Below are 55,601 nucleotides of genomic sequence, written 5' to 3'. Positions count from 1 at the left end.
TCCATGGAAAATAAGACTGCACGATTAACTGTGCTCATTGATCCCGTCAAGAAAAAGGCACTTGAGGAGCTGTGTGCGTCTCAGGATCTGACGCCCTCTCAGGTCGTTCGTCAGCTTATTCGGGACTATTTGGAGACGCATGGCGTGTCCTACGCCACCAAAAGCAGAACTGCGGCCAATGGTAAGTGATTCATCTGCGCATGAGCGGGTACGACGGATGCCTGCTTATCGCTCCTACTTAGCCTACTGCACCCCATCTCTAGCCTTCAGTCTTGTCGATCTCGACATAACTGCTCAGTGCGCCACTGAAGTCGGCATGATAATGCTCTGAGCCGAGCGCCTGAAGAATCCCTGCCCTGTCGAGCTTGCCGAGCACTTTCTCGTTGGCTTCACACAACTTCACGATGATGCTGCGCTTGCGCAGCTGCTCAATGACTTCGAGCAGCGTTTGTAAGCCCGTGATATCCATGAACGGCACTCGCTTCAGGCGAATAATCAAAGTCCCGGGATCGGTGTGCGTTTGAGCCAAAACGCGCTCAAAGGTTTCTGCTGCGCCAAAGAAGAGAGGCCCCTCAATGGTGTAAACCAAAACACCAGGAGGAAGATGTATACGCCCATTCATGCGCAACTCTGCCTCCAGCTCTTTTCCGACCATTAGCTGCACCTCTACAGATGAAGCCATCCGACGCATGAATTGCAGCATGGCGAGAATGACCCCGATATTCACCGCAATCGCCAGATCGCTGAAAACGGTTAGGCTGAAGGTCATTAACAGGATGGCAACATCGGCTCTGGGGGCTCGTACGACCATGCGCTTGAAGTGCTTCAGCTCGCTCATGTTGTAAGCGACCACGAATAAGATCGCAGCCAATGCACACAGCGGGATATCCGAAGCCAAAGGCGCCAGGAAGAGGATCAGTAAAATCAAAGTGAGGGCGTGTGTAAAACCCGCGATTGGACTGTTGCCACCATTGCGAATGTTGGTTGCTGTTCGAGCGATCGCGCCTGTCGCAGCAAAGCCACCAAACAAAGGAGTGACCAGGTTAGCAATGCCTTGTCCGATCAACTCCTGATTGGAGTCATGTTTGGTACCGGCCATCCCGTCGGCAACAACAGCAGAGAGCAGCGACTCGATCGCCCCCAGCATCGCGATCGCAAACGCAGGGCCAATCAACTCAATGACCTGCGGCAGCGTTATTTCAGGAAGGCCTATTTTGGGAAGCCCCTGAGGAATACCCCCAAATGCACTCCCGATCGTGGCCACGCCGTCGAATTGAAAACAGGAATGCAATGCCGTCACAACGACCATGGCAATCAGGGGGCCAGGAACACGCCTTACACCGGGTAGTTTAGGCGCGAGTATCACCAACAACAGGCTCAACAGGGCTAACAGTGTCGTGGGCACATGAAGGCTGGGTAGTGCCTGGATGAGGTGCCACAGCCGCTCGTGGAAATGGTCACCACTGATTTTCGGCAAGCCCAGAAAGTCTTTCCATTGCCCGACCCAAATGATCACCCCGATGCCGGCGGTGAATCCCACAATCACGGGATCAGGGATGAACTTGATGAATGCGCCAAGCTTGGTGATACCGAGCAATAATAAAATTGCCCCGGCCATCATTGTCGCGATCTGCAAGCCATCAACGCCGTACTTGGTCGTCACGCTGGCCAGAATAACGATGAACGCCCCTGTGGGGCCTGCAATCTGAAGCCGGCTTCCGCCGAACAGCGAAACCAGCAGACCAGCCACAATGGCCGTGTAGACCCCCTGTTCCGGCTTGACGCCAGAGGCGATGGCAAATGCCATGGCCAAGGGCAGCGCCACGACGCCGACGATGACCCCTGAGACGATATTTCGAAGCCAGTGCTCGCGCCCTAAAAAGCCCGCTTTCCAAGCTTCTCGTATCGCAATCATGACTAGCCTCGCTCTGGTGGCATGTGCATACTATTCACACTTAGTGATAATAGCAAAGCAATTGGCCTAGCCTCGGTACGACACCTGCCACGCTGTAGATCCGGTGCTCAGAGAGCTAAACCATATGCCCGGAGACCCCGCATGAAACGCGAAGAAGTCAAAACCAAACACGGTGAAGGCATGCACTTCGACACGCATGTGATAGCCAACCCGGCCAACACGCACGAGTGGATCATTCTTTTCAAAAAGGATGTAGGGAGAAGCTATTTTCTGGTCAATGACAACGAGGAGATTGAGTCATTTGGACGCCTCGATGATCTGATCCATGAGCTTCGCGAGCTTGGTATCAAGTCCGCCGAAGTTCATTTCTGATAGTTGCACTCAGGGGGTTTGATCATCTCAGTAAAGATTGAGCACCTGTCCGGTCAAAGCGAGGTGCTTTGGTCTGTTTGTTTCGGTAGCCGCAGTATTCAATTTCGTCCTGAGCAAGGGGCGAAGGACTCTGCGGCCACACTTAAAGAAAGAATCGACGCACCACATACCTTTCCGCTAATTCACCACGCCTCGCCTGACCCAGCCACTGATCGACGCTGATCCGGACCTAATGACCCACGCAAAGGCCCTTATGTAGCTGGGTCACGAACTCGCGCAATTGTCGAAGTACGCGGATCAAATCCAAGAAGCGATGAGAAAACCTCTGCCCCCCCAATGTGCCTCGCTTGGGACTTGGCACATTGGGCATTCGAACGCGCAAAAAAATGGCCACACGAGGTGGCCAAAGACGGGTTCAAGCATAGGAGGATCTCTATTGACCAAGAAATACAGGCCCGCCCTGAAGTCTTAGGGCCAATAGAGTGGGTCCGCTGGCTGACAAACCCCTTCATCAGCAGCGTTCAAGCCGGCAATTTGACCCTGGTCTGTGGGTCAGGACCTCATTGCCTTGCATTATAATAGTGTTAACATAGCATTGTAATCAACGTCTAATTAGGGGCTCGTATGACTATCGACTTCAAGAAGGCTGCACTGGATTACCACGAATTCCCTACCCCAGGGAAAATCAGCATCGCGCTGACCAAGCCTGCCGACACAGCCACCCAACTCGCACTGGCCTACAGCCCAGGCGTAGCCGAGCCCGTTCGCGAAATCGCGAAGGACCCGGAGAACGCCTATCGCTTTACTGGAAAAGGCAATCTGGTGGCCGTGATCACCAACGGTACGGCCATTCTGGGTCTCGGTAACTTAGGTCCCTTGGCCAGTAAACCGGTCATGGAAGGCAAAGCGTTGCTGTTCAAGCGTTTTGCCGGCATCGACTCGATCGATATCGAAGTCAATGCGGAGAGTTCCCAGGCCTTTATCGACACCGTCGTGCGCATTGCTGACACCTTTGGTGGCATCAACCTGGAAGACATTAAAGCCCCAGAGTGCTTTGAAATTGAAGAAGCACTGATCGAACAGTGCAGCATCCCGGTCTTCCATGACGACCAACACGGTACTGCCATCGTCACCGCGGCCGGTATGCTCAATGCGCTGGAGATCCAGGGCAAAACTCTGGAGAACGCGAGAATTGTTTGCCTCGGTGCTGGTGCCGCAGCCACGGCCTGCATGCGCCTACTGCTTAGTCTCGGGGCTCAAAAAAGCAATCTGTACGTGGTCGACCGCACCGGTGTCATCCACTCCGCACGGGAAGACCTCAATCAATACAAAGCACAGTTCGTTAACGACGGTGGCCCTCGTACGCTGATGGAAGCCATGAATGGTGCTGACGTGTTTGTTGGTTTGTCTGGGGCCAATCTCCTTCCGGCTGAAGCACTGGCAGCGATGGCACCCAATCCGATCGTGTTTGCCTGCTCGAACCCGGATCCTGAAATCAGCTACGAGCTGGCCATGGCCACTCGTGATGACCTGATCATGGCGACCGGTCGCTCTGACTACCCGAACCAGGTTAATAACGTTCTGGGCTTTCCATTCATCTTCCGCGGGACCTTGGATGTTCGGGCAACCCGGATCAACGAAGCGATGAAAATTGCGGCAGTGGAAGCACTGCGCCAATTGGCCAAAGAGCCAACACCAGTGGAAGTGCTGCAAGCGTTCAACGTCGACAAGCTTGAGTTTGGGCGCGATTACATTCTTCCCAAAGCGCTCGATGCTCGCCTGCTCGGAGCAATAGCCGGCGCAGTGGCCAAGGCCGCTATCGACACCGGCGTTGCGAAGCTGCAGTACCCGACGCACTACCCGCTGTAAGCTGACGTCAATCATGCTGATGTGCCGCAGCTGCACGACCTTTTGCACGGTTGGCAGCTGTCGCACTCGGGGATCATCCAGCCGCCGCACCTCCTGTCGCGAGGCCCCGGTGATATCAGATGTGCATAATCGGTTGGCTTTCTTGGTCCTCATACACTTGGGACAGGGGTGAATGAATGCCGATCAAATATGTCAGGAGCCTTACTGGGCGAAGGCGTACCACAGACGCAAACCGACATCTTGGATTTGCCTTGGCCTTCGTCGCGGGGGCAATCAACGCCGGTGGTTTCCTGGCGGTGCATCAGTACACTTCACACATGACGGGCATCGTCTCCTCAATGGCAGATAATAGTGTGCTGGGAGCCTACGACCTGGTGCTCAGTGGCACCGGCGCTCTTTTGTCCTTTTTGATTGGGGCAGCGTGCTCGGCGATCATGGTCAATTATTCCCGCCGCAGACGCATGCACAGCGAGTTTGCAGTGCCACTCTTGTTCGAAGCCTTTTTGCTCATCTGCTTTGGCTTTCTGGGCGCTCGGCTATCCACCGTGGATGGTCTATTCGTGTCCGTCACCGTGATGCTGCTGTGTTTCATCATGGGGCTACAAAACGCGGTGATCACCAAAATTTCCAAAGCCGAAATCCGAACGACGCACATCACCGGCATCATCACCGATATCGGTATTGAGTTTGGAAAACTCTTTTATTGGAATGCCGTCAACACATCGACGCATCCAAAAGTTCTCGCCAATCGGACCCGGCTCAAAATACTGATATTGCTCGCGCTGAATTTCTTCTTCGGTGGGGTGGTAGGTGCCTTTGGGTTCAAGCACATTGGTTACATCTCAACGGTACCGCTCGCGATGGTTCTGGTGACGCTGGCGATCGTGCCTGCCGTTGATGACGTCAGGCTCTATGTCCGCCGCGTCATGCGAAAGTGAGCAGCTTGCCTGCAAGCGGCTTTCCAGGCGTTGCTATACTGGAATTTCACTGCGTTTATCGTTTCCATATATGACGTACCAGGTGTCCAGCGACCGCTCGTTGGCACGCTAAAAGCGGCGCCCTCGCCTAGCGGGTATTTTTCGTTTATAGCCCACGTGGTGATCGGCTCTTCAAGATCATCGAGATGAGGGTTGTGATGACCCACATATTGGCCTGTATCGACAGTTCAAATTCATCTCCAGCCGTCTGCGACTACGCCGCTTGGGCCAGTCTCAACTTTTTATTGCCGCTAACCCTCCTGAATGTTGTAGAACGCCCCGCTAGCGTAGAGATACGGCCCGGCAGCCTGGCGCACGTGCTGGAAGCTATGTCGCTGGACAAAAAGCGCCATGAACAGGCGTTGAAGCAAGGCTTGATAATGTTGCAAAACGCTCGAGAAAGAGCGATCGCGGATGGCGTAATGCAGCCGGAACTTCGTCAAAGCGACGGAGAACTGTTGGGGCGGTTACTCGAGATGGAAACTGACTCGCGCTGGCTAGTCATGGGAAAGCACAGCTCGTTCTGTCCCCGACTCAACCAGCTCGAAACCATCATCCATGCATTGCACAAGCCGATCCTGCTCACCCCTTGCTCCTTCAACCCACCACGAAGCCTGATGCTTGCTTATGACGGGAGTGAGGACACGCACATGGGAGTGAAAATGCTGGCAGCAAGTCCAGCTCTCACAAAGCTGCCCGTGCACCTGGTCATGGTCGCAGCCAACACGCCGAAAAATCTGGAACGACTCGATGCGGCAGGAGCCATTTTGCAGATCGCAGGGTGTGACGTTCGAACCGTGATCTGCGGCGGGAGAGTGGAACTCGCCTTACCGTCCTACCAGACTGAACACGATATCGATCTGATGGTCATGGGCGCTTTTGGTCATTCGCGAATCCGCCGATTTTGGCTTGGCAGTACGACTTCAAGAATGATCCGAGCCACAACTTGTCCTCTTTTATTCCTGCCTAAAAGCTATCTCGACATGTAATGCACAGACGTTCAAACACCCCTGACATCTCAAGATGAAAACACGCCTTGCCACCGCATTGCATTAACGCAGCATGAAAATTAATTCAACTCACCAAGTTCCACAGCACTCTACGAAAGAAACAATATTTTGTGACCGCAACTTTAGCGTTAATAAAAAGTTATTTAGCATTATTACTTGCTGCAACCGTGCTTGTAGGCGACCGGTAATGCACGAGATATGAGTGCGGAGCTTCAATACGCTCTTTTAGCTTTGCTGCGTAATCTTTTGCACCCTGCTCATTGCGGAATTGAATGCGCATGGTTCCAATACATACGGACCATAGACGTTCACTCTGACTAGACAGATGCTCGATCGTGACGGACATGACGACACTCCAAGGAAAAGAATTCAAAAATGAATTTCAGCAACCTTGATACCGATTTCTCGCAGTTCATGAATCAAATCATCAAGGTACCGAAAGGGTTCGATTTCTTCGTTGTCATTGACCAGGAAGAAGCTTCTTCCTGCATCTTTTTTAAAAAAGGCGATCCATTCCTGAGTGTTGGCCGGATTGGCAATCAAATGGGTATCAAACTGAATGCCTTCAGCGTGTTTGGTTTTTACGTCCTCACGTTTCATACGGGTCTCCAAGCGCTCACGTATTGCTGTTCTCATGCATGTCGTTGCCTCCCGACAATCGATCAAAAGACCTCGCCCCTGCCTGAAGCAAGGGCGAGCAGATTGCCTTTCAATTATCACTGCATGATAATATTATGCACATATGAGCCCTTGGAGGCTAGTCATGAGCAGGACTGTCGAAGCACTTGAGCCACGTGGGTCCGAGCAGGTCCGCCCAATGCCGTGGCTTTCTTGAAGGTGATTGTCTGCACAGGCTCCGAAATGGCTTACTTGACCGTAATGATTACCACCTTGAAGAACACATATGGCGTCATGCACAAAGGCACCAGATGAGTACCTCGCAACAGCGGATCTCCCTTGCTTTTGGTTCAACGCGTACGGCTTCTGAATTTTAAGGACGACAGTCATCATGCGGAAAACAGAAATTGAGACGCGCCTCCCGCTGAATGCTCCGCCCCTGGAGCCAGGGCAACGACTGTTGGTTTGTCTTGAGCAATGCGTCGTCGTCCAGCAGCGAGAAACGAGAATCTACCAAGTTGTATTCGACTGTAAATCACCCAAAACGATTCGAATTTTTTGGGCAGAAGATGAGTGGATTTTCATCGGCAGGCATAAGCAAAATGCTGACAGAGATCCTTCATTGGAGACCTTTGTATCAACGCTAAGAACTGGGCTAAAGACTGTCTGGCGCTAAACACGGCTCTGATCTATAGCGGTAAATCAAGACGCATGCAGTTGACTGTTCACTGTAACGATTGTCCAAAACCTGCTCAAGTTTATGCACCAAGCCATGTAGATCTCGATCATAAAGTACGTCATCCGTAGCGCATTATCGCTGGTGGAGGTGCTCAAGCCGCGTTTTCGTTGTTGTCGCTCAAAGCGGCAGCTTTACGGCGGCCGCACGACAACCAACGTTTCCAAGTCTGTCTCCAGTCTGGATGCAGTGAAAGGAACACCAGGACAATTTCGTATACCATATCGCTAACTCATTCCGAACGACCGCCGCCGTGACCCTACCCAAATTCAATGCTCCAGACCTTGGCAATGCGCCTTCGACGTCGGAAATCATCACCCGTCATCTGCGGGACGCTATCGTCGCCGGGCATTTTGCCGAGGATGAGCCGATTCGGCAGGACGACATCGCCCGTCAGTTCAACGTCAGCAAGATCCCGGTGCGCGAGGCGCTCAAGCGCCTGGAGGCCGAAGGCCTGGTGATGTTCCAGCGCAATCGCGGGGCGATGGTGACGCGGGTGTCCGATGCGGAACTGGCGCAGATGTTCGAAGTGCGCATGTTGCTCGAAGACAAAGCCCTGCGCCTGGCCATTCCCAACATGACTGAAGAAACCTTCGCCCGTGCCGAACGCATCTGCCAGGAGTTCATTGGCGAAGATGACGTGGGACGCTGGGCCGAGCTCAACTGGGAACTGCACGCCTGCCTGTACGAACCGGCGCAACGGCCGTTTCTGGTGGGCCTGATCCGCTCGGTCAACGATAAGCTGGAGCGCTACCTGCGCATGCAGATGAGCCTCTCGGCCGGCAAGGATCGCGCCGATCATGAACACCGGGAAATCCTTGCAGCCTGTCGCGCCGGCGATGTGGACCTGGCGGTAAAGCTGCTCGACGAGCACATTGCCGGGGTCTGCAAGACACTGTTCGAGCACCTGCCTCACCCTCACTGACAGTTCAGCGCACTGTGCCGATTTCGTCATCGGCACTGGATAAAACCATCAAGCCGGCAAGCCCCGGCACAGGCCACTCTTTGGTTCACTCATCTGAACGGACGTGGCCATCTTATGAAACGCATCAGCGTGATCGACTCCCACACCGGCGGCGAACCGACCCGTCTGGTGACGGCCGGTTTTCCTGACCTGGGCAGCGGCAGCATGGCCGAACGTCGACAGCGACTGGCCGAACATCATGACCAATGGCGCGCCGCCTGTGTGCTTGAACCACGGGGCAGCGACGTGCTGGTCGGCGCCCTGCTCTGTGAGCCGGTCGACCCGTCGGCCTGTGCCGGGGTGATTTTCTTCAACAACAGTGGCTACCTCGGCATGTGCGGTCACGGCACCATCGGCCTGGTGGCTTCGCTGGCGCACTTGGGCAAGATCGGCCCCGGCGTGCACAGCATCGAAACACCGGTGGGCACGGTGCAGGCGACACTGCACGAAGACCATTCGGTGAGCGTGCGCAACGTGCCGGCCTATCGTTACCGCAAGGCGCTGGTGCTTGAAGTGCCAGGTATCGGCCAAGTCGTGGGCGATGTTGCCTGGGGTGGCAACTGGTTTTTCCTGATCGCCGAACATGGTTTGCGGGTGGCCGGCGACAACCTCGATGCTTTGACCGCGTATACCTTTGCCGTACAGCAGGCACTGGAAATACAGGGGATTCGTGGCGAGGACGGCGGGCTGATCGACCATGTCGAGCTGTTCGCCGATGACGAACAGGCCGACAGCCGCAACTTCGTCCTCTGCCCCGGCAAGGCCTACGACCGTTCGCCCTGCGGCACTGGCACCAGTGCCAAACTGGCGTGCCTGGCGGCCGACGACAAGTTGCAACCGGGACAGATCTGGCGCCAGGCCAGTGTCATTGGCAGCGAGTTCGAGGGTTCCTACGAACTCCAGGGCGAGCGCATCGTGCCGACCATTCGTGGGCGCGCCTACATCAGCGCCGAAGCCAGCCTGATCATCGAACAGGACGATCCGTTTGCCTGGGGCATTCGCCCGTGAGCGAAGGCCTGGTGGCCGATGTGATCGTGATTGGCGCCGGCATTGTCGGCGCGGCCTGTGCCCAGGCGTTGGCACGGCGTGGCTTGCGCGTGCTGGTGCTGGATGCCGGGTTGCCCGGCGCTACGGCCGCGGGCATGGGTCACCTGCTGGTCCTCGACGACAACCCGGCCGAGCTGGCCCTCAGTCAATATTCCCTGCAACGCTGGCGCGAACTGGCGCCGGACCTGCCAGACGGCTGCGCCTACCGCAGCAACGGCACACTCTGGCTGGCGGCCAATCCCGAAGAAATGGCGGTGGCCCACAGCAAATACCTGAACCTTCAAGCCCAAGACGTTACCTGCGAGCTGATCGCCCGCCGTGCCTTGCGCGAGCGCGAGCCCGAGTTGAACGAGGGTTTGGAAGGTGGCCTGTTGATCAATGGCGACGGCATTCTGTATGCCCCCGCGACCGCCAACTGGATGCTCGAAACGCCGAACATCAGTCAGCGCCGGGCGCGGGTCAGCGAAGTCGATGGCGACCGTGTGCGCCTCGATAACGGCCAGTGGTTGAGGGCTGAAGCGGTGATACTGGCCAACGGCATCCAGGCCAACGATCTATGCCCGGAACTGCCGATCGAACCGAAGAAAGGCCATTTACTGATCACCGACCGCTACCCTGGAAAAATCACCCACACCCTTGTGGAGCTCGGTTACGTCACCAGTGCCCACAACGCCACCGGTCCTTCGACGGCGTGCAATATTCAGCCTCGGCCGACCGGCCAATTGTTCATTGGCGCCTCCCGACAATTCGGCACCACCGACCCGCAAGTTGAAGGCTGGATGCTCGCGAAAATGCTCAGGCGCGCCACCGAGTACATGCCCGGTTTGGCGCAACTCAATGGCATTCGCGCCTGGACCGGGTTTCGTGCCGCCAGCCCCGACGGCTTGCCACTGGTGGGCCAACACCCGCAACGCAAAGGCCTGTGGTTGGCGGTTGGCCACGAGGGGCTGGGCGTCACCACGGCCCCCGGCACGGCTGATTTGCTGGTCGCGCAACTGTTCAATGAAACGCCGCCGTTGGCTGCGCAACCTTATCTGCCACAGCGTTTTCTCGGAGAACCTGCCTATGCCTGAATTGATGCTGGACGGCCGTGCCCTGCGCGTTGTCGAAGGCACCAGTGTCGCCGCTGCGCTGGCCCTTGGCGGCGACGGTTGCAGTCGAACCTCGGTCAGTGGCCAACGCCGCGCACCGCTATGCGGCATGGGCATTTGCCAGGAATGCCGGGTGACCATCGACGGTCGACGGCGCCTGGCCTGCCAGACGCTGTGCCGTGACGGCATGCAGGTGGAGACGCGCCCATGAGCGAATACGCCGACCTGCTGATCATCGGTGCCGGTCCTGCCGGCATGGCCGCCGCGCTCGCTGCAGCGCCAAGCGGTGCGCGCATCGTCCTGCTCGATGACAACCCGTTGCCAGGCGGGCAAATCTGGCGCGACGGGCCTCAGGCCAGTCTGCCGAAACAGGCACGCCAGATGCGCGAGCGACTGGAGGCATGCAGCAACATTCGCCGCCACGCCGGCACCCGCGTGATCGCCTGCGCCGCGCCAAAACAACTGCTGGTCGAAGACGCTGAGCGCGGTTGGCTGATCGCTTACGACAAACTGATTCTGTGCACCGGCGCCCGCGAGTTGCTGCTGCCCTTTCCCGGCTGGACGCTGCCTGGCGTAACGGGCGCGGGCGGCCTTCAGGCACTGATCAAGGGCGGTCTTGTGGTGCAAGGCGAACGTTTGGTCATCGCCGGCAGTGGGCCGTTACTGCTGGCGAGTACTGCCACCGCAAAACACCATGGCGCGAGCATCCTGCGCATCGCCGAGCAGGCCTGCACCGTCGCTGTCGCCGGTTTCGCCGCGCAACTGCCACGCTGGCCCAACAAACTGCTGCAGTCGTTCACGTTGTTCGACCGCCATTACCGCACCGCGACCCACGTGCTGGCCGCCCTGGGGACTGAGCGGCTGGAAGGTGTGCGTCTGCAACAGCAAGGCAACATCATCGAACTGGAATGTGATCGCCTGGCCTGTGGCTTTGGCCTGATCCCCAACACGCAACTTGGCCAGGCCCTGGGCTGTCATCTGGACGGCCAGGCACTCGCCGTGGATGCCTGGCAAACCACAAGCCGCACCGATCACTACGCGGCAGGTGAATGCACCGGGTTCGGTGGCAGTGAACTGGCGTTGGTCGAAGGCGCGATTGCCGGCCATGCGGCCGTCGATGAACGTCAGGCGGCCCGGGCTTTATGGCCGCGTCGTGTGCGCTGGCAGGGTTTCGCCAACGCCCTGAACGCCGCGTTTGCCCTCGACCCGCACCTCAAGTCACTGGCGCAGGCCGACACCCTGGTATGCCGTTGCGAAGACGTGCCCTACGCGGCACTGACCGGGCACACTGACTGGCGCGCCGCCAAACTGGCCAGTCGTTGCGGCATGGGCGCCTGTCAGGGGCGCGTGTGTGGCGGTGCCTTGCAGCACCTGTTCGGCTGGCAACCTTCGGCGCCACGCCCACCGTTCAGCCCGGCGCGGATCGAGACACTGTTGTGTCTGGACGACACCCCGCCGGTTTGAATACCGGGCCGGGGCTTTCGGGAGCGCGGCCGAGTCTTTATGATCCCGAGGATTGCCACCAGACGCCCAGCGCCATGTATGCCTCGCTCACGACCTTCAAACCTTGCGACCTGCCAACCCTGCTGAGCAGTCTGGAGCCCATCGCGGCGCTGCTCGACACCCTGTCGGACGTGGTGTTTTTCATCAAGGACACCGAGGCCCGCTATGCCTTCGTCAACCAGACCCTGGCCCGGCGCTGTGGCTTCAAGCACCGTGACGAGTTGCTCGGGCTCACCGCCGAAATGGTCTTTCCTGAGCGCTACGGCCCGTTGTATACCGAGCAGGACCGGCGCGTGCTGTCCACCGGCCGTGAATTGGCCGACCAACTCGAACTGCACCTGTATTTCGGAAACCAGCCGGTGTGGTGCCTGACCCACAAGCTCGCGCTGCACGATGAACAGGGCCGAATCGTCGGCCTGGCCGGTATCTCCCGCGACCTGCAACTGCCTCAGTCCAGCCATCCGGCGTTCCACAAACTGGCGGCGGTGGACGCGTATATCCGCAGCCATTTCGCCCGCCCCATCAGCCTTGCCGAGCTGACTGCGATCGCCGGGTATTCAGTGGCGCAACTGGAGCGCCACTGCAAACGCGTGTTCCAGCTCACTCCACGGCAGATGATTCACAAGGCCCGCCTGGAAGAAGGTTCGCGGCTGTTGTTGCACACTGACCTGCCCATCACCGAAATCGCTCTGCGCTGTGGTTACACCGACCACAGTGCTTTCAGCCGACAGTTCCGCGCCTTGACCAGCCTGGCGCCGAGCCAGTTTCGTGACAACCGCCGTTAGAGTGTTCCTTTAAGGGGCGCCAAAGTCCGGTGGTGCTCCCTTCTGTAACACCTCCCTGATCCGCACCCCGGTGCTGTGTTTGGCCACTCTTCGCTCAACCCCTCTGACTCAAGGGCTGACAATTAATTCTTTGCGCGAGAGGCAAACAGGCACGTCCATTGCTATTGTTAATATCGTATACGAAATCCCCAATACGATATCTGACAGAACAACAACCATAACGAGGCCTCTATGAAAAACCCCGCATTTGCCGTAGCCCTCAGCGCTGTTCTCAGTACCTCCTTTATCGCCACCGCCCAGGCCGACAAGCTCGACGACATTATTGGTTCGGGCAAACTGCGTTGCGCCGTGACCCTGGACTTCCCGCCCATGGGTTTCCGCGATGAAGGCAACAACCCTGCCGGGTTCGATGTGGACTACTGCCATGACCTGGCGAAAATCCTCGGGGTCGAGGCCGAAGTGGTTGAAACGCCCTTCCCTGACCGCATTCCGGCGTTGGTCTCCGGGCGTGCCGACGTGATTGTCGCGTCCACCTCCGACACTCTCGAACGGGCCAAGACTGTCGGCCTTACCGTGCCGTACTTTGCCTTCCAAATGGTGGTACTGACCCGCGACAACACGGGCATCAACAGCTATGCCGATATCAAAGGCAAAGCATTGGGTAACACCAGCGGCACCTATGAAGCCATCGCCCTGGAAAAAGACGTGAAGAACTGGGGCAGCGGTTCCTTTCGTGCCTATCAATCGCAAAACGACACGCTGCTGGCGGTTGCCCAGGGTCACATCGACGCCACCGTCGTTACCAATACCGTGGCGGCGGCCACGATCAAATCAGGCAAGTACAAGAACCTGAAAATCGCCGGTAACGCGCCGTACACCATCGACTACGTCTCCCTCGGCGCCAAGCGCAACGAATATGGCCTGCTTAACTACCTCAATCTGTTCGTCAATCAGCAGGTGCGTAGCGGTCGTTACAACGAGTTGTTCGCCAAATGGGTCGGCACCGAGATTCCACCCTCCGACCTGACCGTGCCTAAGGTCTACTACTAAGGTGTCTGGAATGCCTAGGTTCACTTCTCTGACCGGTCGCAGTCTGGTCGCGGGGGCCGCCCAGGGCGCCCTGTTGTTCGCCGATGTCGGGCTGAGTTTCTGGGGCGGCGTTGACCCATTTAGCGGTGAGGTCATCGACCGTCACCACCCCCTCAGCGGCGAACACCTGGCCGGCCGTGTGCTGGCCATTCCCAGTGGCCGCGGCTCGTGTACCGGCAGCAGTGTGCTGATGGAGTTGATCAGCAACGGTCACGCACCGGCTGCACTGGTGCTGGCCGAGCCCGATGAGATCCTGACCCTGGGCGTGCTCGTGGCACAGACCTTTTTCGAGCGTTCCCTGCCGGTGCTGTGCATCGGCCGGGAAGCCTTTGCCGCGTTGCGCGGCAAGGCCTTCGCTCGGGTCGAAGCTTCATCGGTGACCGTGTTCGATCACCTGCCCGGCAAGACCTGGCAGGCACTCGATACCCCATCGAGAACAGCGGAAACGAGCGCCTCGATCGAGCTCACCGAGCACGACCTGACGCTGCTTGACGGCCAGCATGGCAAGGCCACGCAGATCGCCATGCAAATCGTCCTGCGCATGGCCGAGATACAAGGTGCCCGGTGCTTGGTGGATATCACTCAGGCGCACATTGATGGCTGCATCTATACCGGCCCGGCGAGCCTGAGATTTGCCGAACAGCTAGTGCAGTGGGGCGCAAAAGTACGGGTGCCGACCACGCTCAATTCCATTTCCGTCGATCAGCGTCGCTGGCGTGAATTGGGCATCGACCCGGCATTGGGTGTACCGGCCAGCGCCTTGGGCGATGCTTACATGGCGATGGGCGCACAGCTCAGTTTTACCTGCGCGCCCTACCTGCTGGACAGCGCGCCAACGGCGGGTGAGCAAATCGTCTGGGCCGAATCCAACGCCGTGGTCTACGCCAACAGTGTGCTTGGCGCACGGACCCTGAAATACCCGGACTACCTGGATATCTGCATCGCCCTGACCGGCCGTGCGCCCCTGATCGGTTGCCACCTGGATGCCCAGCGCAAGGCTCGTCTGCACGTCGAGTTACCCGCATTGGGCGAACTGGATGACTCGTTCTACCCGCTGCTCGGCTATCACATCGGCGCTCTGGCAGGCAGTCGGATCCCGCTGGTGTCAGGGCTGGAACGGCGCAAGCCAAACCTCGACGACCTGAAAGCCTTCGGCGCGGCGTTCGCCACCACCTCCGCCGCACCGTTGTTCCATATCGCCGGGGTCACGCCGGAAGCACTCGACCCGACACAGGTTGTGCAGCCGGATGAAACCTTGCCGGTGGAAAAAATCCGCCTGCAGGACCTGCTGCTCAGCTGGCATGAACTTAATAGTGCCCGCGACAACCGGGTAGACGTGGTCTCGCTGGGCAACCCGCATTTCTCCCTCAGCGAATTCGCCCAACTGGCGCGGCTATGCCACGGTCGGCACAAGCACCCGGACGTGGTTCTCGCCATCACCTGCGGCCGCGCGGTGCTGGAACAGGCACGCGAAGCCGGGCATATCGCCGTGATCGAAGCATTCGGCGCGACCCTGGTCACCGACACCTGCTGGTGCATGCTCGGCGAACCGGTGATCCCGCTGGCCGCAAAAAACCTGATGACCAATTCGGGCAAATACGCCCATTACGCACCTGGCCTGGTGGGCCGAAAGGTGCACTTCGCCAACCTCGCCGAATGCGTCGACGCCGCTTGCAGCGCCACGGCCAGCGGTCGTCTGCCAGCCTGGTTGCAACCGGCCGCCCTCCTGGAGAACCCCGTGCATGTTTGATTACACCTTCCAATGGCGCTCGGCCCTGCGTGCCTTGCCCGATATGCTCGCCGGCGCCCTGGTCACGTTCGAGACCGCCGCGTTGTCGATGATCTTTGGCGTGCTGATTGCCTTGGCACTGACCGTGATGCGCGAAGCCAAAAACCCGGTGCTGCGTGGCATCGGCAACGGCTGGGTGTCGATCGCCCGCAACACCCCTTCGCTGTTTCAGATCTACGTCCTCTACTTCGGGCTCGGTTCGCTGGAATTGCACGTCAGCTCATGGTTCGCGCTATTGGCGGGGATCACGTTCAACAACGCCGGTTATCTCGCGGAAAACTTCCGCGGCGGCCTCAAGGCGGTGCCCGACACGCAAGTGCGCGCCGCGCGTTCGCTGGGCATGAGTGCCTTCCAGGCCTACCGGATGATCATCGTCCCGCAGTTATTGCGGATCGTGTTCTACCCGTTGAGCAATCAAATGGTCTGGGCGGTATTGATGACATCGCTGGGCGTGATCGTCGGGCTGAACAATGACCTCACTGGAGTGACTCAGGACTTCAACGTCAAAACGTTCCGCACCTTCGAATATTTCGCCATCGCCGCGGTGCTGTATTACCTGATTGCCAAGGCGATCGTCGCGACGGCCCGGCTGATGGCCTGGCGGCTGTTCCGTTACTGAGGAGGTGAGTATGTTTGCTACCAGTTTTTCCTGGAATGACCTGCAATTCCTGCTCAATGGCGCCTGGGTCACTCTGCAACTGACGTTCTGGTCGATCATCCTCGGCTCTCTCGCCGGGCTGTTGTTCGGCGTGTTGCGGGCACTGTTGCCACGGGCCAGTCTGCCATTGGCCTGGGTGCTGGACGTGTTTCGCAGTGTGCCGTTGCTGATCCAGTTCGTGCTGTTCAACTCGCTCAAAAGCATCGTCGGTTTGAACATCAGTGCCTTCAGCGTCGGCTGCATCGTGCTCGGGGTCTACGCCGCCGCGTACTTCACCGAGATCGTGCGTGGCGGCGTGCTGGCGGTGCCGTTCACGGTGCGCCGGGCCAGTCGTTCGCTGGGCCTGAGCTTTTTGCAGGACCTGCGCTGGATCGTCTTGCCGATAGCCACGCGAGTGGCGTTCCCCGGCTGGCTGAACCTGGTGCTCAGCGTGATGAAAGACACCGCGCTGGTGATGTGGATCGGCATCGTCGAACTGCTGCGCGCCTCGCAAACCATCGTGACCCGCATCCAGGAGCCGTTGCTGGTGTTGTGCATCGCGGGCCTTATCTACTACGTCATGAGCCTGGTGGTTGCCCGCCTCGGCGCTCGTCTGGAAAGAAGGTGGCAAGAAAATGATTGAGATCGACAACGTACACAAATCCTTCGGCGACCTCGAAGTGGTCAAGGGTGTGAACCTGACGGTGAGCAAGGGCGAGGTGGTGTCGATCATCGGCGGCTCCGGTTCGGGCAAGTCGACCCTGCTGATGTGCATCAACGGCCTGGAGCCGATCCAGAAAGGCAACATCCGCGTCGATGGCGTCGAGGTTCACCACGGCGGCACTGACCTCAACCGCCTGCGGCAGAAGATCGGCATCGTGTTCCAGCAATGGAACGCCTTCCCGCACCTGACCGTGATGGAAAACGTGATGCTGGCGCCGCGCAAAGTACTGGGCAAGAGCAAGGCCGAAGCCGAGGAGCTGGCGGTGCGGCAACTGACCCACGTTGGCCTGGGTGACAAGCTCAAGGCTTTTCCGGGCAAGTTGTCCGGTGGTCAGCAGCAGCGCATGGCCATCGCCCGCGCCTTGGCCATGTCCCCGGACTACATGCTGTTTGACGAAGCCACCTCGGCCCTCGACCCACAACTGGTCGGTGAGGTGCTGGACACCATGCGCATGCTCGCCGAAGACGGCATGACCATGGTGCTGGTGACCCACGAGATCCGCTTCGCTCGCGATGTGTCGGACCGCGTGGCGTTCTTTCGTAATGGCCTGGTGCACGAAATCGGCACGCCGGATCAGGTGATTGGCAATCCGGTGCATGCGGAAACGGCGGCGTTTTTGAAATCAGTGAAGTAACGGGTGACCCCTTCGCGAGCAGGCTCGCTCCCACAGTGGATCGGTGGCGCTCACAAATCCCATGTGGGAGCGAGCCTGCTCGCGAAGGGGCCCTAACAGACAAAACAAGGATTAATTTATGCGCTCATCGAAAGTGATTCATGTAGTCAGCTGCCACGCCGAAGGCGAAGTCGGCGATGTGATTGTCGGCGGCGTCGCCCCGCCGCCCGGCGCCACCGTGTGGGAACAATCGCGGTGGATCGCCAAGGACCAGACCTTACGCAACTTCGTCCTCAACGAACCTCGCGGCGGCGTGTTCCGCCACGTCAATCTGCTGGTGCCGGCCAAGGACCCGCGGGCGCAAATGGCCTGGATCATCATGGAACCGGCAGACACCCCGCCGATGTCCGGTTCCAACTCGCTGTGCGTAGCCACGGTATTGCTCGACAGCGGCATCCTGCCGATGACCGAACCGCAAACCCGGCTGGTGCTTGAGGCACCGGGTGGGCTGATCGAGGCCGTGGCCGATTGCCGGGATGGCAAGGTCGAACGGGTCGAAATCAAGAACGTGCCCTCCTTCGCTGACCGCCTCGACGCTTGGATCGAAGTCGAAGGCCTCGGTTCATTGCAGGTCGACACCGCTTATGGCGGCGACAGTTTTGTGATCGTCGATGCCCAGCGCCTGGGCTTTTCCATCGGTCCAGACGAGGCGGCCGAGCTGGTCGAGGTCGGACTGAAAATCACCCGGGCGGCCAACGAACAATTGGGTTTCGTGCATCCGCTGAACCCCGAGTGGTCGCATATCTCCTTCTGCCAGATCGCCGCGCCCATCGTTTATGAGAATGGCATCGCCACCGGCGCCAACGCGGTGGTGATTCAACCCGGCAAAATCGATCGCTCGCCGACGGGCACCGGTTGCTCGGCACGCATGGCGGTGATGCAGGCCAAGGGAATGATGCAGGTGGGGGATCGCTTTATTGGCCGTTCGATCATCGGTTCCGAGTTTCATTGCCGCATTGATTCGCTGACGGAAGTGGCTGGGCGCCCTGCCATCTATCCCTGCATTTCCGGCCGAGCCTGGATCACCGGGACTCACCAATTGCTGCTTGACCCAAGCGATCCGTGGCCACAAGGCTATCGCCTGTCAGACACCTGGCCTGGCGCCTGATACCTACCGTCGAAACACTGACAAACGGTTAGTAAAAATCACTGCAAATCTGAAAAAGCACTGGCCGAACATACGCACTTACAATATCGTATACGAAATACATTTTAACGAACCGGAGGCAACAATGAGCAAGCGCATTAACTGGAGTGGTGTCTTCCCAGCGGTGACCACTCAATTCAACGATGACTTCTCCATCAACCTGGAAAAAACCCACCAGGTCATTTCCAACGTGATCCGTGACGGTGTGTCGGGCCTGGTGGTCTGCGGTTCGGTGGGGGAAAACACCTCGCTGACCGCCGAAGAAAAAATCGCCGTGACCGAAGTCGCGGTCGACGCCTCCCGTGGTCGTGTGCCCGTCATCTGCGGCGTAGCTGAGTTCACCAGCGTGGCAGCGGCCAAGGTCGCCAACGCGGTGCGCCGGGTGGGCGTGGATGGCATCATGTTGATGCCGGCGTTGGTCTACGGCTCCAAGCCGTTCGAGACCGCCGAGCACTACCGCTACGTGGCAAAAAATGCCGACGTACCGCTGATGGTCTACAACAACCCGCCGATCTACAAAAACGACGTGACCCCGGACATCCTGATTTCCCTGGCCGACTGCGACAACGTGGTGTGCTTCAAGGACTCCTCCGGCGACACCCGCCGCTTCATCGACATACGCAATGAAGTCGGTGATCGCTTCGTGCTATTCGCCGGTCTCGACGACGTGGTGCTGGAAAGCATTGCCGTGGGCGCCGAAGGCTGGGTCTCGGGCATGTCGAACGTGTTCCCGAAAGAAGGCGAAACCATCTTCCGCCTGGCCAAGGCCGGTCGCTTCGCCGAAGCCATGCCGATCTACGAATGGCTGATGCCGATCCTGCACCTCGACGCCCGTGCCGACCTGGTCCAGTGCATCAAGCTGTGCGAAGCCATCGCCGGCCGTGGCAGCGCGTTGACCCGTCCGCCGCGCCTGGCGCTGCCGGAAGCTGATCGCGTGTTCGTCGAGCAGATCATGGCCAAGGCCCTGGCCAACCGTCCGGAGTTGCCGGACGTCGGTCTCTGAGTGATTGCCGGGCGGGTCTTTGCGGACCCGACCCGGCTGCCTGTCTTTGCGCCCCCACAAGGATCGTCAGCATGTCCAATTCCCAAAGTACGTCCAGCGCAACCATACCCTCGGGACTCAAGCGCGTCGTGGCCGCCGCCATGGCCGGCACTGTCGCCGAATGGTACGAATTCTTTCTCTACGGCACCGCTTCCGCATTGGTCTTCGGCCAACTGTTTTTTCGCCAGACCGACAGCCCGGTCGACGGCATTCTGGCGGCTTTCGCCTTGTATGCCGTGGGCTTTCTGGCCCGTCCGCTAGGTGGTTTGGTGTTCGGTCACTACGGTGACAAATTCGGTCGCAAGCGTCTGCTGCAACTGAGTCTGGTGGTGGTCGGCATCACCACGTTCCTGATGGGCTGCCTGCCCGGCTTCGACCAGATTGGCTACGCCGCGCCGGTGTTGCTGGTGCTGCTGCGGCTGATCCAGGGTTTCGCCTTCGGGGGTGAATGGGGCGGCGCGATTCTGCTGGTGTCCGAACATTGCCCTGACAATCGCCGGGGATTCTGGGCCAGTTGGCCGCAAGCCGGTGTCCCGGCCGGCAACCTGGTGGCCACCGTCGCCCTACTGCTGCTGTCGTCGAACCTGTCGGAGGAGCAATTCCTGGCCTGGGGCTGGCGCGTCGCGTTCTGGTTCTCAGCAGTGGTGGTGCTGATCGGCTACTGGATTCGCACCAGCGTCGATGACGCGCCGATTTTCAAGGAAGCTCAAGCGCGTCAGGCACAGAACAAGCAACAGCAATTGGGCGTGGTCGAAGTGTTGCGGCATCACTGGCGTGCCGTACTGGTCGGTATCGGTGCGCGGTTTGCCGAGAACATCCTCTACTACACCGTGGTGACCTTCTCGATAACTTACCTGAAACTGGTGGTGCACAAGGACACGTCGCAGATTCTTTTGCTGATGTTCGGCGCGCACCTGCTGCACTTTTTCCTGATCCCGTTGATGGGTTATCTGTCCGACCTGATCGGGCGCAAACCGGTGTACCTGACCGGCGCGGTGCTGACTGCTTTTTGGGGCTTCATCGGCTTCCCGATGATGGACACCGGCAACAACTGGCTCATCATCGCCGCCATCACTCTGGGCCTGGCCATCGAGTCGATGACCTACGCCCCTTACTCGGCACTGATGGCCGAGATGTTCCCGACCCATGTGCGCTACACCGCACTGTCTCTTTGTTATCAGGTGGCGCCGATCTTCGCCGGTTCGCTGGCACCGCTGATTGCCCTCACCTTGCTCAACAAGTACCACAGCTCGACGCCGATCGCGTTCTACCTGGTCGGTGCTGCGCTGATATCGATCGTCGCCGTTGGCCTGACCCGTGAAACCCGTGGCAAGTCGCTGCATCTGGTGGACAGCGAATCCGCCGCACGCATCGCTGCACTGGATAACGCCCAACCGGCCGCCACACGCCGGGGCGATTCGTTGGCCTGAACCCCGCCCCTTGGTAGGAGCGAGCTCGCTCGCGATGGACGTTAACGGTAACGCGTCATTTCTGAATAAACGCGTCGTTCAGGAGTTCATCGCGAGCAAGCTCGCTCCTACAGTTTTTGCGCTCCCCTTAAATGACTATCCCGACAGGAGTTTTTCATGCCCGAGATCATCGGCCACAACTACATCGGCGGTGCACGCAGCGCCGATGGCGATATCCGTTTGCAAAGCCACGACGCCAGTACCGGCGAAGCCCTGCCCTACTCGTTTGCACAAGCCACAGTTGAGGAAGTCGACGCTGCCGCCCAAGCCGCCGCCACCGCCTACCCGGTCTTTCGCAACCTGTCGGCGAGTCGGCGCGCGGAATTTCTGGAGGCGATTGCTGCGCAGCTGGATGCTCTGGACGATGACTTCGTGGCGCTGGTAACCCGTGAGACGGCGCTACCGGCCGGGCGCATTCAGGGCGAGCGCGGGCGCACCAGCGGCCAGATGCGTCTGTTCGCTCAGGTCCTGCGCCGTGGCGATTTCTATGGCGCGCGTATCGATCGTGCATTACCCGAGCGTCAGCCGTTGCCGCGGGTCGATCTGCGTCAATACCGGATCGGCCTCGGACCGGTCGCGGTGTTCGGGGCGAGCAATTTTCCGCTGGCATTCTCCACCGCCGGTGGTGACACCGCTGCCGCCCTCGCGGCTGGCTGCCCCGTGGTGTTCAAAGCTCACAGCGGACATATGGCGACCGCCGAGCGTGTGGCCGATGCAATCATTCGCGCTGCCGAGCAAACCGGCATGCCCAAGGGCGTATTCAACATGATCTACGGCGCGGGTGTCGGTGAAGCGCTGGTCAAGCACCCAGCCATTCAGGCCGTCGGTTTCACCGGCTCGCTGAAAGGCGGACGAGCCCTCTGCGACATGGCCGCCGCTCGGAAACAGCCGATCCCGGTGTTTGCCGAAATGAGCAGCATCAATCCGGTGGTGGTGTTACCCGAAGCGCTGCAATTTCGGGGCGAGAAAATTGCCAGTGAACTGGTGGCTTCGGTGGTGCAGGGATGCGGCCAATTCTGCACCAACCCAGGCCTGGTGATCGGCATCAGCTCGCCACGGTTCAGTGCTTTCACTGCGCTGCTCAGTACGTTGATAAACGAACAACCGGCACAAACCATGCTCAATGCCGGCACGTTCCGCAGCTACAGCAACGGCGTGCAAGCCTTGATGAGTCATCCAGGTATCGATCATTTGGCCGGTAAGTCTCAACAAGGTAATCAAGCCCAGCCGCACCTGTTCAAGGCCGACGTCAGCCTGCTGCTCAACGGTGATCCGCTGCTACAGGAAGAAGTGTTCGGCCCGACCACTATCGTTGTCGAAGTCGCCGACAAAGTCGAGTTGCAACGTGCACTACAGAGTTTGCACGGTCAACTCACCGCCACATTGATCGCCGAAGCAGGCGACCTGAGAACCCATGGCGAACTGCTGCCGCTGCTGGAACAAAAGGTCGGCCGGGTGCTGTTCAACGGCTACCCGACCGGCGTCGAAGTCTGTGATGCGATGGTGCATGGCGGGCCTTACCCGGCCACATCCGATGCCCGTGGCACTTCGGTCGGCAGCCTCGCCATCGACCGCTTCCTGCGCCCGGTGTGCTACCAGAACTGCCCGGATGCGCTACTGCCTGAAGCGCTTAAAGACGCCAACCCGTTAGGCATCAATCGCCTGGTCGACGGCCACAGCCACCGCGAACCGCTGTAAAACGCAGGCCAACGCCGAACTGTACTGTGCAGGAGCGAGCTTGCTCGCGATGTACGTTAACGATAACGCGTGTTGTCTGGATTAACGCGTTGCTCTTGAGTTCATCGCGAGCAGGCTCGCTCCCACAGGTTTCCCCCGGTTTCAGTCAATCCAGCAGTGCTTTCAAGTCGTTGTACAAGGCCTCGGGGATCTGCACCCCATCCACCAGACTGCGCGCCCGCGCTTCATAACGGCGTTGCGACGGCAAGCGGGCGCCCTGCCCTTGAATGTTTTCGAACAACCCTTCGGCACGGGCCAGGTGCTGCTCGGTGGCCTCACCGAGAAAGCGCCGCGGATCGAGGGCGATGATCAGCTCGCCATGGTACGGCGACGACTTGCTGCCCGCGTCGTAGGCCAGCGACTCGGCGCTGGTCAAGTCACCGATCAACGGACCGGCAATCAACTCCACCATGGCGGCCAGCGCCGACCCCTTGTGCCCGCCGAACGTCAGCATCGCGCCGGCATCGAGCACCACGTTAGCGTCGGTACTCGGTTGCCCCTCGGCGTCCACTCCCCACCCTTCGGGGATCGGTTTGCCGGCACGCCGATGCAATTCGATATCGCCACGGGCAATCGCACTGGTGGCTAAATCGAACACAAACGGATCCTTACCCGAACGCGGCCAGCCAAATGCGATGGGATTGGTACCGAACACGGGCTGGCTCCCTCCCGCCGGCGCGACCCAGGCGTGGCTGGGATTACAGGCCAGCGCCACCAGCCCCGCAGCGGTCAATTGCTCGATCTCCACCCACAGCGCAGAGAAATGCACGCAGCGATTGATCGCCAACGCCGCGATACCGTTTGCCCGGGTTTTCTCCGCCAGCAGCGGCAGCCCCGCCTGAAAGGCCAATTGCGAAAAACCACCCGCCGCATCAACACGTACGATCGAAGGCGCCTGATCGATCACCTGCGGTTCGGCATCGGCCACCACCTTGCCGGCCCGCAGCGAGTTTACGCAGCCCAGAATCCGGTACAAACCATGGGAGGCACAGCCATCGCGCTCGCCGGCAATCACCGTGGCGGCCACCGCCCGAGCGTGGGCAAGGTTGAAGCCGTTATGCAGCAGGATCGATTCGGCCAGCGTACGGGCCTCGATCAGGGACAGTCGGATCATGATCAACTCCTTGGACAGACCGTCCAGACTGGCCTAATCCAGGCGCTGCGGCTTGATCGCTTTGGGCAAGGTCGATGACGAATTCGGCACACCCCGAAACTGGACTTATGTGTGGAACGCCCTAGCGCACCACATCAATTAACTGCTCGCGCTGTGCGCCAGTCAGCATCAGACCAAAACCGGCCCCGGCATTTTCGGCCATGTAGCGCGGGTTGCCGGTGCCGGGGATGACGCAGGTCACCGCCGAATGAGCCAGCAAGTACTTGAGCGCCAGTTGCGGCCAGGTTTTGACCTGCACCTGCGCGGCCCATCCCGGTAGAGGCTTGCCTTTCAAGCGCTCGATCAAGCCACCGCCGCCGAACGGACGATTGCAGATGACCGCCACGCCTCGCTCGCGACACAGCGGCAGGATGCGTTTCTCCACCGCACGATCATCCAGGGCATAGTTGATCTGCAAAAAATCCATCGGCTCGGCCCTGAGCACCGCTTCCACTTCGTCATACGCCGACGCCGTGTAATGGCTGATGCCGATGTAGCGGATGCGCCCCTCTTCCTTCCATTGGCGCAAGGTGGGCAAATGGGTTTTCCAGTCCAACAGGTTATGAATCTGCATCAGATCGATGCGGTCGGTCTGCAGCAACTTGAAGGACTGCTCCATCTGCGCGATGCCCTCTTCGCGGCCGCGGGTCCAGACCTTGGTGGCCAGAAAGGCCGGCGAGCGCGGTTGATGAATCGACAACAGTTCACCGCTGGTCTGTTCAGCACGACCGTACATGGGCGAGCTGTCGATCAACGTTCCGCCCTTCTCGAACAACGCGCTGAGAACGGCCGGCAGATTTTTGTAGGTGGGATCCACCGGCGCGACATCCAGCCCCCGATAAGTGCCCAACCCGACGACAGGTAATGGCTCAGCACTGGATGGAATGGCCCGGGTCAGCATGTTCTTGCCTCCTGATTTCATGGAGCGGCTGGCCCCGCTATCGATCTACTACACTCTGAAAGCGATCAAGCGATAGCCGTCTTCAGGTCCAGAACAGTCAATGTCGCCCCTTAAACTTAGTCGAATGTTGCGCCTCCTGATGACTCTCGTCGTAATCATTGTCGCTGTGTACCTGCTGCTCTGCGCTGCGCTGTTGGTGTTCCAGCGCGCGCTCATCTACTTCCCGCAACCCCGTGCCATCGAGACCGCAAGCCTGCTCACCCTCTCCGTCGACGATGCACAGGTGCAGGTCTCCGTCCGCCCGCACGAGGGTCCCAATGCGTTGATTTACTTCGGTGGCAATGCCGAGGACGTCTCTCGCAGCCTGCCCTCGTTTTCCGCAGCCTTTGCGGATCAAGCCCTCTACTTGCTTCACTATAGAGGCTACGGTGGCAGTACCGGCTCACCCTCCGAAGAAGCGATCCAGCGCGATGCCGTCGCCTTGTTTGATCAGGTCCACGCCACCCATCCCCATGTTGCAGTGGTCGGTCGCAGCCTGGGCTCGGGAGTCGCCATTCGCCTCGCCAGCCAACGCCCGGCATCGCGCCTGATCCTGATTACGCCCTATAACAGCGTGGAAGAACTCGCCGCTCGCCAGTTCCCGGTTTTTCCGGTGAAGTGGCTGCTCAAGGACAAATTTGAATCCTGGAAGTACGCCGCGCGCATCGCGGTGCCCACACTGCTGATCGCGGCTGAGCATGACGAAGTAGTACCGCGCTCAAGTACGGAACGACTTCTCGGGCATTTCGCCGAGGGTGTGGCTTCGCTGAAGGTCATTGCGCAGACGGGACACAATTCAATTTCGGAGAGTCCCGAGTATCTAAAAGTGCTGGGCGCAGGGTTGTGAGTGGTTGAATCCAGGGCGCAGTCATGGACCGCTGATCAATGTTTTTTGACTTGAGACAAAATCAATGAAGTTGCCGTTGCCTCTGTAGTTCCCTATTCAGCCAGATGCTTGCCGGTTCTACGCCTTCTGGACATCGCACCTCATAGGCGCGGCCACTCATACTGCTTTTAGTGGCAGCATGATCGATGAAGTCCTCTGCGCTGTTCACCAGGTTCCTGGCTTCGAGATAATTCAGCTTCTGCTCCAGATGCGCCCGGGCCCGGGAACCTGGGTATTCGCTCCCGTTACGCACAAACTGACACTCACTGTGCTCGACAAAGTCCAGCAAGCCCTTTATCTCTTGAGTGGCTTGAGGTGGGGTTTGAGCCTGCACATTAGTGACGATTGCGATAAGGCTGATACCAACGGCCATCATCCATCGGTTGATGGGCCGCGCCGCGCCCCCTATCCACGTCCGCATGATTCATCCTCGTCCTGAAAGTGAATGAAGCCACCGCCAACAAATACCATAGAGCACTAACACGCCTCTAGCCGCTCGCGAGAGTGCTGATCGACGAAGTGGCGACATCATTGGCCCCGATGCCTTCGCGTCGCTGATGTGTACATGGCCGATACGGACCCTGATGGTTGACCAGCGTCTCTTCAACGCCGTGCCGAACGCTTGCGTGCAAGGCGTTGCTGCCAGTTTCCGGCATTGTCACGCTGACATTGCTCCTCAGAGTCGAACCGCACACAGGCTGCCACCGGGCTGACCAACACATCCGCCTCACGTAACGCCAACGCCGTCAGTTCGATCATGCGTTCTCCTTGCCCACTGGCTAACGCCTGATCCTTCTGAGCCTGGCTATCGAAGACCCAGATGACCTCCAGACTGGACGGAAATGCAGCGTAATCGATTTCATGGGTCAGCCAGGCAAACCCGATAATTTCTGCCTTGGCCGTTTCACACGCCTCGGTCAGGGTGGCAGCCAGGCAACGCTCGATATGTGCCTGATCGCGCTTGCTTAATTCCATGGGTTGGTCCTTGTGAATGGTGGAAAATAGCCATCATACGATACCGCCCCGCGCGCTTTGTCGGACGCACGACTGCGCGCAAAAAAATGCCCCCGCCTCCCGTGAACCTTGTATCGAGACGCCAGTCTTAAGCCGGCGCTATTCCTAATGCCGATCAGTTAAGCAATAACGCAATCCATGTAGCAGCTGGCGAAGCCTGCGTTCGGCTGCACAGCAGTCGTAAAACCTGAGCGCGAAGTCTTCCTGAAACACCGCGTCGGCTGATTTCACGACTGCTTCGCAGCCGAACGCAGGCTTCGCCAGCTGCTACATGGATTGCGTTATTGCTTAACTGATCGGCATTAGGCGCTATTGCCCTTTCATCATTGTCATCTCATCAGAGCTGTCCGCCTCATGCGCCGAACTTTCCTCGCCTTCCGCATTACTTCGCTGTGTCTGCTCACTTGTCTTCCTGGTCTTGCCAGCCCCGCCCATGCCAGTGCCGAAAGGGATTTGGTGGAGGCCATCAACGATTACCGCGCGCATCCAAGGGGATGCGACCGACGTCCCGCGCAACGCTTATCGCCGCTGGCACTGAAGTCAAACCTGGCGTTGCCGGTCGGCTACGGCGGCGGTTTGCGCGACAGGTTGAAGGCGTCCGGCTATCAGGCAGTGATGGTGCGGAGCATCCGTGTGGTGGGGGCACAAGATGCCGACGAGGCGTTCGACAAGCTCCAGGACAACTATTGCGGGGCTTTGCTCGACACCCAATTCGCCGATATCGGCGTCAGCCGCTCCCGGAGTGAATGGCAGGTGGTGCTGGCGCAGCCAGTGCTCGATAGTCAGATAGGCGATACACGAAACGTCAGCAAGGCATTGCTGGCGCAGGTCAATGCGGCACGCGCGAAGCCGCGCCTTTGCGGTCGCCAGCGCTTCGCTGCCGCAAGGCCGCTGACATGGAACGCTGCCTTGGGCGCTGCAGCGCAAGGGCATAGCAAAGCGATGGCCTATGGCAATTACTTCGCACACCAGGACCCCGACGGTGTCACAACGTACGACCGGGCGAAAGCCGCCGGCTTCCGCGGCCGGCAGATCGGCGAGAACATCGCCGCCGGACAAGGCTCACCGAGCAAGGCCATGACCGGCTGGCTCGCCAGCCCCGGGCATTGCGCCAACCTGATGAACCCGATGTTTACCCAAGTGGGCGCAGCCTACGCCGCCGACGCACGTAGCGACAAAGGTGTTTACTGGACGATGATGTTTGGGGCTCCTTGAAGGATACCCGGCAGTCGCCTCACGCCAGGCATCACCTGATAGTTCTGTTCCTACTGGGGCGCTTCGCTGTTCTGGTCTGAATCAAACGGGGGTGTTTGCGGGGTGGATTTCGATAGCCATTGGATACGCCGCTGCAGGTGTTAGAACAGAAACACCTGCAGCGGCGATAAAACATGCTGATATGGAATGGATGATTGATACCGCCTGATCAGGGAAGCACTTCATCCTCACAGCGGCGACAGCGAGCTACATACCGATTAGACTGGTTAACATCAATCCCGGAGGTCACTATGAGCGCCGAACTTTCCCCCATCGTTTCAGTGTTTGAAACCGAAGAGCAGGCCGCCAGCTATGACCGTTGGTTCCGTGCAAAGGTACAAGCGTCTCTCGATGATCCACGCCCGAATACCCCGCACGATCAGGTAATGGCTGATATGCGGGCCCTTATCGAATCCAAGCGCAATAAGCACAATGCTGGTTGAGTGGCGGCCCGAAGCGCGGACCGAACTCTGGCAAATCCTGGATTATATTGGCGACCGACATGTTGTAGCGGCCAGCGAGCTGTACCAAGCTATAGAAGTCGCTACACCAGCCCTTCCTGAACATCCCTACCTCTATCGATTTGGTCGTGTACCCGGCACCCGGGAAATCGTTGTGCATCCCAACTACCTGGTGGTCTATCGGGTGACAGATCGAATCGAGATAGTCAGTGTTTTGCATGCTCGGCAGGAATACCCCTGACCACCCGAATGTGATTGCCACCACCCGTTATTGCGCATAACGCTGTGCGTTTTCTCCACCCTAAACGTCTCATCCTGGTCGACGAACCACCCTCACCTTACCGCTCCCACCCCCACCACAGAAAAACCTGCCGCCGCCGTCAGATTCGAGCCCAGACACCCCAACGCCTGCTGGCAGTTTCACGCTTTCCAGCACCTCACCGGTTTTCGAGTCGACCCGTCGCAATTCGCTTTCATCGCCTTCCCACGTGCCATGCCACAGCGCTCCTTCGACCCAGGTCACCCCGGTGACAAAGCGATTGGATTCGATGGTGCGCAGAATCGCCCCGGTCTCGGGATCGATCTGATGAATCTTCCGATCCCGATACTCGCCCACCCACAACATCCCTTCGGCCCAGGTCAGTCCCGAGTCGTTGCCGCCGCCGGGGGCCGGAATGGTGTTGAGGACGCGGCCTGTCTGCGGATCGATTTTCTGGATGCGAGCCTCGGCGATCTGGAATAGATACTGACCATCGAACGCCGTGCCGGCGTGGGCGGCGACATCGATCGCACGCAGGGTCTTGCCGCTCTCCGGGTCGAGGGCATTGAGTGAGTTTCCGGTGGCAAACCACACATGCTGGCCGTCCCACGTGACGCCATGCACGGCTTCAACGCCTTCAAAGGGGCCATATTCACGGAGGATGTCGGCGGTTGAATGTTTCATTTGGGTTGCCTCGTCAAGGATGTGTGGCGTTCATCCTAGTCACTGGGCAGAGGATGCGGGAGTAACAAGGTCGTCGCGAAACCCGGCATCGGCGGGGTCATCCAGCGACGCGCCCGTCCGCGACCGAATGATTGCACCTTGCCGCTGGAGCCCAGATCGTCGAGTACCCGTTGCACCGTGCGCTGGCTGGCGCCGAGGGCCAGCGCCAAGGCTGAGCTCGACCACGATTCACCGTCGGCGAGGAAGGCGAGCACCGCCGCGTGCTTCTCTTCGATGAGACGCGCCAGCACCACGACATCGGTCGCAACCGACGATACCAGCGCAAACCCGCGCGGGGTGGCCGTCACGCTGGCCAAGGGTTTCAGCGCCGCGCGCAGTCGCCCGACTTCGACGCGCAATCGCGCGCGGTGGGACTCATCGCCTAGCTTCAATCGAAAGACCTGAGCGATCAGTGTTTCCCTCGACACGTCGGCGGGCCAGGCTTCGGCCAGCACCCGTGCGAGGGTGAACAGCACCGGGCGCGTGGCGAGGGATATTGACATGCCGACGCCACGCACGACGTATCGGCACGCGTCGACAACCAGCGATGTTGAGCCGAGTAACGCCTCAACCTCTTCGAGTAACAGCAGTCGCTCTTCACCGTTGGCAATCAGTCGAGCGGCGGGGCTGTTGAGGACGCGGGTTGCGCTTTGCACCTCGGCGGTCAGCGCAGGAATACCGGCGGCGCGCGCGGCGAGCTCGGCCCTCGCCAGTGCAGACCGCGCCCGCTGCGTCTCTAGCCGCCGCAGGGCAATCCCCGCCACGACCAATTCATGAGCCGCGCGCAAGGCTGGCGGCAAAGACTCCGGGTCCAGTTCGGCGAGCAGCCCTTGCGCCTGATCGAGATGCCCGATCAGCAGTAAACGCCGCAGCTCGAGATACCGCGCATGGGCCGCGTTGACCCGGTCACCGTGTGCCTCCAGCGTGACCCGCGCCGCCTCAAGCGCCTTCACCGGCCAGCCAAGGTCCCGAGAGGCTAGTGCGACCTCAGCCTCGGCAACCACACACCGCGCCCGCGCCACAGGTTCTTTCGGCCCGAAGGCCCGCGCCGCCTTTTGCAACAACGCCTTCGCCCGAACCAGATCGCCGAGTTGCGCCATCGCGATCCCCCGTAGCGCGAGTGCCGGCGCATCGTCGCGCAAGGCAACCCGGTCCAGCGCGCCGAGCGGATTCCCGGCCGCCAACGCCTGCGCGGCGGCCGTGATCAGCGAATCCATCGGAATCCTGCCACACTTGTCACTCCCATCCTCGGATGTCCGCTGGTTAGTCTATCTCACGACGACTCACCATGAAGGACGACCCTAAGGGAGCGAATAATCATGACCAGGCACCTGACCGCAACACGCGAAGAATGGCTGGCAGCGCGGCTCGAACTGCTCGCGGCAGAGAAAGCGCTGACCCGGCGCAGCGACGAACTGACGCGGCAACGCCAAGCGCTGCCGTGGGTCCGGATCGACAAGGCTTACCGATTCGACACTGAAAAAGGCAGCGTCACCTTGGCCGAGCTCTTCCAGGGGCGCTCGCAACTGCTCGTCTACCACTTCATGTTCGGGCCGGACTACAAGGCGGGTTGCCCGTCCTGCTCGGCCATCGCTGACGGCTTCGATGGTATCGCCATCCACCTGGCCAACCACGATGTCACGCTGATGGCGGTGTCCCGCGCCCCGCTCGCAACGCTTCAGGCATACAAACGACGGATGGGCTGGACGTTCCCCTGGGCATCCGCCCGAGACAGCGATTTCACCGCTGATTTCAACGTCTCGTTCACCGAAGCGCAACAGCGCGAAGGACAGGTTGAATACAACTACCAACGCGGCGGACATGCCATGGACGCCACGCAGATCCCGGAGCCCGTCGCCCGCTTTGCCGCCACCTGCGGCACCGACGCGCCCACCTACTCGCGTGACCGACCGGGCTTGAGTACGTTTGTGCTTGAGGAGGGTGTGGTTTACCACACCTATTCCACCTATGCGCGGGGGCTGGACGGGTTATGGGGCATGTACCAATGGCTTGATCGGGCACCCTTGGGCCGCAATGAATCGGGGCCGTGGTGGAAGCGGCATGATGAGTACGGCGCAGGTTGATTTGAATACAGATCGATCTTTTTAGCGTCCCTGCCGTCTGTCGAGGCTTGCCAGGTCATTACCATGCAGCACCGGTGATTCCCTGGTGACCTCGCACAGCAGCGCCGTAATCACTTCCCCGCTCACTGAGCCACGCGCTTGTAGAAGGTCCGCCACCGCAGTAACAGCCGGCCAGTAACGACGCACCAGACGAATGGCGCGGGCGATGGCTTGGGATTCAGCGTCGAGCAGCTTTCGGGCGGGCAGCAAACTGATCAACGCATAACCCCGGCGTTGGTCCCCTCTTCCGCCGCCACTCAAAAGCGGGTCTGGCTTGGTGTGCCTGAAGACGGCTTCAGCCACAGGGCCGGCGAAGCAATCGATAAGGTCACGTTCAATGGACTCGACCATGGAGGGCAGGCATTCAGCAATCCCGGGCGGATCCAGAGATGGGCACGGAACAAGGTAATCGGCTTCGACCAACCCCTCTGCATCGTGTGGGTTGCCGCGTAGATCAATCATCGGGCCGGTGCGTGCTTCTGTCGGGGTGCGCACTGTGACGCGCGCGATGTGCTGACCATTCCACCAAAAAGCCAGGACATGGCCGGCTTCGTGCACAGCGGTGCGCCGCAGGCGCTTGTTCATGATCGGGTCCTCTCCCGTGACAGCTCGCCCTATCATCTGCCCCGCCCCAAGGCTCAGATAAAAGAGTATAGCTATCAAGCACCAATAGTCCGCCTATTAGCTGACTTCAAAACCGCCGTCTAACCTTAATCCAGCGCTGGCACCATACGCTGGCCGGTTTAGTGCTGATAAGGAGACCGGAATGAGTCCGAAGCTTGACTAGGCCACCCGTGGGCCACCCGCGCAGGTCACTCGATTGCTGCTGTTCAAAACTCCCGTGTGGTCAAAACAATCAGTTGATCCAACTGCTGGCCCTGCAGCTTAAGTCATTGATTCCGCTCGTCGCTATTCAACGCCCATCCCGGGCGGGATAGCCGGATAAACACGACCAAAGGTAGCTCTCTCATGGCAAATGAATCGAAATGCCCGTTCAATCACGCCGCTGGCGGCGGCACGACGAACCGCGATTGGTGGCCGAACCAACTGAATCTGAAGATCCTGCACCAGCACTCGTCGCTGTCCGACCCCATGGACGAGAACTTCAACTACGCAGAAGCGTTCAAAAGCCTGGATTTTGAGGCCGTCAAAAGAGACCTGACTGCGCTGATGACCGATTCGCAAGAGTGGTGGCCGGCGGACTTCGGTCACTATGGGCCGCTCTTCATTCGCATGGCCTGGCACGCCGCAGGTACGTACCGCACCGGGGACGGCCGTGGTGGCGCCGGTTCCGGCCAGCAGCGCTTTGCGCCGCTCAACAGTTGGCCGGACAACGTCAGCCTCGACAAAGCACGCCGGCTGCTTTGGCCGATCAAGCAAAAATATGGCCGCAACATCTCCTGGGCGGACCTGATCGTTCTCACCGGCAACGTCGCGCTGGAGTCCATGGGCTTCAAGACTTTCGGTTTTTCCGGGGGCCGCCCGGACGTCTGGGAACCGGATGAAGACGTCTACTGGGGCTCCGAAAACAAGTGGCTCGGTGGCGATACCCGTTATGGCAAAGACGATAAACCCATGCAAGAGCCCGGCGAAGGCCCGCTCGTTGCCGAGCCAGGGGAAAATGAGGCGAGCCGTACCGACCAGGGGCGCAACCTGGAAACCCCGCTCGCAGCCGTGCAAATGGGCCTGATCTACGTCAACCCGGAAGGCCCTGAAGGCAACCCGGACCCGGTCGCTTCGGCCATAGACATCCGCGAAACCTTTGCCCGCATGGCCATGAATGATGAAGAAACCGTGGCGCTGATCGCCGGCGGCCACGCGTTTGGCAAGACCCACGGCGCCGGCCCTGCCGACAATGTCGGCCCCGAGCCCGAAGCAGCAGGCCTCGAAGCTCAGGGTTTGGGTTGGAAGAACAGCTTTGGGACCGGTAAAGGCCCCGACACTATTACCAGCGGTCTGGAAGTGACCTGGACCACCACGCCAACGAAGTGGAGCAACAACTACCTGGAAAACCTGTTCGGGTTCGAGTGGGAACTGAGCAAAAGCCCGGCGGGCGCGAACCAATGGGTGGCGAAAAACGGCGCCGGCGCTGGAACCATTCCGGATGCGCACGACCCGTCAAAACGGCGTAATCCGACCATGCTGACCTCGGACCTGGCCCTGCGACTCGACCCGATCTATGAACCGATTGCACGGCGTTTCCTGCAGAATCCGGATCAATTGGCCGACGCGTTCGCTCGTGCCTGGTTCAAGCTGATCCACCGTGACATGGGACCACTCTCGCGCTACCTCGGCCCGGAAATGCCCAGCGAAGAACTGCTGTGGCAGGACCCGATCCCTGCGGTGGACCATGCCTTGGTCAACGACAGCGACGTCGCCGCTCTCAAGAGCAAAGTACTCGCCTGCGGCTTGTCGGTCTCGCAGCTGGTGTCTACCGCATGGGCGGCGGCTTCCACCTTCCGTGGCTCGGACAAACGCGGCGGCGCCAACGGTGGACGCCTGCGTCTCGCCCCGCAGAAGTCCTGGCCGGCCAACCAGCCTGAGCAACTGGCCAAGGTGCTGGCAACACTTGAAAGCATTCAGCGCGAGTTCAACAGCGGCGGCAAGAAGATCTCGCTGGCAGACCTGATCGTGCTGGCCGGTAACGCCGGTGTCGAACAGGCCGCGAAAAATGCTGGCCACAGCGTAACGGTTCCGTTCACACCAGGGCGGATGGACGCCTCGCAAGAGCAGACAGATGTCGAATCTTTCGGCTTTCTCGAACCCATCGCCGATGGCTTCCGTAACTACCTCAAAACCCGCTACCGCGTACCGGCCGAGCAGTTACTGATCGACAAGGCGCAACTGCTGACACTCACCGCGCCGGAAATGACGGCGCTGGTGGGTGGGCTGCGTGTGCTGGACACCAACGTCGGACAAACCAGGCATGGGGTGTTCACGAAACAGCCGCAGGCGTTGACCAACGACTTCTTCAAGAACCTGCTGGATATGGGCGTGGAATGGAAACCGACTTCGGAGGCGAATGAGGAGTTTGAAGGGCGTGATCGCAAGACCGGCGAAGTGAAGTGGACCGGGACGCGCGTGGATCTTGTCTTCGGCTCTAATGCGCAGTTGCGAGCCTTGGCTGAGCACTATGCAAGTAACGACGCGAAAGACAAGTTTGTTAAAGACTTCGTTGCCGCGTGGACCAAGGTGATGAACCTGGACCGGTTTGATGTGAGGTAACAGTAGCGTTGAACGTGTGACGCCCAAAATAAGCCACCCCAACCTGTCGTACAGGTTGGGGTGGTCTTGGGAGGCGAGCTCTATTGCTTCAAATACTGTGGTGCACTTTGATGGACCAAGCCCACACTAGTGGTGTACGGCTGCCATCAACTGGTAGCCTGAGCGCCCTTGCCTGCAAGTCTCTGATGGATCATCGGGGCGCAACGACGCCTCGATGATCACTTCGCCCCTCTATCAATCAAGACGACGGTGATTCTTTTGATCAGCACCACCCCCGCACTTGCCCGCGATATCGACGGCAAAGCCATCTCTGCCCAGGTTCTGGAAGAAGTCCGCGAAGAGCTTCTGGTCTTGGCCGGGCAGCAAATTTTTCCCGCATTGGCGGTCCTGCTGATCGGCGACGATCCGGCCAGCCATGTGTATGTGCACAACAAATTGCTACGAGCCAAGGAAGTCGGGATTCGCTCCCTTGAATACCGTTTGCCAGACGACGCCAGCCAGGCGCAAGTACTGGAACTGATTGCCCAACTGAATACCGACGCCACGGTGAACGGCATTTTGGTGCAGTTGCCCCTGCCGGGTCACATCGATGAGGCGGCAGTGATTCATGCCATCGACCCGATCAAGGACGTGGACGGCTTTCATCGGGAAAACGTCGGCGGCCTGGTGCAAGGCATCGAAGTCCTGACGCCCTGCACACCCAACGGCTGCATGCGTCTGCTGCAGGAAACCTGCGGTGACTTGAGCGGCTTGCACGCCGTGGTCATCGGCCGTTCGAACATTGTCGGCAAGCCCATGGCGACCTTGCTGTTGCAGGCTGACTGTTCGGTCAGCGTGGTGCACTCACGCAGCGTCGATGCCCCGGCGCTGTGCCGACTGGCCGATATCGTCGTTGCGGCGGTGGGCCGTCCAGGGCTGATCAATGCCAGTTGGCTCAAGCCTGGAGCGGTGGTGATCGATGTCGGAATCAATCGCATCACCGACGAATCCGGCAGTCATCTGGTGGGCGATGTCGACTACGCCAGTGCGCGTACCGTTGCCAGCGCGATCACACCGGTCCCCGGTGGCGTCGGGCCGATGACCATTGCTTATCTGATGAAGAATACCCTGATCGCCAGCCAGTTGCAGCGTGCCGTCCAGGCTCGCGAGCAGCGCTCGGACAGCGACCTGGCGTTGAGTTGAACCCAACGAAAAACGAGACTAGGGCGTTCTATCTACCTATCCGCGCGGAAACAGTAACGTCAGCGCTACGCGAAAGCCCCAACCTTGCGCACCATCTTCCGGGCTATCGGCCCAATATCGTGGGCCGGCCTGGACCGTCAGGGGTTGACCGCTGATTTTCAGCAGCTGGGTGACCGTCAAGTTGATCGGTACCGACCACTGATGGGTTTGCCAGTTATAGGTCGACTCGGTATTCACTCCGTAAGTGGTGTAGGTATCGGTGGTGTACGAGAGGAACGGTTGCAGGAAGGTCTGGTTGACCTTTTCTTTGTCATCTGGCGGGCTGTTTTCCAACCCCCAGATATGGTTAGCGAGAATGCCACGAGTCCAGCCGTTGGACTGCTTTAGCGCGACTGCTGTTGGGCCCAGGCCCCACTGCTTGCTACTCAACAAATCGTTACTACCGGTAGGAATCAGGATGGCCGGCCCGACACCCAGGATCCAGCCACTGTCGGTAGGTTTTGTCGGGGAGAAGAAAAAACTCTGAGTCACATCGCCAATGCCCGATGTATCCGCCACGCCGTTCGACGCCAGACCGTGCTGGTCAATAACGGGCAGGATGGTACGGGAGATCAGATTCCAATCGTCGTTCAAACTAAATGGCAGCACCGGCTGGATATTAGTGACGCTGTGCATACCGTCACCTGTAGGCCCCAACTTTTGATCCCAGTTGTATTGCACCGGAAGGCTATACATTGCGGCGACTGGGTTGAGTGCCTGTTTAGCCAGTTCCGCAGAATCCTCGCCTCTTGCCAAGCCACTTTGCAAAGCGACAATCGTTGCCGGCAGCAGCATTAGATGTAGATTTGCTCGCGACATTTTTGCTCCTGATCAGAAAGAAGTTGTCCGAGCCATTTTTTCTAACAAAGCCTCGGACACGTCTTTGGCGACAACTTTGAAGTTATTGGCAGAGATTCTGACGGTCCCATCGTGGGTATCGCCCTAAGGTTTGCGAGGTACTTGCTACCTAAACGCCACCGTCAAATTCAGGTAGGTATAGCTGACTTTTTTGGCATTGGCCGGCCGTTGTAAAAAGGAAAGCAAGTTTCTCGCCCCCCACAACTTTTACCGCCTGTCGATTAGCTACTGACTGGACGAACAATTACCCAGTCAGGCAGAAAGTCCAAGGCGCTCAACCGCCCTCACTCACCGCATTCACAATCACTGACTATTTGATTTATCTCAACTCAGTCGTTCCTGCCTTCGTAATACTTCAATGGTGCTGAGCGCGAAATTAATAAATGCAGACTCGAGTACGGAGCGAGGTATGGGGTTAGTAGAGCACAGTCAGAATGACTCCTCTGCGCCGTGCGGCCACCCTTTTATGACCTGCGTTTTTCGTTGATTCGTACGAAATTATTCCCGACGTTAGAAGCTGTTTCGGGAGTGTGCTTGCAAACATGAGGACACACGACATGCTAGCTCTGCTTCCCAAACAAATAGCGCTCGCGGTGTTATCCACCTGCGTCGTCATCGGCGCGGCGCATGCCGCTCCGAACGATGCCACCGATGCCACTCGAAAAGCCAACGACGCCTTGCTCAGCTATTTACCCTTTTCCAACAAACAAGACTTCGACGATGCGAACCACGGATTCATAGCCGATTTGCCCAGTCCAGTGATCAAAGGCGATGCGGGCAATACCGTTATCGACCTGTCTCAGTACGACTTTCTCAAGCAAGAAGGGCCAATACCCGCCACGGTCAACCCGAGTCTGTGGCGGCAATCGCAGTTGCTGGCCATTCGAGGTTTGTTCAAAGTGGTGGATGGCATTTACCAGGTACGCAATATCGACCTGGCCAACATCACCTTCGTCCGTGGCAAGACTGGCTGGATCGTGATTGATCCACTGACTTCGGCGGAAACAGCCAAAGCGGCACTGGCGCTGGTCAATGACAAAGTTGAAAAACTCCCAGTGTCTGCGGTGATCTTCACTCACTCGCATGTCGACCACTTCGCTGGCGTGCGTGCCATGGTAGATGAAGCCGATGTGAAGTCCGGCAAAGTCCCGGTGATCGCCCCTGAGGGCTTCATGGAGGAAGCGGTCAGTGAAAACGTGTTTGCCGGCACTGCGATGAGCCGTCGCGCGTCTTACATGTATGGAAATCTGTTGCCAAAAGACCCCAAAGGTACGGTCAGTGGTGGCTTGGGCATAACCACGGCAGCAGGCACCATCACCCTGCTCGAACCGAACAAACTGATCAAGAAAACTGGAGAAACAATCACCGTCGATGGCATCGAGGTGGTGTTCCAAATGGCGCCCGGCACTGAAGCACCTGCCGAAATGCTGTTCTATTTCCCGCAATTCAAAGCCATTGACCTGGCCGAGGATGCCAACCACACCTTGCACAACATTCTCACCCTACGGGGTGCAAAAGTTCGCAGCGCGCAAAAATGGGCCAGTGCTCTGGGGCAAACCATTGATCTGTGGGGGGCGGATGCCGTGGTGTCGTTCGGTAGCCATCATTGGCCACAGTGGGGTAATGATCGCGTTGTGCAGCATCTGGAGAAACAACGCGACCTCTACAAGTACATTAACGATCAGACGCTACGCATGGCCAATCAGGGCATGACCATGAACGAGATCGCCGAGGCGTTCATCCTGCCTGATAGCCTGGCCAAAGAGTTTTATAACCGCGGCTACTACGGCAATCTCAAACACAACGTGCGCGCGACCTATCAGCTGTATTTAGGCTTCTGGGACGGTAACCCGGCGAACTTCGACCCGCTGCCGCCAGTAGAGGAAGCGAAAAAGTATGTCGAGATGGTTGGCGCCGACAAAATGATTAAAACAGCCAAAGCGGCCTATGCCAAAGGTGAGTATCGCTGGGCAGCAACCGTGGCCAACAAGGTGGTTTTTGCGGAGCCTAAAAACCAGGCAGCGCGTGCAATAGAGGCCGATGCCCTGGAACAGATGGGTTACCAGGCCGAGTCCGGGCCGGCGCGTAACTTCTACCTCTCCGGTGCACAGGAGCTGCGTGGTGGCGTGAAAAAAATGGCCACGCCCAATACCAGTTCACCTGACATCATTCGCGGCATGACCACTGAAATGTTTCTCGACTTCCTTGCCATTCACTTGAATGGCCCGAGAGTCGGCGAGAAGTCCTATGTCTTCAATCTCGACTTCCCGGACACTAACGCCAAGTACGTGTTGACCGTAAAAAACGGCGTCATGAACTACAGCAAAGACAAGCAATCGGATAAGGCCGATGGCACTGTCACACTTAACCGAACCACCCTCGACGACATTGCCCTGGGCAAACTGAAACTGGGCAATCTGTCGGAAAGCGGCGAAGTGACTATCGTCGGCGACAAGGCCAAATTTAAGGAAATGCTGACCAACTTCGACAAGTTTGACTTCTGGTTCACCATTTCTGAACCTTAACCCAGGCGACGCTGCACCTGTAAGGAACGCCCCAGAATTGGGGCGTTCAAGTATTGGAGGTTAGTTGAGTACTTTGTCACGGGGGATGTGGTGCGCTGCATGCCAATCGAGAATCACTTCGTCTGATTCGACGGATAAAGACCGGCAAGTCGCGCTATCACAACGCCAACATAAAAAACGCCTGAAAACTCTTCGACCATCACAAGTGAACGGGCGTGGTTGGTCAACGGGATAAAATCACCGTAGCCGGTGGTTGTGAGCGTCGTGAGGCTAAAATAAATCAGCTTGAAGAAGTTGCCGGGCTGGACGAAGTCGAGGTGGCCAGGGCCGAATGAGCCAGCGCTGGATATCTCGACCAAGGCATAGACGAATGACCATACGAAGGCCAGCAGAATGTATCCCGCAAGCGCACCATGCAGCTTGTCCGGTGTAATTGGCCCCCGCTTGAGAATATAGCGAAGCACTCCGCTAAACGAGACTGCAAGAGACGCTGCATAAGACATCCCGGCAAGCTCAAGAATCGCGATACTCTCAGCCCACAACGCCGCCCATAGTAGGCCAACCCCTAGTAACGCCAGACATAGCTTGAAGATGACCCCCCGTCGAGTCTGCCTGGTGGCGAAAGCGCCCACGAACAGCACGGTTGAAAACAGAATGCCGAGCGATATGCGGCCAGTTATGCCCTCCTCAAGAAAGGGAAACAGGAGGATCAATCCCAGTAAGAGCAGCAATAGATAGGTGCAGGGCCCTTGCCCTATTATCAGCTGAGCTAAATCCTCGTCGGATTCGTCTTTATCTTGCGGATTTGTCATACCGGTTTCCCAGAGAAGTAACGCGCGATGCTCAAACCAGCAATCCCGACACAGGTGCTGACTGCATTGGTGATTTCATCTGCAATAGGAACTCCTGATGACGTCAACAGACATTAGTCACTAAACCGGGCGACCGCCATTGGCCGCCTTTGAACTGTCACCCTGTTCTACTGGCCCATCACCGTAGGTCTTCGCACCTTTTTGAACTCATGCCGGATTTCAAACACGCTGAGAAGGCCGTCACCGATGCCTGCAATTGGTCTTGATGATGCATCGCCGCCGCGAAGGGATCCGGGAGATATGAACGCATCCGTGGCGCCCAAATCACCGCTGACAGCCCTGTCGCCAACGGCATCACGTCATCTCGTCCGCAAGAAAGGAAAAAACTGAGTCGCCAAGCGACGAAATGCTCAACCGGCCGGCACTTTTCTCGAACCATTCAACGCGAGCACCCGTCCTACCGTTATCGCCCTCAACAGTAGGGCCAGGAGCTGCCGATGCCCATTCATCCAAAAGCCCGTTTCCAACCGCCCCCCTATATAAGCGGCGGCTGGGGCTCGGCGAAGTCGGTGATGAAAATCCGCCTGCTCCACACCTAATCGTCGCCCTTAATTCGAATGAACAGGGGAATGTGATGCTCAAGATCATCGGAAACACACCTATCCGCACGCTTCACCGGGCCAGTTGCCATTGCGGTGCCGTTATTCTGGAGATCCATCTGCCGGAGGGTGTTCCCGGTCCACAGCGATGTGATTGCTCGTTTTGTAAACGCAAAGGCGCAATCGTCGCAGCGGTACCTTACGCAGATCTCAAGGTGATTAGAGGAAAATCCGCGCTAGTGAGATATCAATTCGGCAATCAGGTGGCCGAACATTTCTTCTGTGGAAATTGCGGCATCTACACGCACCATCGATGCAGCACCCAGCCGGAAAAGTTCGGCTTCAACATCGGCTGTCTCGAAGGGGTCAATCCCTACGATCTGGATGACGTACCCGTCGCCGATGGTGGCCCCTGGAACTCACTCTGAACGAAGCACCCTTCGCACCTCCAAGGATGTCTCATCCGAGTACCCCATCAGCGATGCAAGACGCTGGGTAGCAGGGCTGACATCGACGTTTCAATTGATTGGCCTGTGAGTCCTGCTCCGCGTATCGCCCCGATGCCTGGCTTGCGATGCAAGCGTGTGCGCCCAAAATTCCTGCCGCTTCTACGTTTTGTCGCCTTCCCGACAGAAAGTCATTTCGAGCACTTGCACTGCCGGTATTATGGTATACCATCATACGCACAGTCATCTCACACGCCTATGGAGCAGCTCATGAGTTTCGAAATCCGCAAGATCGTCAGCTATGTCGAAGAAACCTTTATCGAAGGCGGCAAGGCCACCGACACGCCAGTGACCATGGTCGGCTTGGCCGTCGTCATGAAAAACCCGTGGCTGGGGCGCGGTTTCGTCGAAGACCTGAAACCGGAAATCCGCGCCAACTGCTCAGACCTCGGTGCTCTGATGGTTGAACGTCTGGTTGGCATCATCGGCGGCGCCGAAAAAATCGAGGCTTATGGCAAAGCCGCAGTGGTCGGCGCCGACGGCGAGATCGAACATGCTTCGGCGGTCATCCATACCCTGCGCTTCGGCAACCATTACCGCGAAGCGGTCAAGGCCAAGAGCTACCTCAGCTTTACCAACAAACGCGGTGGCCCGGGCACCTCGATCCAGATTCCGATGATGCACAAGGACGACGAAGGTCTGCGCTCGCACTACATCACCCTGGAGATGCAGATCGAAGACGCTCCGCGTGCCGACGAAATCGTCGTGGTACTGGGTTGCGCCGATGGCGGCCGCCTGCACCCACGCATCGGCAATCGTTACATCGATCTGGAAGAACTGGCGGCCGAAAAAGCCCAGTAATCAAGGTCCGTAACTAAAACAAAAAGGCATGCAGGAGCGCTCCATGATTCGGCTCACCGCTGAACGCACCCCGGCTGGCACCAGTTACCTGGCGACCGGCCAAGGCCAGCCCGTGGTATTGATCCACGGCGTGGGCCTGAACAAAGAAATGTGGGGCGGCCAGGTTGTTGGCCTGTCCACTCAATACCGTGTGATTGCCTACGACATGCTCGGCCATGGCGCCAGCCCGCGTCCGCAAAGCGGCACGCCCCTGCTCGGTTATGCCGATCAGTTACTCGAGTTGCTCGATCACCTGCAATTGCCCAAGGCAACGGTGATCGGTTTCTCCATGGGCGGGCTGGTCGCGCGGGCGTTTGCCTTGCATTACCCGGACCGCCTCCAGGGCCTGGTGGTGCTTAATAGCGTGTTCAATCGCAGCGCAGAACAGCGTGCCGGTGTCATCGCCCGAACGGCACAGGCTGCCGAGCACGGACCGGATGCCAACGCAGAAGCGGCACTTTCGCGCTGGTTCAGCCGCGAATACCAGGCAGCCAACCCGGCGCAGATTGCCGCGTTGCGCCAGACGCTGGCGGACAATGACCCGCAGGGTTATTTGACCACCTACGAGCTGTTCGCGACCCAGGACATGTACCGCGCCGACGATCTGGCCAGTATCCAGGTACCGACACTGGTCGCCACTGGTGAGCTGGATCCGGGCTCGACGCCGGAAATGGCACGGCAATTGGCCGAACGCATCCCCGGCGCGACAGTTGCCGTGCTCGATGAGCAGCGGCATATGATGCCCGTAGAATCGCCGCGACTGGTCAACCAGCTATTGCTGGAGTTTCTCGACACAGCGCACGCCCGACAAAACCAAATAAAGGGGATCGTTGCATGACACTCGCACGCTTCCAGATGTGCATCGGCGGTGAATGGGTCGATGCCCTCTCCGGTAAGACTTTTGAAAGCCTGAACCCGGCCCTGGCGCAAGCCTGGGCCGAGCTGCCCGACGCTGACGAAGCCGATGTGGAGCGCGCCGTACAGGCTGCGCAGACCGCCTTCGACAGCCCGGCCTGGCGCGGTTTGACCGCCACCGCTCGCGGCAAATTGCTGCGGCGCCTGGGCGATCTGATCGCTGAAAACAAGGAACAACTGGCGCAGCTGGAAAGCCGCGACAACGGCAAGCTGATCCGCGAAACCCGCGGTCAGGTCAGCTACCTGCCGGAGTTTTTCCACTACACCGCCGGTCTGGCCGACAAACTCGAAGGCGGTACCCTGCCCCTCGACAAACCGGACCTGTTTGCCTACACGGTGCACGAAGCCATGGGTGTGGTCGCCGCGATCATTCCCTGGAACAGTCCGCTGTACCTGACCGCGATCAAACTCGCCCCGGCCCTGGCCGCAGGCAATACCATCGTGATCAAACCGTCCGAGCATGCCTCCGCGACCATTCTTGAGCTGGCTCGTCTGGCGCTGGAAGCGGGTATTCCGCCGGGCGTGGTCAACGTCGTTACCGGCTACGGCCCAAGCACCGGCACGGCCCTCACCCGCCATCCGCTGGTGCGCAAAATCGCCTTCACCGGCGGCGCTGCCACGGCGCGGCATGTGGTGCGCAGCAGTGCCGATAACTTCGCCAAGCTGTCGCTGGAACTGGGCGGCAAATCGCCCAACATCATTTTTGCCGACGCCGACCTCGACAGCGCGATCAACGGTGCGATCGCAGGGATCTATGCGGCCTCCGGGCAGAGCTGCGTTTCCGGTTCGCGCCTGCTGGTTCAGGATGAAATCTACGACGAATTCGTCGAGCGCCTGGTCGAGCGCGCCAAGCGCATTCGCATCGGCAACCCTCAGGAAGACAGCAGCGAAATGGGCCCGATGGCCACCGCGCAACAATTGGCGGTTGTCGAAGGTTTGGTCGCCGATGCCATTGCCGAAGGTGCGCGTTTGCGTATGGGCGGCAAGCGTCCCGAGAATCTGGGTGATGGCTGGTTCTACGAGCCGACCTTGTTCGAATGCGACAGCAACTCGATGAAGATCATGCAGGAAGAAGTCTTTGGTCCGGTGGCCTCGGTCATTCGTTTCAAGGATGAAGCCCAAGCGCTGGCGATTGCCAACGACTCGCAGTTCGGCCTCGCTGCCGGCATCTGGACCCGTGACCTGGGACGCGCCCACCGCCTGGCCCGAGACGTACGTTCGGGGATTATCTGGGTCAATACCTACCGTGCCGTGTCGGCCATGGCACCGATCGGCGGCTTCAAGAACAGCGGCTATGGACGCGAAAGCGGCATCGATTCGGTGCTGGCCTACACCGAGCTCAAAACGGTGTGGATCAACCTGTCCCAGGCACCGATGCCTGATCCTTTCGTGATGCGCTAAGAGACCACCGACATGATCGAACCCGGCATTTACAAAGACGTCATGAGCTCGTTCCCGTCCGGGGTCACGGTGGTCACCACCCTGGACCCGGAGGGCGGCATCGTCGGCATCACCGCCAGCGCATTCAGTGCGCTGTCGATTGACCCGGCGCTGGTGCTGTTCTGCCCCAACTATGCCTCGGACACATACCCGATCCTGCGCGACAGCAAGCAGTTTGCGATTCACCTGCTGTCCGCCGACCAGACCGCCGAAGCCTATGCTTTTGCCAGTAAAGGCAAGGACAAGGCCAAGGGTATCGAGTGGCACTTGAGTGCCTTGGGCAATCCGTTGCTGGCTAAAGCGACGGCGATCATCGAGTGTGAATTATGGCGCGAATACGATGGTGGTGATCACGCCATCATCGTCGGCGCGGTGAAGAACCTGATTCTTCCCGAGCAGCCCGTTACACCGATGATCTACCACAAAGGCAAGCTGGGCCCGTTGCCCGCCTTGGCCTGACTCTGTTCTTCATGTGGGAGCGAGCCTGCTCGCGAAAGCGGTGTATCAGTCAACATTAATATTGAATGTCAGACCGCATTCGCGAGCAGGCTCGCTCCCACAGGGTTACCCCCTCTATTTTCAGGAGCCGGCATGAGTCCAGCAGCCTTGCAACTGTTCCGTCAGCAGGCCTATATCGATGGCCAATGGCTGGATGCGCCGGATGGCGCCTATCAGGACATCTTCAACCCGGCCACCGGCGAACGCATCGGCCAGGTGCCGAACCTTGGCGCCGCCGAAGCCCGTCAGACCATCGCGGCCGCCAACAATGCCTGGCCAGCCTGGCGTGCACTGACCGCCAAGGAGCGCAGCAACATCCTCAAGCGCTGGCACGCGCTGATGCTTGAAAATGCTGACGAACTGGCAGAGATATTGACGCTGGAACAGGGCAAGCCACTGGCCGAGGCCAAGGGTGAGATTCTCTATGCCGCGAGCTTCATCGAGTGGTTCGCCGAAGAAGCCAAACGCATCTACGGCGACACCATCCCGAGCCACAAAGGTGATGCGCGCATCGTCGTCAGCAAAGAGCCGATCGGCGTCGTCGCAGCCATCACGCCGTGGAATTTCCCGGCGGCGATGATTACCCGCAAGGCTGGCCCGGCATTGGCCGCTGGTTGCCCGTGCATCGTCAAGCCGGCGCCGGAAACACCGTTCTCTGCCCTGGCAATGGCTGCGCTGGCCGAACAGGCGGGTATTCCTCCGGGCATTTTCAATGTGATCACCGGCGACGCCGTGGCCATCGGCGCCGAGCTGACCGCCAGCCCTCTGGTACGCAAATTGTCCTTCACCGGCTCCACCGCCATCGGCAAGTTGCTGATGGCTCAGTGCGCGCCGACGCTGAAAAAAGTGTCGCTGGAACTGGGCGGCAACGCGCCCTTTATCGTCTTCGACGATGCGAACCTGGAACGCGCTGTGGAAGGCGCGCTGATTGCCAAATTCCGCAACGCCGGGCAGACCTGCGTCTGCGTCAATCGCTTCCTGGTGCAGGCTGGCATTCACGATGCGTTTGTCACGCGACTGGCAGAGCGTGTGGCGCAATTGAAAGTCGGCAATGGTTTCGACAACGGCATCACTCAGGGCCCGCTGATCAACGAGCGTGCCGTGGCCAAGGTTGAAGACCATGTACAAGACGCCCTCGCCCACGGCGCGCAATTGCTCTGCGGCGGTGAACGCCATGCCCTCGGCCACGGCTTCTTCCAGCCAACGGTGCTGGCCGGCGTGACGTCGTCGATGAAAGTCGCCCAGGAAGAAACCTTTGGCCCGCTGGCCGCCGTGTTCCGTTTCGAGTCAGAAGCCGAGGCGATCCATAGGGCCAACGACACTGAATTCGGCCTCGCCGCTTACTGCTACACCCGCGATCTGGGCCGCGCCTGGCGCATGAGCGAGGCGTTGGAGTACGGCATGGTCGGCATCAACGAAGGGCTGATTTCCACTGAAGTCGCGCCGTTTGGTGGCATCAAGTCCTCGGGCCTGGGCCGTGAAGGGTCGAAGTACGGCATTGAAGATTACCTTGAGCTCAAATACACCCTGATGGGCGGGCTCGACGACTTCGGGAGTACGCAGCGATGAGTAACGAGAAATATGAACAGGGGCTGAAAATCCGCACTCAAGTGTTGGGTGAGGCCTACGTCAACCGCTCCATCGAGAACGCCGACGACTTCACCCGGCCATTGCAGGAAATGGTCACCGAGTACTGCTGGGGCCACGTCTGGGGCCGTGAGGGTTTGTCGCTTAAAGAGCGCAGCATGATAAACTTGGCCATGATTTCGGCCCTCAATCGGCCTCACGAACTCAAGCTGCATGTACGCGGCGCCTTGCGCAACGGGCTGAGTCGTGAACAAATACGCGAAATTCTGCTTCAGGTCGGTATTTATTGCGGTGTCCCCGCTGCCGTTGACAGTTTCCGGCTCGCCCGTGAAGCGTTCGCCGAAGCCGATGCCGAGGCCTCCAGTTAACCCTTGGCTGTTTTGATTGAGCACGGACGATCCACGGATCGAAGTGCTCTTTTTGCATGGACAGCCACATTCAGAGCGGACCCCATGAAACGCCTGCCACTCGACGACAGCTTCAAGGTCAATCGCAACCCCGTTACCCTGCGCGAAATCGTGCTGGATAAACTGCGAAGCGCCATCATGAACTTCCAGCTCATGCCGGGAGACCGCCTGGTCGAACGCGATTTGTGTGATCGCCTGGGCGTCAGCCGCACGTCCGTGCGCGAGGCCTTGCGTCACCTGGAATCCGAAGGCCTGGTGGAGTTTGCCGACGCCAAAGGGCCCAGTGTCGCCATCATTACCCTGGCCGATGCCGTCGATATCTACGAACTGCGTTGCGTGCTCGAGGGCTTGATCGTCCAACTGTTTACCTTGCGTGCCAAGGCCAAGGACATCAAGGCCCTGGAAAAAGCCCTGGAGGAAAACCGAAAGGCCCTCAAGGAAGGCGAATTGCAACAGGTCATCGACTCGGTTCAGGGTTTCTACGATGTCCTGCTCGAAGGCTCCGGCAACCATGTGGCGGCCACTCAGCTGCGTCAGTTGCAGGCACGGATCAGCTATTTGCGGGCGACATCGGTGTCCCAGGAAAACCGTCGTGGCGCCAGCAATCAGGAAATGGAACGCATGGTCGAGGCCATCAAGAGCGGCGATGCGCTGGCCGCCCATCAGGCTTGCGTCGACCACGTCCGCGCTGCCGCCGCCGTCGCTCTGGATTACCTCAAGCGCAAACAGGAAGAGACCGGGAAAATCCCTGAAATCACCCTGCCCATCGCGCTTAAAGAACCGCGCATAGGCCGCTGAAATGTTCAGCCCGAGCTTTTGTCCAAAGTGCGGCGGCAATGACCTCAAGTCTCAGCTTCCGCCGGGCGATACGCACGAGCGCCTGATGTGCCGCGGCTGCGGCTACATCCATTACGTCAATCCGAAAATCATCGCGGGCTGCATCATCGAGCAGGACGGCAAGTACCTGCTGTGTCAGCGCGCCATCCCACCGCGTCCTGGCACCTGGACGCTGCCGGCAGGTTTCATGGAAGGTGGCGAGACCACCGAGCAAGCCGCCTTGCGGGAAGTCTGGGAAGAGAGCGGCGTACGCGCGGAAATTCTCTCGCCCTACTCGATTTTCAGCGTGCCGAAGATCAGCGAGGTGTACATCATCTTCCGCGCCATCGCGCTGGAGATCACCGGCCAGTACGGGCCCGAAACCCTCGACTACAAATTCTTCGCACCCGAGGACATCCCTTGGGACAGCATCTACTATCCGGCGATCCGGCAGATCCTCGAACGCTATATCGAGGAACGCCAGGCCGGGGTTTATGGCATCTACATCGGCAACGACGATACCGGCAAGATCCACTTTATCCGCTAAGTCCCCCTGTGGGAGCGAGCTTGCTCCGGGCGGCGTTCCGACGATGGACGTCAACGATGACGCGTTTTTTCAGGATTAACGCGGTGCCATTGAGTCCATCGCAGGCAAGCCAGCTCCCACAGGGTTATGGGGCGCTTGTTATGCAGGCGCCACGCCCTCAACAATGATCACTTCGGCCCGGGCCACACCCTCTCGGTGCCGCTTTGCCTCCTGATATTGCTCGGACTGGTAACAGGCCAGCGCCTGCTCGTACGAGTCGAATTCAATAACCACACTGCGTTGCGGTGTCGTCCGGCCTTCCATCGCTTCGCTACGCCCACCCCGGGCCAGTATCCGCCCGCCATACATTGCAAAGGCCGCCGGGGCCCGCTGGGTGTATTGGCTATATTGATCGGGGTCGGTGATGTCTACATGAGCAATCCAGTACGCCTTCATAGTGACCTCTTGGTTTGTTTTGTATTATGGTATACCACATTACAATTCCATCAAACACAGAGAATCCCAGCATGGCCTTCAACAGCATCGAAGAAATCATCGAAGACTATCGACTTGGCAAAATGGTGCTTCTGGTCGATGACGAAGACCGGGAAAACGAAGGCGACCTGCTGCTGGCTGCCGACTGTTGCACCGCCGAGGCTATCAGCTTCATGGCCCGGGAGGCCCGTGGCCTGATTTGCCTGACCTTGACCGACGAGCATTGCCAACGCCTCGGGCTGGAGCAGATGGTGCCGAGCAACGGCAGCGTCTTCAGCACCGCGTTCACCGTGTCCATCGAGGCCGCCATCGGTGTCACCACTGGCATCTCCGCCGCTGATCGGGCGCGCACGGTAGCCGCCGCCGTCGCCCTCAATGCCGGCCCCGCCGATCTCGTACAACCCGGCCACATCTTTCCCTTGCGCGCCAAGGAAGGCGGCGTGCTGACACGCGCCGGACACACTGAAGCCGGCTGTGACCTGGCACGCCTGGCGGGTTTTACCCCGGCCTCGGTGATCGTCGAAGTGATGAACGATGATGGGACCATGGCCCGCCGTCCAGACTTGGAAGTGTTCGCACGCAAACACGGGATCAAGATCGGCACCATCGCCGACCTGATTCACTACCGCCTCAGTACCGAACACACAGTGCTGCGCATCGGCGAACGTGAATTGCCCACGGTGCATGGCACCTTTCGTCTGATCACCTTCGAGGATCGCATTGAAGGCGGTGTCCACATGGCCATGGTGATGGGTGAATTACGCCGGGACGAACCAACGCTGGTACGCGTGCATGTGATCGATCCGCTGCGCGATCTGGTGGGCGCCGAGTACAGCGGTCCGCCTAACTGGACGCTGTGGGCCGCACTCCAGCGCGTGGCCGATGAAGGTCGCGGGGTCGTGGTGGTGCTGGCCAATCACGAATCGTCACAAGCGCTGCTCGAACGTGTGCCTCAACTGACTCAGCCGCCACGACAGTTCAGTCGCTCACAATCGCGCATCTATTCTGAAGTAGGGACCGGAGCGCAGATTTTGCAGGACCTGGGCGTTGGCAAACTGCGTCACCTCGGGCCGCCATTGAAATACGCAGGCTTGACCGGTTATGACCTGGAAGTGGTGGAGAGCATCCCTTTCACCCAGTGATGCGGGAACGCTATCTGTAGCAGCTGGCGAAGCCTGCGTCCGGCTGCGCAGCAGTCGTAAAACCTGAGCGCGAGGTCTTCCTGAAACTGCGCGTCGCCGATTTTGCGACTGCTGCGCAGCCGGACGCAGGCTTCGCCAGCTGCTACACAGGGCCGTGTTCCGGTCTGCAAAAAACACGGTTTGGCGGATAGCCGGTAAGGCAAAGTGCTTGCACAAAGCTTGGAATACCATAATATGATATTCCATAGACCGGACGATCTTAATTGGCTAGACGGACCTACTGCTCCCCCCAGGCGGGCACTCAAATGCCCCGCTCATAAACACAACAATGAGGGCGTGAAAATGGTGTTGAACAAACGTGCAACCGCAGTACTGCTCGCAGGCTTACTGACCACGGCCAGTCACTTGGCAATGGCGGCCGAAAGCGTCAACTTCGTCAGCTGGGGCGGAAGCACTCAGGATGCGCAGAAGCAGGCCTGGGCCGACCCGTTCAGCAAGGCCAGCGGCGTCACCGTGGTTCAGGATGGCCCGACCGACTACGGCAAACTCAAAGCCATGGTCGAAAGCGGCAATGTGCAGTGGGATGTGGTCGATGTCGAAGCCGACTTTGCCTTGCGCGCCGCCTCCGAGGGCCTGCTCGAACCCCTCGATTTCACGGTCATCCAGCGCGACAAGATCGACCCGCGATTTGTCTCTGATTACGGCGTCGGTTCGTTCTTTTTCTCCTTCGTCCTCGGCTACAACGAGAGCAAGCTCGGCGCCAGCAAACCCCAGGATTGGTCCGCGTTGTTCGACACCAAAACCTATCCCGGTAAACGCGCCCTCTACAAATGGCCAAGCCCAGGCGTGCTCGAATTGGCCCTGCTGGCCGATGGCGTAGCCGCCGACAAGCTTTATCCGCTGGACCTGGATCGCGCCTTCAAGAAACTCGACACCATCAAGAAAGACATCGTCTGGTGGGGCGGCGGCGCGCAGTCGCAACAACTACTGGCCTCCGGCGAAGCAAGCATGGGTCAGTTCTGGAACGGCCGGATTCATGCCCTGCAGGAAGATGGCGCACCGGTGGGCGTGAGCTGGAAACAGAATCTGGTCATGGCTGACATTCTGGTCGTGCCCAAAGGGACGAAAAACAAAGCGGCGGCGATGAAGTTTCTGGCCAACGCCAGCAGCGCCAAAGGCCAGGCCGACTTCTCCAACCTGACCGCCTATGCACCGGTCAACGTCGACAGCGTGGCGCGCCTTGATTCGGTGCTGGCGCCTAACCTGCCGACGGCCTACGCCAAGGATCAAATCACTCTAGACTTCGCGTACTGGGCCAAGAACGGTCCGGCCATCGCGACACGGTGGAACGAATGGCTGGTCAAATGAAAATGACGGCAACCGCGTCACGTCAACTGACTCCGACCGGGAGCGCCACTGGCGCTGCCGGTACGGTTACCGGCAAGGCGGCTGTGATGAATCAATCCCCTTCACTGGCGCAGCGCTGGCGTGGCGCCAGCAACCTGATCCCTGCCCTGCTGTTCCTTGGCCTGTTCTTTCTGGCGCCGTTGATTGGGTTGTTACTGCGCGGTGTGCTTGAACCAACACCGGGCCTGGGCAACTACGCGCAGTTGTTTGCCAACTCGGCGTACGCGCGGGTGTTGCTCAACACCTTCTCGGTAGCGGGACTGGTGACCCTGTTCAGCCTGCTGCTTGGCTTTCCATTGGCCTGGGCCATTACCTTGGTGCCAAGAGGCTGGGGTCGCTGGATTCTTAACATCGTGCTGCTGTCGATGTGGACCAGCCTACTCGCCCGGACCTATTCCTGGCTGGTGTTGCTGCAAGCCTCCGGGGTGATCAACAAGGCGCTGATGGCGATGGGCATCATCGATCAACCGCTGGAAATGGTGCACAACCTGACCGGTGTAGTGATCGGCATGAGTTACATCATGATCCCGTTCATCGTACTGCCGCTGCAGGCGACCATGCAGGCCATCGACCCGATGATCCTGCAAGCCGGCTCGATCTGCGGCGCCAGTCCGTGGACCAACTTCTTCCGGGTCTTCCTGCCGCTGTGCCGGCCAGGGCTGTTCTCCGGTGGCCTGATGGTGTTCGTGATGTCGCTTGGGTACTACGTCACCCCGGCATTGCTGGGCGGTGCGCAGAACATGATGTTGCCCGAGTTCATCATTCAGCAGGTGCAGTCGTTCCTCAACTGGGGCCTGGCCAGCGCCGGTGCCGCATTGTTGATCGTCATCACGCTGGTGTTGTTCTACTTCTACCTGAAGCTTCAACCGGAATCCCCGGTTGGCGCCAGCAACGCGAGGTAAGCCGTCATGCTCCTGACCCCCAATGCCATGAGCCGGCGCATGCGCTTCGGCCTGTACTTCACGACTGGCCTGATCGCGTTGTTCCTGTTGTTGCCGATCGTATTCATCGTGCTGCTGTCGTTCGGCTCCTCCCAGTGGCTGGTGTTCCCGCCGCCGGGCTGGACACTGAAATGGTACGGCCAGTTCTTCTCCAACGCCGATTGGATGAACGCCGCGCTGGCAAGCCTGAAGGTCGCCGTCCTGACCACGTTCTTCGCCGTGGCGCTCGGTTTGCCCACCGCTTTTGCCCTGGTGCGCGGACGCTTCCCTGGCCGGGAACTGCTCTATGGCCTGTTCACCTTGCCGATGATCGTGCCGCTGGTGATCATTGCGGTGGCGGTGTATGCGCTGTTCCTCAAACTCGGCTACACCGGGACGATGTTTGCCTTCGTCGTCAGCCACGTGATAGTTGCGTTGCCATTCACCATCATCTCGATCATCAACTCGCTGAAGCTGTTCGATCAGTCGATCGAAGACGCGGCGGTGATCTGCGGTGCCTCACGCCTGCAGGCGGTGTTCAAGGTGACCTTTCCGGCGATTCGTCCGGGCATGGTGGCCGGCGCGCTGTTCGCTTTCCTGGTTTCCTGGGATGAAGTGGTGCTGAGCGTGATGATGGCCAGCCCGACCCTGCAAACCCTTCCCGTGAAAATGTGGACCACCCTGCGCCAGGACCTGACGCCCGTGATTGCCGTCGCCTCGACGCTGCTGATCGGCCTCTCGGTATTGGTCATGGTGATCGCCGCCGCCGTTCGCCGGCGCAATGAAATCAGCGCCTGAGCGCCCAGGAGTACGACATGAGTGCAGTGATCAAAGATACCGCGCAACACAATGACCAACCCCTGGTGAGCCTGCGCAACCTGAACAAGTACTACGGCGAATTTGCCGCCGTGGACGACATCTCGCTGGACATCAAGGACGGTGAATTTCTCACCTTCCTGGGCTCCAGCGGTTCCGGCAAAAGTACCACGCTGTCGATGCTCGCCGGCTTCGAAACCCCGAGCAGCGGAGAAATCCTGGTCAACGGCCGGTCGCTGGTCAACGTGCCGCCGCACAAGCGCGACATCGGCATGGTGTTCCAACGCTACTCGCTGTTCCCGCACCTGTCGGTGCGCGACAACATCGCGTTCCCGTTGGCGATTCGCAAGCTGGCCAGCGCCGAGCGCGAGCGCCGGGTCGATGCGATGCTCAAACTGGTGCAACTCGAACAGTTCGCCCATCGTCGCCCTTCGCAACTCTCTGGCGGCCAACAGCAACGGGTCGCCATCGCTCGGGCGCTGGTCTATGAGCCACGCATTTTGCTGATGGACGAACCGCTCGGGGCGCTCGATAAAAAGCTGCGTGAAGACTTGCAGGACGAACTGCGCCAGCTGCATCGGCGCCTTGGCATCACCATCGTTTATGTGACCCACGACCAGGAAGAAGCCATGCGCTTGTCTCAGCGCATTGCCATTTTCAGTCACGGAAAGATTGTCGGTTTGGGCAGCGGTTATGACCTGTACCAGAATCCGCCGAATGCCTTTGTTGCCTCGTTCCTGGGCAACTCGAACTTCCTCAAACTCAAGGCTCAGGGCAACGCAGCGGCTTCGTTTGAAGGTCAATCGCTGTCCATCCGCCTGACCGCGGGGTTGCAGACCGAGCAGGATGTCCTGCTCATGGTTCGCCCGGAAAAAGCCCTGGCCTTGAGTGTCGGGCAAGCCGCTCAAGACCCCTTGGCAGCAGGCTGGAATGAAGTGTCGGCCATTGTCGGCGAGGTGCTGTTCCTCGGTGAAAGCCAGACCTGCACTGTGAAAACCCTGGGCGGCACCTCGATGACCGTCAAGGCACTCTCCGCTGCGGGCATGCCGCTCAAGACCGGCGACCCGGTTCGCGTGCGCTGGGCTACTGCGGACGCGTGCGTTTATACACAATGGGCTGAGAGCGACCTGAACAAGGCTGCCGGGGCACATTAATCTTTGACGGCTCATGCCAGTGGGCCGCATTAAATAGAGTCACCCTCGGGTCGCTGCAACGTCGGGTTGTGGCGGCCTTTTTTTTTGCGCTTTGATGGGGGGCATATCAAGCCCAACTCCAACCGGCTGATCGAAATCGAGCCGAGGGAAGTACTGACCCGCATCAATTGACGCTTTGAGCAGGCACATCGGCAATCAGTGACTATGCTTTCGCGTGAGCAACGCGCTCTAACCCGGTATTCGCTGCGTTGTTCCGTCAGCCACCACATGGAAAACAGGCCTATGAAACCGATCCGGTCCCTTGCCCAAGCTATTGCTCTCGCCTCAATCATGTCCACCGCCAGTTTTACGGCCCATGCAGCCGATATACCGCTGGGCACTAATGCGCTGGAGGCTCACATCGTTACGCACGTACTGGCCGTCGATGCGGCGAATTTTCAGGTCACTGTGGAGGGTTCAGACAAGAACCCGGTAACCCTCCAGCTCACCGACAAGGCCAAGGCCCTGCACAACCTGAAAGTCGGCGACAAGGTCGACATACACGTTACCCGCTCGATTGCCTATGTGCTCGACACTGATGTCAACAGCGATAGAGGTGTCAGCACTAAAACAGGGATGACTCCCGCCAACAAGGACAACCCTAATCCGGGCGGGGAGGCGTTTCGCCAGGTCAAGGTCACGTCGAAGATCACCCACATCGACTTGAAAAAACATGAAGTGACCTTGCTTCCCCCAGAAGGAAAAGTGAAAGTCGTCAAGATCGAGGACCCCGATCTCCAGGCCCGCATGAAGAACCTCAAGGTCGGTCAGACGGTCGACGCCATCTTCACCGAAGTGCTGAAAATCAAAACCTCACGCTAGCAACATACGCTGACCAGTCCGGTC

Annotated in this window: 56 protein-coding genes; 43 read left to right on the top strand and 13 right to left on the bottom strand. The window is 59.1% G+C overall.

Going from position 1 to position 55,601, the window contains the following annotated elements:
• Positions 1-3: 3 nt before the first annotated feature.
• The gene (locus tag ACM6IR_RS05005) at positions 4-189 is read left to right on the top strand and encodes a ribbon-helix-helix protein, CopG family (RefSeq protein WP_201188883.1); all 186 of its coding nucleotides are present in this window, start codon (positions 4-6) and stop codon (positions 187-189) included.
• Positions 190-259: 70 nt separating this feature from the next.
• On the opposite strand, the gene ACM6IR_RS05000 is transcribed toward ACM6IR_RS05005, so the two are convergent.
• Complete coding sequence (locus ACM6IR_RS05000; RefSeq protein ID WP_414906659.1) at positions 260-1,915, bottom strand: SulP family inorganic anion transporter; 1,656 nt, start codon at positions 1,913-1,915, stop codon at positions 260-262.
• A gap of 141 nt (positions 1,916-2,056) precedes the next feature.
• Between ACM6IR_RS05000 and ACM6IR_RS04995 the strand changes: the two genes are divergently transcribed.
• From ACM6IR_RS04995 to ACM6IR_RS04980, 4 genes are all read left to right on the top strand, one after another.
• A complete protein-coding gene (locus tag ACM6IR_RS04995) occupies positions 2,057-2,287 on the top strand; it encodes a hypothetical protein (protein ID WP_414906658.1) in 231 nt (76 codons plus the stop codon).
• Between the two features lie 624 nt (positions 2,288-2,911).
• On the top strand, positions 2,912-4,156 hold the full coding sequence (locus tag ACM6IR_RS04990) for a malic enzyme-like NAD(P)-binding protein (RefSeq protein ID WP_414906657.1): 1,245 nt from the start codon (positions 2,912-2,914) through the stop codon (positions 4,154-4,156).
• Positions 4,157-4,332: 176 nt separating this feature from the next.
• On the top strand, positions 4,333-5,094 hold the full coding sequence (locus ACM6IR_RS04985; RefSeq protein ID WP_414906656.1) for a YoaK family protein: 762 nt from the start codon (positions 4,333-4,335) through the stop codon (positions 5,092-5,094).
• 197 nt (positions 5,095-5,291) lie between these two features.
• Entirely contained in the window at positions 5,292-6,122 is an 831-nt protein-coding gene (locus ACM6IR_RS04980) for a universal stress protein (RefSeq protein ID WP_414906655.1), read from the top strand.
• A 160-nt stretch (positions 6,123-6,282) separates the two neighbouring features.
• Here the strand turns inward: ACM6IR_RS04980 and ACM6IR_RS04975 are convergent, their stop codons facing one another.
• Both ACM6IR_RS04975 and ACM6IR_RS04970 read right to left on the bottom strand, forming a co-directional pair.
• Positions 6,283-6,489, bottom strand: coding sequence for a hypothetical protein (locus tag ACM6IR_RS04975; RefSeq protein WP_414906654.1), 207 nt, complete (start codon positions 6,487-6,489; stop codon positions 6,283-6,285).
• A gap of 23 nt (positions 6,490-6,512) precedes the next feature.
• A complete protein-coding gene (locus ACM6IR_RS04970; RefSeq protein WP_150641276.1) occupies positions 6,513-6,743 on the bottom strand; it encodes a hypothetical protein in 231 nt (76 codons plus the stop codon).
• A 1,007-nt stretch (positions 6,744-7,750) separates the two neighbouring features.
• Between ACM6IR_RS04970 and ACM6IR_RS04965 the strand changes: the two genes are divergently transcribed.
• The 15 genes from ACM6IR_RS04965 to ACM6IR_RS04895 all read left to right on the top strand — a co-directional run bounded on the left by ACM6IR_RS04965 (position 7,751) and on the right by ACM6IR_RS04895 (position 23,155).
• Complete coding sequence (locus ACM6IR_RS04965; protein WP_414906653.1) at positions 7,751-8,422, top strand: GntR family transcriptional regulator; 672 nt, start codon at positions 7,751-7,753, stop codon at positions 8,420-8,422.
• Positions 8,423-8,536: 114 nt separating this feature from the next.
• Positions 8,537-9,469, top strand: coding sequence for a 4-hydroxyproline epimerase (locus tag ACM6IR_RS04960; protein ID WP_201112311.1), 933 nt, complete (start codon positions 8,537-8,539; stop codon positions 9,467-9,469).
• Positions 9,466-10,581 carry an NAD(P)/FAD-dependent oxidoreductase gene (locus tag ACM6IR_RS04955; protein WP_414906652.1) on the top strand — a complete coding sequence of 372 codons (1,116 nt, stop codon included), beginning with the start codon at positions 9,466-9,468 and terminating at the stop codon, positions 10,579-10,581. Before ACM6IR_RS04960 ends, ACM6IR_RS04955 begins: the two co-directional genes overlap by 4 nt.
• Positions 10,574-10,810 carry a (2Fe-2S)-binding protein gene (locus ACM6IR_RS04950; protein WP_414906651.1) on the top strand — a complete coding sequence of 79 codons (237 nt, stop codon included), beginning with the start codon at positions 10,574-10,576 and terminating at the stop codon, positions 10,808-10,810. Before ACM6IR_RS04955 ends, ACM6IR_RS04950 begins: the two co-directional genes overlap by 8 nt.
• Positions 10,807-12,063 (top strand): FAD-dependent oxidoreductase, encoded by a 1,257-nt coding sequence (locus ACM6IR_RS04945; RefSeq protein WP_414906650.1) that lies wholly within the window; start codon positions 10,807-10,809, stop codon positions 12,061-12,063. Before ACM6IR_RS04950 ends, ACM6IR_RS04945 begins: the two co-directional genes overlap by 4 nt.
• A gap of 74 nt (positions 12,064-12,137) precedes the next feature.
• Entirely contained in the window at positions 12,138-12,887 is a 750-nt protein-coding gene (locus ACM6IR_RS04940) for a helix-turn-helix domain-containing protein (RefSeq protein ID WP_414906714.1), read from the top strand.
• Between the two features lie 231 nt (positions 12,888-13,118).
• Positions 13,119-13,937 (top strand): transporter substrate-binding domain-containing protein, encoded by an 819-nt coding sequence (locus tag ACM6IR_RS04935; RefSeq protein ID WP_414906649.1) that lies wholly within the window; start codon positions 13,119-13,121, stop codon positions 13,935-13,937.
• 10 nt (positions 13,938-13,947) lie between these two features.
• Positions 13,948-15,726: an aconitase X gene (locus ACM6IR_RS04930; RefSeq protein ID WP_414906648.1), complete on the top strand. Its 1,779-nt coding sequence runs from the start codon at positions 13,948-13,950 to the stop codon at positions 15,724-15,726.
• Positions 15,719-16,384 (top strand): amino acid ABC transporter permease, encoded by a 666-nt coding sequence (locus ACM6IR_RS04925; RefSeq protein ID WP_414906647.1) that lies wholly within the window; start codon positions 15,719-15,721, stop codon positions 16,382-16,384. Before ACM6IR_RS04930 ends, ACM6IR_RS04925 begins: the two co-directional genes overlap by 8 nt.
• 10 nt (positions 16,385-16,394) lie before the next feature.
• Positions 16,395-17,045 carry an amino acid ABC transporter permease gene (locus ACM6IR_RS04920; RefSeq protein WP_414906646.1) on the top strand — a complete coding sequence of 217 codons (651 nt, stop codon included), beginning with the start codon at positions 16,395-16,397 and terminating at the stop codon, positions 17,043-17,045.
• Positions 17,038-17,760, top strand: a complete 723-nt coding sequence (locus ACM6IR_RS04915) for an amino acid ABC transporter ATP-binding protein (protein WP_414906645.1) — start codon at positions 17,038-17,040, stop codon at positions 17,758-17,760. The genes ACM6IR_RS04920 and ACM6IR_RS04915 overlap by 8 nt, the downstream gene beginning before the upstream one ends.
• A gap of 118 nt (positions 17,761-17,878) precedes the next feature.
• Entirely contained in the window at positions 17,879-18,907 is a 1,029-nt protein-coding gene (locus ACM6IR_RS04910) for a trans-3-hydroxy-L-proline dehydratase (RefSeq protein WP_414906644.1), read from the top strand.
• 124 nt (positions 18,908-19,031) lie between these two features.
• On the top strand, positions 19,032-19,949 hold the full coding sequence (locus tag ACM6IR_RS04905) for a dihydrodipicolinate synthase family protein (protein ID WP_201112293.1): 918 nt from the start codon (positions 19,032-19,034) through the stop codon (positions 19,947-19,949).
• Positions 19,950-20,020: 71 nt separating this feature from the next.
• Entirely contained in the window at positions 20,021-21,418 is a 1,398-nt protein-coding gene (gene abaF, locus ACM6IR_RS04900; protein WP_414906643.1) for a fosfomycin efflux MFS transporter AbaF, read from the top strand.
• Between the two features lie 156 nt (positions 21,419-21,574).
• Positions 21,575-23,155: an aldehyde dehydrogenase (NADP(+)) gene (locus tag ACM6IR_RS04895; RefSeq protein WP_414906642.1), complete on the top strand. Its 1,581-nt coding sequence runs from the start codon at positions 21,575-21,577 to the stop codon at positions 23,153-23,155.
• 145 nt (positions 23,156-23,300) lie between these two features.
• Here the strand turns inward: ACM6IR_RS04895 and ACM6IR_RS04890 are convergent, their stop codons facing one another.
• Positions 23,301-24,308: an Ldh family oxidoreductase gene (locus tag ACM6IR_RS04890; protein WP_414906641.1), complete on the bottom strand. Its 1,008-nt coding sequence runs from the start codon at positions 24,306-24,308 to the stop codon at positions 23,301-23,303.
• A 121-nt stretch (positions 24,309-24,429) separates the two neighbouring features.
• Positions 24,430-25,248: an aldo/keto reductase gene (locus ACM6IR_RS04885; RefSeq protein WP_414906640.1), complete on the bottom strand. Its 819-nt coding sequence runs from the start codon at positions 25,246-25,248 to the stop codon at positions 24,430-24,432.
• A 100-nt stretch (positions 25,249-25,348) separates the two neighbouring features.
• Between ACM6IR_RS04885 and ACM6IR_RS04880 the strand changes: the two genes are divergently transcribed.
• Positions 25,349-26,134, top strand: coding sequence for an alpha/beta hydrolase (locus tag ACM6IR_RS04880; protein WP_414906639.1), 786 nt, complete (start codon positions 25,349-25,351; stop codon positions 26,132-26,134).
• Between the two features lie 61 nt (positions 26,135-26,195).
• Here ACM6IR_RS04880 and ACM6IR_RS04875 read toward each other — a convergent pair whose 3' ends face one another.
• Positions 26,196-26,594, bottom strand: coding sequence for a DUF5329 domain-containing protein (locus tag ACM6IR_RS04875; RefSeq protein ID WP_414906638.1), 399 nt, complete (start codon positions 26,592-26,594; stop codon positions 26,196-26,198).
• A gap of 182 nt (positions 26,595-26,776) precedes the next feature.
• On the bottom strand, positions 26,777-27,148 hold the full coding sequence (locus ACM6IR_RS04870; protein ID WP_414906637.1) for a hypothetical protein: 372 nt from the start codon (positions 27,146-27,148) through the stop codon (positions 26,777-26,779).
• Between the two features lie 393 nt (positions 27,149-27,541).
• Between ACM6IR_RS04870 and ACM6IR_RS04865 the strand changes: the two genes are divergently transcribed.
• The 3 genes from ACM6IR_RS04865 to ACM6IR_RS04855 all read left to right on the top strand — a co-directional run bounded on the left by ACM6IR_RS04865 (position 27,542) and on the right by ACM6IR_RS04855 (position 29,143).
• Positions 27,542-28,402, top strand: a complete 861-nt coding sequence (locus ACM6IR_RS04865) for a CAP domain-containing protein (RefSeq protein ID WP_414906636.1) — start codon at positions 27,542-27,544, stop codon at positions 28,400-28,402.
• A gap of 290 nt (positions 28,403-28,692) precedes the next feature.
• Positions 28,693-28,884, top strand: a complete 192-nt coding sequence (locus tag ACM6IR_RS04860; protein WP_414906635.1) for an antitoxin — start codon at positions 28,693-28,695, stop codon at positions 28,882-28,884.
• The gene (locus ACM6IR_RS04855) at positions 28,874-29,143 is read left to right on the top strand and encodes a type II toxin-antitoxin system RelE/ParE family toxin (RefSeq protein ID WP_414906634.1); all 270 of its coding nucleotides are present in this window, start codon (positions 28,874-28,876) and stop codon (positions 29,141-29,143) included. Before ACM6IR_RS04860 ends, ACM6IR_RS04855 begins: the two co-directional genes overlap by 11 nt.
• Positions 29,144-29,212: 69 nt before the next feature.
• On the opposite strand, the gene ACM6IR_RS04850 is transcribed toward ACM6IR_RS04855, so the two are convergent.
• Together ACM6IR_RS04850 and ACM6IR_RS04845 are read right to left on the bottom strand one after the other, a co-directional pair.
• Entirely contained in the window at positions 29,213-29,845 is a 633-nt protein-coding gene (locus ACM6IR_RS04850) for a glutamine cyclotransferase (RefSeq protein ID WP_414906633.1), read from the bottom strand.
• 35 nt (positions 29,846-29,880) lie between these two features.
• A complete protein-coding gene (locus ACM6IR_RS04845) occupies positions 29,881-31,101 on the bottom strand; it encodes a helix-turn-helix domain-containing protein (protein WP_414906632.1) in 1,221 nt (406 codons plus the stop codon).
• 102 nt (positions 31,102-31,203) lie between these two features.
• Here ACM6IR_RS04845 and ACM6IR_RS04840 point away from each other — a divergent pair, with 102 nt between their 5' ends.
• Positions 31,204-31,968 (top strand): DUF899 domain-containing protein, encoded by a 765-nt coding sequence (locus ACM6IR_RS04840; RefSeq protein ID WP_414906631.1) that lies wholly within the window; start codon positions 31,204-31,206, stop codon positions 31,966-31,968.
• Positions 31,969-31,989: 21 nt separating this feature from the next.
• Here the strand turns inward: ACM6IR_RS04840 and ACM6IR_RS04835 are convergent, their stop codons facing one another.
• Positions 31,990-32,592, bottom strand: coding sequence for a hypothetical protein (locus ACM6IR_RS04835; RefSeq protein ID WP_414906630.1), 603 nt, complete (start codon positions 32,590-32,592; stop codon positions 31,990-31,992).
• 384 nt (positions 32,593-32,976) lie between these two features.
• Here ACM6IR_RS04835 and katG point away from each other — a divergent pair, with 384 nt between their 5' ends.
• Together katG and ACM6IR_RS04825 are read left to right on the top strand one after the other, a co-directional pair.
• Positions 32,977-35,232 (top strand): catalase/peroxidase HPI, encoded by a 2,256-nt coding sequence (gene katG / locus ACM6IR_RS04830; RefSeq protein ID WP_414906629.1) that lies wholly within the window; start codon positions 32,977-32,979, stop codon positions 35,230-35,232.
• A gap of 258 nt (positions 35,233-35,490) precedes the next feature.
• The gene (locus ACM6IR_RS04825) at positions 35,491-36,414 is read left to right on the top strand and encodes a bifunctional 5,10-methylenetetrahydrofolate dehydrogenase/5,10-methenyltetrahydrofolate cyclohydrolase (protein WP_414906628.1); all 924 of its coding nucleotides are present in this window, start codon (positions 35,491-35,493) and stop codon (positions 36,412-36,414) included.
• Positions 36,415-36,450: 36 nt separating this feature from the next.
• Here the strand turns inward: ACM6IR_RS04825 and ACM6IR_RS04820 are convergent, their stop codons facing one another.
• Entirely contained in the window at positions 36,451-37,248 is a 798-nt protein-coding gene (locus ACM6IR_RS04820) for a transporter (RefSeq protein WP_414906713.1), read from the bottom strand.
• Positions 37,249-37,868: 620 nt separating this feature from the next.
• Between ACM6IR_RS04820 and ACM6IR_RS04815 the strand changes: the two genes are divergently transcribed.
• Positions 37,869-39,836, top strand: a complete 1,968-nt coding sequence (locus tag ACM6IR_RS04815; protein ID WP_414906627.1) for an alkyl/aryl-sulfatase — start codon at positions 37,869-37,871, stop codon at positions 39,834-39,836.
• 113 nt (positions 39,837-39,949) lie between these two features.
• Here the strand turns inward: ACM6IR_RS04815 and ACM6IR_RS04810 are convergent, their stop codons facing one another.
• Complete coding sequence (locus ACM6IR_RS04810) at positions 39,950-40,648, bottom strand: ion channel (protein WP_414906626.1); 699 nt, start codon at positions 40,646-40,648, stop codon at positions 39,950-39,952.
• A 634-nt stretch (positions 40,649-41,282) separates the two neighbouring features.
• Here ACM6IR_RS04810 and ACM6IR_RS04805 point away from each other — a divergent pair.
• The 9 genes from ACM6IR_RS04805 (at position 41,283) to ACM6IR_RS04765 (ending at position 48,803) form a co-directional block, all read left to right on the top strand.
• Entirely contained in the window at positions 41,283-41,675 is a 393-nt protein-coding gene (locus tag ACM6IR_RS04805; RefSeq protein WP_414906625.1) for a GFA family protein, read from the top strand.
• A gap of 288 nt (positions 41,676-41,963) precedes the next feature.
• The gene (locus ACM6IR_RS04800) at positions 41,964-42,554 is read left to right on the top strand and encodes an amino acid synthesis family protein (RefSeq protein ID WP_201112043.1); all 591 of its coding nucleotides are present in this window, start codon (positions 41,964-41,966) and stop codon (positions 42,552-42,554) included.
• 43 nt (positions 42,555-42,597) lie between these two features.
• The gene (locus tag ACM6IR_RS04795) at positions 42,598-43,431 is read left to right on the top strand and encodes an alpha/beta fold hydrolase (RefSeq protein ID WP_414906624.1); all 834 of its coding nucleotides are present in this window, start codon (positions 42,598-42,600) and stop codon (positions 43,429-43,431) included.
• Positions 43,428-44,909, top strand: coding sequence for an aldehyde dehydrogenase (locus ACM6IR_RS04790; protein ID WP_414906623.1), 1,482 nt, complete (start codon positions 43,428-43,430; stop codon positions 44,907-44,909). Before ACM6IR_RS04795 ends, ACM6IR_RS04790 begins: the two co-directional genes overlap by 4 nt.
• 12 nt (positions 44,910-44,921) lie before the next feature.
• Entirely contained in the window at positions 44,922-45,407 is a 486-nt protein-coding gene (locus ACM6IR_RS04785; RefSeq protein WP_414906622.1) for a flavin reductase family protein, read from the top strand.
• Positions 45,408-45,539: 132 nt separating this feature from the next.
• A complete protein-coding gene (locus ACM6IR_RS04780; RefSeq protein WP_414906621.1) occupies positions 45,540-47,015 on the top strand; it encodes an NAD-dependent succinate-semialdehyde dehydrogenase in 1,476 nt (491 codons plus the stop codon).
• Positions 47,012-47,401 carry a 4-carboxymuconolactone decarboxylase gene (pcaC, locus tag ACM6IR_RS04775; RefSeq protein ID WP_096510322.1) on the top strand — a complete coding sequence of 130 codons (390 nt, stop codon included), beginning with the start codon at positions 47,012-47,014 and terminating at the stop codon, positions 47,399-47,401. The genes ACM6IR_RS04780 and pcaC overlap by 4 nt, the downstream gene beginning before the upstream one ends.
• Before the next feature lie 84 nt (positions 47,402-47,485).
• Positions 47,486-48,238, top strand: coding sequence for a GntR family transcriptional regulator (locus ACM6IR_RS04770; RefSeq protein WP_414906620.1), 753 nt, complete (start codon positions 47,486-47,488; stop codon positions 48,236-48,238).
• A 1-nt stretch (position 48,239) separates the two neighbouring features.
• Positions 48,240-48,803 (top strand): NUDIX hydrolase, encoded by a 564-nt coding sequence (locus ACM6IR_RS04765; RefSeq protein ID WP_090185190.1) that lies wholly within the window; start codon positions 48,240-48,242, stop codon positions 48,801-48,803.
• A gap of 138 nt (positions 48,804-48,941) precedes the next feature.
• Here ACM6IR_RS04765 and ACM6IR_RS04760 read toward each other — a convergent pair whose 3' ends face one another.
• Entirely contained in the window at positions 48,942-49,238 is a 297-nt protein-coding gene (locus ACM6IR_RS04760) for a DUF1330 domain-containing protein (RefSeq protein WP_414906619.1), read from the bottom strand.
• 71 nt (positions 49,239-49,309) lie between these two features.
• Here ACM6IR_RS04760 and ribBA point away from each other — a divergent pair, with 71 nt between their 5' ends.
• The 6 genes from ribBA to ACM6IR_RS04730 all read left to right on the top strand — a co-directional run bounded on the left by ribBA (position 49,310) and on the right by ACM6IR_RS04730 (position 55,577).
• Positions 49,310-50,419: a bifunctional 3,4-dihydroxy-2-butanone-4-phosphate synthase/GTP cyclohydrolase II gene (gene ribBA / locus ACM6IR_RS04755; RefSeq protein ID WP_414906618.1), complete on the top strand. Its 1,110-nt coding sequence runs from the start codon at positions 49,310-49,312 to the stop codon at positions 50,417-50,419.
• Positions 50,420-50,761: 342 nt separating this feature from the next.
• Positions 50,762-51,787, top strand: coding sequence for an ABC transporter substrate-binding protein (locus tag ACM6IR_RS04750; RefSeq protein WP_414906617.1), 1,026 nt, complete (start codon positions 50,762-50,764; stop codon positions 51,785-51,787).
• The gene (locus ACM6IR_RS04745) at positions 51,784-52,728 is read left to right on the top strand and encodes an ABC transporter permease (protein WP_414906616.1); all 945 of its coding nucleotides are present in this window, start codon (positions 51,784-51,786) and stop codon (positions 52,726-52,728) included. Before ACM6IR_RS04750 ends, ACM6IR_RS04745 begins: the two co-directional genes overlap by 4 nt.
• A 6-nt stretch (positions 52,729-52,734) precedes the next feature.
• On the top strand, positions 52,735-53,544 hold the full coding sequence (locus ACM6IR_RS04740) for an ABC transporter permease (RefSeq protein ID WP_414906615.1): 810 nt from the start codon (positions 52,735-52,737) through the stop codon (positions 53,542-53,544).
• A gap of 17 nt (positions 53,545-53,561) precedes the next feature.
• The gene (locus tag ACM6IR_RS04735; RefSeq protein ID WP_414906614.1) at positions 53,562-54,716 is read left to right on the top strand and encodes an ABC transporter ATP-binding protein; all 1,155 of its coding nucleotides are present in this window, start codon (positions 53,562-53,564) and stop codon (positions 54,714-54,716) included.
• A 282-nt stretch (positions 54,717-54,998) separates the two neighbouring features.
• Positions 54,999-55,577 carry a hypothetical protein gene (locus ACM6IR_RS04730; protein ID WP_414906613.1) on the top strand — a complete coding sequence of 193 codons (579 nt, stop codon included), beginning with the start codon at positions 54,999-55,001 and terminating at the stop codon, positions 55,575-55,577.
• The last annotated feature ends 24 nt before the right edge of the window (positions 55,578-55,601 follow it).

It is taken from the genome of Pseudomonas sp. IT-P253 (assembly GCF_949768125.1).
GTDB lineage: Bacteria > Pseudomonadota > Gammaproteobacteria > Pseudomonadales > Pseudomonadaceae > Aquipseudomonas.
Note: the sequence above shows the minus strand (reverse complement) of the source record. Positions and strands in the feature narration are given on the sequence as shown.

What these genes read in the sequence shown, in the direction of transcription:
- ACM6IR_RS04820 (WP_414906713.1), bottom strand. Translation starts at nt 37,248, where the DNA reads ATGCTGCTGCCGGCAACGATTGTCGCTTTGCAAAGTGGCTTGGCAAGA.
- ACM6IR_RS04915 (WP_414906645.1), top strand. Translation starts at nt 17,038, where the DNA reads ATGATTGAGATCGACAACGTACACAAATCCTTCGGCGACCTCGAAGTG.
- ACM6IR_RS04940 (WP_414906714.1), top strand. Translation starts at nt 12,138, where the DNA reads ATGTATGCCTCGCTCACGACCTTCAAACCTTGCGACCTGCCAACCCTG.
- ACM6IR_RS04935 (WP_414906649.1), top strand. Translation starts at nt 13,119, where the DNA reads ATGAAAAACCCCGCATTTGCCGTAGCCCTCAGCGCTGTTCTCAGTACC.
- ACM6IR_RS04805 (WP_414906625.1), top strand. Translation starts at nt 41,283, where the DNA reads ATGCTCAAGATCATCGGAAACACACCTATCCGCACGCTTCACCGGGCC.
- ACM6IR_RS04750 (WP_414906617.1), top strand. Translation starts at nt 50,762, where the DNA reads ATGGTGTTGAACAAACGTGCAACCGCAGTACTGCTCGCAGGCTTACTG.
- ACM6IR_RS05005 (WP_201188883.1), top strand. Translation starts at nt 4, where the DNA reads ATGGAAAATAAGACTGCACGATTAACTGTGCTCATTGATCCCGTCAAG.
- ACM6IR_RS04980 (WP_414906655.1), top strand. Translation starts at nt 5,292, where the DNA reads ATGACCCACATATTGGCCTGTATCGACAGTTCAAATTCATCTCCAGCC.
- ACM6IR_RS04850 (WP_414906633.1), bottom strand. Translation starts at nt 29,845, where the DNA reads ATGAAACATTCAACCGCCGACATCCTCCGTGAATATGGCCCCTTTGAA.
- ACM6IR_RS04960 (WP_201112311.1), top strand. Translation starts at nt 8,537, where the DNA reads ATGAAACGCATCAGCGTGATCGACTCCCACACCGGCGGCGAACCGACC.
- ACM6IR_RS04815 (WP_414906627.1), top strand. Translation starts at nt 37,869, where the DNA reads ATGCTAGCTCTGCTTCCCAAACAAATAGCGCTCGCGGTGTTATCCACC.
- ACM6IR_RS04870 (WP_414906637.1), bottom strand. Translation starts at nt 27,148, where the DNA reads ATGGAATTAAGCAAGCGCGATCAGGCACATATCGAGCGTTGCCTGGCT.
- ACM6IR_RS04780 (WP_414906621.1), top strand. Translation starts at nt 45,540, where the DNA reads ATGAGTCCAGCAGCCTTGCAACTGTTCCGTCAGCAGGCCTATATCGAT.
- ACM6IR_RS04880 (WP_414906639.1), top strand. Translation starts at nt 25,349, where the DNA reads ATGTCGCCCCTTAAACTTAGTCGAATGTTGCGCCTCCTGATGACTCTC.
- ACM6IR_RS04785 (WP_414906622.1), top strand. Translation starts at nt 44,922, where the DNA reads ATGATCGAACCCGGCATTTACAAAGACGTCATGAGCTCGTTCCCGTCC.
- ACM6IR_RS04765 (WP_090185190.1), top strand. Translation starts at nt 48,240, where the DNA reads ATGTTCAGCCCGAGCTTTTGTCCAAAGTGCGGCGGCAATGACCTCAAG.
- ACM6IR_RS04975 (WP_414906654.1), bottom strand. Translation starts at nt 6,489, where the DNA reads ATGTCCGTCACGATCGAGCATCTGTCTAGTCAGAGTGAACGTCTATGG.
- ACM6IR_RS04795 (WP_414906624.1), top strand. Translation starts at nt 42,598, where the DNA reads ATGATTCGGCTCACCGCTGAACGCACCCCGGCTGGCACCAGTTACCTG.
- ACM6IR_RS04875 (WP_414906638.1), bottom strand. Translation starts at nt 26,594, where the DNA reads ATGCGGACGTGGATAGGGGGCGCGGCGCGGCCCATCAACCGATGGATG.
- ACM6IR_RS04865 (WP_414906636.1), top strand. Translation starts at nt 27,542, where the DNA reads ATGCGCCGAACTTTCCTCGCCTTCCGCATTACTTCGCTGTGTCTGCTC.
- abaF (WP_414906643.1), top strand. Translation starts at nt 20,021, where the DNA reads ATGTCCAATTCCCAAAGTACGTCCAGCGCAACCATACCCTCGGGACTC.
- ACM6IR_RS04800 (WP_201112043.1), top strand. Translation starts at nt 41,964, where the DNA reads ATGAGTTTCGAAATCCGCAAGATCGTCAGCTATGTCGAAGAAACCTTT.
- ACM6IR_RS04740 (WP_414906615.1), top strand. Translation starts at nt 52,735, where the DNA reads ATGCTCCTGACCCCCAATGCCATGAGCCGGCGCATGCGCTTCGGCCTG.
- ACM6IR_RS04905 (WP_201112293.1), top strand. Translation starts at nt 19,032, where the DNA reads ATGAGCAAGCGCATTAACTGGAGTGGTGTCTTCCCAGCGGTGACCACT.
- ACM6IR_RS04970 (WP_150641276.1), bottom strand. Translation starts at nt 6,743, where the DNA reads ATGAAACGTGAGGACGTAAAAACCAAACACGCTGAAGGCATTCAGTTT.
- katG (WP_414906629.1), top strand. Translation starts at nt 32,977, where the DNA reads ATGGCAAATGAATCGAAATGCCCGTTCAATCACGCCGCTGGCGGCGGC.
- ACM6IR_RS04835 (WP_414906630.1), bottom strand. Translation starts at nt 32,592, where the DNA reads ATGAACAAGCGCCTGCGGCGCACCGCTGTGCACGAAGCCGGCCATGTC.
- ACM6IR_RS04890 (WP_414906641.1), bottom strand. Translation starts at nt 24,308, where the DNA reads ATGATCCGACTGTCCCTGATCGAGGCCCGTACGCTGGCCGAATCGATC.
- ACM6IR_RS04810 (WP_414906626.1), bottom strand. Translation starts at nt 40,648, where the DNA reads ATGACAAATCCGCAAGATAAAGACGAATCCGACGAGGATTTAGCTCAG.
- ACM6IR_RS04760 (WP_414906619.1), bottom strand. Translation starts at nt 49,238, where the DNA reads ATGAAGGCGTACTGGATTGCTCATGTAGACATCACCGACCCCGATCAA.
- ACM6IR_RS04910 (WP_414906644.1), top strand. Translation starts at nt 17,879, where the DNA reads ATGCGCTCATCGAAAGTGATTCATGTAGTCAGCTGCCACGCCGAAGGC.
- ACM6IR_RS04840 (WP_414906631.1), top strand. Translation starts at nt 31,204, where the DNA reads ATGACCAGGCACCTGACCGCAACACGCGAAGAATGGCTGGCAGCGCGG.
- pcaC (WP_096510322.1), top strand. Translation starts at nt 47,012, where the DNA reads ATGAGTAACGAGAAATATGAACAGGGGCTGAAAATCCGCACTCAAGTG.
- ACM6IR_RS04925 (WP_414906647.1), top strand. Translation starts at nt 15,719, where the DNA reads ATGTTTGATTACACCTTCCAATGGCGCTCGGCCCTGCGTGCCTTGCCC.
- ACM6IR_RS04770 (WP_414906620.1), top strand. Translation starts at nt 47,486, where the DNA reads ATGAAACGCCTGCCACTCGACGACAGCTTCAAGGTCAATCGCAACCCC.
- ACM6IR_RS04790 (WP_414906623.1), top strand. Translation starts at nt 43,428, where the DNA reads ATGACACTCGCACGCTTCCAGATGTGCATCGGCGGTGAATGGGTCGAT.
- ACM6IR_RS04735 (WP_414906614.1), top strand. Translation starts at nt 53,562, where the DNA reads ATGAGTGCAGTGATCAAAGATACCGCGCAACACAATGACCAACCCCTG.
- ACM6IR_RS04860 (WP_414906635.1), top strand. Translation starts at nt 28,693, where the DNA reads ATGAGCGCCGAACTTTCCCCCATCGTTTCAGTGTTTGAAACCGAAGAG.
- ACM6IR_RS04995 (WP_414906658.1), top strand. Translation starts at nt 2,057, where the DNA reads ATGAAACGCGAAGAAGTCAAAACCAAACACGGTGAAGGCATGCACTTC.
- ACM6IR_RS04985 (WP_414906656.1), top strand. Translation starts at nt 4,333, where the DNA reads ATGCCGATCAAATATGTCAGGAGCCTTACTGGGCGAAGGCGTACCACA.
- ribBA (WP_414906618.1), top strand. Translation starts at nt 49,310, where the DNA reads ATGGCCTTCAACAGCATCGAAGAAATCATCGAAGACTATCGACTTGGC.
- ACM6IR_RS04950 (WP_414906651.1), top strand. Translation starts at nt 10,574, where the DNA reads ATGCCTGAATTGATGCTGGACGGCCGTGCCCTGCGCGTTGTCGAAGGC.
- ACM6IR_RS04745 (WP_414906616.1), top strand. Translation starts at nt 51,784, where the DNA reads ATGAAAATGACGGCAACCGCGTCACGTCAACTGACTCCGACCGGGAGC.
- ACM6IR_RS04990 (WP_414906657.1), top strand. Translation starts at nt 2,912, where the DNA reads ATGACTATCGACTTCAAGAAGGCTGCACTGGATTACCACGAATTCCCT.
- ACM6IR_RS04920 (WP_414906646.1), top strand. Translation starts at nt 16,395, where the DNA reads ATGTTTGCTACCAGTTTTTCCTGGAATGACCTGCAATTCCTGCTCAAT.
- ACM6IR_RS04885 (WP_414906640.1), bottom strand. Translation starts at nt 25,248, where the DNA reads ATGCTGACCCGGGCCATTCCATCCAGTGCTGAGCCATTACCTGTCGTC.
- ACM6IR_RS04730 (WP_414906613.1), top strand. Translation starts at nt 54,999, where the DNA reads ATGAAACCGATCCGGTCCCTTGCCCAAGCTATTGCTCTCGCCTCAATC.
- ACM6IR_RS04855 (WP_414906634.1), top strand. Translation starts at nt 28,874, where the DNA reads ATGCTGGTTGAGTGGCGGCCCGAAGCGCGGACCGAACTCTGGCAAATC.
- ACM6IR_RS04930 (WP_414906648.1), top strand. Translation starts at nt 13,948, where the DNA reads ATGCCTAGGTTCACTTCTCTGACCGGTCGCAGTCTGGTCGCGGGGGCC.
- ACM6IR_RS04945 (WP_414906650.1), top strand. Translation starts at nt 10,807, where the DNA reads ATGAGCGAATACGCCGACCTGCTGATCATCGGTGCCGGTCCTGCCGGC.
- ACM6IR_RS04895 (WP_414906642.1), top strand. Translation starts at nt 21,575, where the DNA reads ATGCCCGAGATCATCGGCCACAACTACATCGGCGGTGCACGCAGCGCC.
- ACM6IR_RS04845 (WP_414906632.1), bottom strand. Translation starts at nt 31,101, where the DNA reads ATGGATTCGCTGATCACGGCCGCCGCGCAGGCGTTGGCGGCCGGGAAT.
- ACM6IR_RS05000 (WP_414906659.1), bottom strand. Translation starts at nt 1,915, where the DNA reads ATGATTGCGATACGAGAAGCTTGGAAAGCGGGCTTTTTAGGGCGCGAG.